The following is a 57,671-nucleotide window of genomic DNA, read 5'->3' on the forward strand; positions in this document are numbered from 1 at the left end:
GGCCGGAGCCTCGACGACCGCCTCGGCGACCGGAGCCGCCTCGACGACCGGGGCGGCGGTCTCGGCGGTCTCGACGGCCTCCGCCTTCGGCTTGCGGGTCCGGGTGCGGGTGGCCTTCTTCGCCGGGGCCGGAGCCTCCGCGATCGCCTCGACGGCGGCCTCGACGACCGCCACGGCCTCGGCCACGACGGCCTCGGCGACCGGAGTCGCCTCGACCGCCACCACGGCCTCGGCAGCGGCGGCACCGCCGCGCGAGCGGCGGCGGCGACGGCGCGGCGCGGCCTCGCCCTCGGCGCCCTCGACGGCCGGAGCCGCCGCGGCGGCCTCGGTCACGCCGGCGACGGCCTCGCCCTCGGTGCCGACCGCCGCGCCCCGACGGGTGCGGCGGCGCTCACGGTTGCGGCGCGGCTTCTGCTCCTCGGCCTCGGCCGCGCCGGAGCCCGGACGGTCGGAGCCCGGACGGTCGGAGCCGGAGCCGGCGCCCGGACGGTCCGAGCCGCCCTGGCCGCCGCGCCCACCGCGACCGCCGCGGGGCGCGCGGGCACCGCGTCCACCGGTCTCGCCGAGGTCCTCGACCTCCTCCGCGTTCAGCCCGGCGCGGGTGCGCTCCGAGCGCGGCAGGATGCCCTTGGTGCCCGGCGCGATCTTCAGCAGCTCGTACAGGTGCGCCGAGGTGGAGTAGGTCTCCTCCGGGTCGTTGAACGACAGGTCCAGCGCCTTGTTGATGAGCTGCCAGCGCGGGATGTCGTCCCAGTCGACCAGGGTGACGGCGGTGCCGGAGGCGCCGGCCCGGCCGGTGCGGCCGATCCGGTGCAGGTAGGTCTTCTCGTCCTCGGGGCACTGGTAGTTGATGACGTGGGTGACGCCCTCGACGTCGATGCCGCGGGCCGCGACGTCGGTGCAGACCAGCACGTCGACCTTGCCGTTGCGGAAGGCCCGCAGGGCCTGCTCGCGGGCGCCCTGGCCGAGGTCGCCGTGGACCGCGCCGGCCGCGAAGCCGCGCTGGGTCAGCTGGTCGGAGACGTCGGCGGCGGTGCGCTTGGTGCGGCAGAAGATCATCGCCAGCCCGCGGCCGTCGGCCTGCAGGATGCGCGAGACCATCTCGACCTTGTCCAGCGAGTGCGCACGGAAGATGTGCTGCTCGATGTTGGCGACGGTCGCGCCGGTGTCGTCCGGGGCGGCGGCCCGGATGTGGGTCGGCTGGCTCATGTACCGGCGGGCGAGGCTGATGACCTGGCCCGGCATGGTGGCCGAGAACAGCAGGGTCTGCCGCTTGGCCGGCAGCATGGTGATGATCTTCTCGACGTCGGGCAGGAAGCCCAGGTCGAGCATCTCGTCGGCCTCGTCCAGGACCAGCGCGCGGACCTTCGACAGGTTCAGCTTCTTCTGCCCGGCGAGGTCCAGCAGACGGCCCGGGGTGCCGACCACGATGTCGACGCCCTTGTTGAGCGCCTCGACCTGCGGCTCGTACGCCCGGCCGCCGTAGACCGCGAGCACGCGGACGTTGCGGACCTTGCCGGCGGTCTGCAGGTCGTTGGTGACCTGGGTGCAGAGCTCGCGCGTCGGGACGACGATCAGCGCCTGCGGGAAGTCGGAGAGCTGCTCCTCGGTCGCCCGGCCCGCGTCCACGTCGGCGCGCACGATGGCCCGCTCGATCAGCGGGAGGCCGAAGCCGAGGGTCTTGCCGGTGCCGGTCTTGGCCTGGCCGATGACGTCGTGGCCGGTCAGCGCGACCGGGAGGGTCATCTCCTGGATGGGGAAGGGGTGGACGATGCCGACGGACTCGAGTGCCTCGGCGGTCTCCGGGAGGATCCCCAGGTCCCGGAAGGTCGTCTTGATGGGTTCAGCGGTGGTGGACAGGGTGCTGCCTCTTCCGTTTTCGAAAGGGCCGAGAGCGAGCGGCGGGCGGGCAGCCGCGCGGCTGTCTACGGGCCTGGACGGCCCTGGTACAGCTGCGCGGACGCACAACCGCGCCGGTCCCTGCGGCCGGCCGGTGCGCGCTGCCCGGTGCGGGGCGCGTCGCCGGCGGCGTCGGGGAGGATTCCCGTGAGGGACCTGCGCGGGACCTCCGCCTCGGGGCGTGGTCTCGGCGGCCCTCGCTCGGCCACTGATGCGGTGCCAAGGCTTGAGGTCCAAGCCATGGTCGGAGCCGATCGGCTCTCCGACCGGGCATCCGCGTACGTGAGTACCCGTGCCACCGGTGCGGACACGTCCGGTTGGACGGTGCCGCTACGGAGGGTTCGCGCGGGGTACCGAGACGGCGGTGACACCATGCGAACACGACGGGCTCCGTACCACCATACAGTCAGGCGACGACTCGAACACGTGACGCGTCTGACATTGCCCCCGGCAACTGCCACCGGAGCGGCCGGTCCGGGCGGTCACCCGGGTGTGCCTGGTGGTGGGGCGGACAGGCGGGCGGGACTAAAGTTGCGGGTCATGGAGACCCATGGTGAGACGCAGGACGCGGCGGCCGGCTCGATCGGGGACTGGGCCGCGTGCTCGGCCGACCCCGGCTACCGGGCGGCGGTGCTCGACCTGCTCGGCGCGCTCGCGTACGGCGAGCTGAGCGCCTTCGAGCGGCTCGCCGAGGACGCCAAGCTGGCGCCCGACCTCGCCGACAAGGCGGCGCTGGCCCGGATGGCCTCCGCCGAGTTCCAGCACTACCAGCGGCTGCACGACCGGCTCGCCGAGGTCGGCGCCGACCCGCAGGAGGCGATGCGGCCGTTCGTCGAGCCGCTGGAGCTGTTCCACCGGATGACGGCGCCCTCGGACTGGCTGGAGGGCCTGGTCAAGGCCTACGTCGGCGACGCCATCGCGACCGACTTCTACCGCGAGGTGGCCGTCCGGCTGGACGACGACACCCGCGACCTGGTGCTGAGCGTCATGTCCGACACCGGCCACGCCCAGTTCGCCGTCGACAAGGTCCGCCAGGCGATCGAGGCCGACCCGCGGGCCGGCGGCCGGCTCGCCCTGTGGGGCCGGCGGCTGATGGGCGAGGCGCTCAGCCAGGCCCAGCGGGTGGTCGCCGAGCGCGACGCGCTGTCCAACCTGCTGGTCGGCGGCGTCCAGGTGCAGGGCTTCGACCTGGTCGAGGTCGGCAAGATGTTCAACCGGATCACCGAGGCGCACACCAAGCGGATGGCCGCCCTCGGCCTGGCCTCCTAGCGGCCCGCGACCTACCGGGGGTTCTCAGGCCGCCCGGTGCCGCCGCGCCGCGCGGTGGGTGCCGGGCCGGTGCGGGTGGTGCCGGTGGGCCGGGGCGCGCCCCGCGGCGAGGTCCGGCCGGGCCAGCAGCGAGGTGAGCACGCCCGAGGCCACCGCCGCGGCCGCGACGGACACCGCGGGCTGGCGGCCGTCCACGCTGAAGTGCGCGACCACCCCGCCGACCAGCGCCGCCGCCAGCGCGGTGCCCAGGACCAGGGCCCGGGCGGCCCGGAAGTACGCCGGGCGGGCCAGCAGGGCCGTGCCGCCCGTGACCAGGCCGACGAGGGCGAAGACGATCGACTCGACCAGCAAGGCTGCCTCCCGGGGGGACGGGCGTGCGGCACCGGCGCCGCACCCTCGCCGTACCCCGCCCCACCCGCTCGTACACGCGACGCAGCCCCACGGGCCACAGCGCCCCCGGACACGACGGTGCCCCGCTCCCTCATGGGAACGGGGCACCGGACGATGCTGTGCTGCGGCGCCTCAGGCGGTGCCGAAGCCGACCTTGCGGGCGGCCGACTCGCCGATCTCCACGTACGCCAGGCGCTCGGCCGGGACGATGATGCGACGGCCGTGCTCGTCGGACAGCGCGAAGATCTTCTCCGAGCCCTCCAGCGCCTTCGCGACCGCGCTCTGGACCTCATCGGCAGTCTGCGAGCTCTCGATCACGATCTCGCGGGGCGCGTTCTGCACGCCGATCTTGACCTCCACGGCTTCCGTCCCTCCGGGGTTGCAGCCTCCACGCACGGGCACCGGACCGCCTGGGACAAGCGTTCGCGGCGACCGTGCCGTACGGCTTCACCATAGAGCACCGGATCCCCGGCCCGGCGAAGGTCGGCGGATCAGCCCTGGTGGGCGGTGCCCTCGCCGGACTGCTCGCCCGGGTGCATCGGGAAGCCCTTCAGACCGCGCCAGGACAGGCTGGCGACCAGCCGGACCGCCTCGTCGCGGGGGATCGCCAGGCCCTGCGAGAGCCAGTACCGGGCGGTGATCTGGGCCAGGCCGCAGACCCCGGCGGCGAGCAGCTTGGACTCCGCCTCCGGCAGGTCGGTGTCCTCCTGGATCACCTTGCTGACGAGCGTCGCGCTCGCCTCGGAGGCCCGCTCGACCCGCTCGCGCACGGCCGGCTCGTTGGTCAGGTCCGACTCGAAGACCAGCCGGAAGGCGCCGGACTCGCTGGAGACGTAGTTGAAGTACGCCTCCATGGTGTTGGCCACCCGCTGCTTGTTGTCGGTGGTCGCCGACAGCGCCTCGCGGGTCGACTCGACCAGGGCGTCGCAGTGCTTGTCCAGCAGCGCCAGGTACAGCTCCAGCTTCCCGGGGAAGTGCTGGTAGAGCACCGGCTTGCTCACCCCGGCGCGGTCGGCGATGTCGTCCATGGCGGCCGCGTGGTAGCCCTGCGCGACGAACACCTCCTGGGCGGCACCGAGCAGTTGTTCACGGCGGGCGCTTCGCGGCAGGCGGGCACCGCGCGGGCGCTCCTGCGCCTCCTGGATGGCCGTCACGGCGCTCCTCACTTCGGGGTCTGTTCGCGGCTGGCAAGATGGCCGATTCTACTTTTCGGTAACCGCGTCCGCGTTCGGCGAAGGCGAGAAAAGACGATCGGCCTGGTTGTCAGGAGCCCACAATACGGCGCTGACCTCGGCCTCGGCAGTGGTGGAACGGAGGCGGCCGGCGGCCGGACCACCCCGGGGTTCCCGGGGCGGGCTCACTACCATCGTCCACCATGAGCAGCGCTGAGCAGCAGGTACGTACGGTCGAGGTCCCCGGCGCGGTGCTCGCGGTGCACCGTCCCGCTGTCGACGGCGCCGCCGACGGGCGCGAGCCCGGGCTCTTCGTGCACGGCCTCGGCGGCTCGGCCGCCAACTGGGAGGCCCTGATGGACCGGCTCGGCGGGCAGGTCGACGGCGAGGCCGTGGACCTGCCCGGCTTCGGCCGCTCCCACCCGCCCACCGACGGCAACCTCACCGTCTCCGGCCACGTCCGCGCGGTGATCGGCTACCTGGAGGCCTCCGGCCGCGGCCCGGTCCACCTGTTCGGCAACTCGCTGGGCGGCGCGGTCGCCGTCCGGCTGGCGGCGCTGCGCCCGGACCTGGTGCGCAGCCTCACCCTGGTCTCCCCGGCCCTGCCCGAGCTGCCCCCGCAGCACTCCGCCTGGCCGACCGCCCTGCTCGCGGTGCCCGGGGTGCCCGCGGTGCTGCGCCGGCTGTCCGCGGGCGGGCGCGACGCCGAGGCGGCCACCGAGGACCTGCTGCGGCTGGTCTACGGCGACCCGGGCAGTCTGAGCCCGGCGGCCCGGGCCGAGGCGGTGGCCGAGTACCGGCGCCGGCTGGAGGTGCCGCACGCGATGCAGGCGCTGGTCGGCTCGGCCCGCGGCATCGTCTCGGCGTACACCGAGCGCGGCGACCAGGCGCTGTGGCGGCAGGCCGAGCGGGTCGAGGCGCCGGTGCTGCTGGTGTACGGGCTGCGCGACAAACTGGTCTCCTACCGCTCGGCCCGCCGCGCCTGCGCGGCCTTCCCGGACGCCCGGCTGCTGGTGCTGCCGGAGTCCGGGCACGTGGCGATGATGGAGCACCCCGACGAGGTCGCCCGCGCGGTGCGGGAGCTGATCGCGCACACCGCGGGCTGAGCGCGGACCACGGCCCGGGCGCACACGGCGGGCCGGGCGCGGACCAGGGGCTGAGCGCGTGCCGTGGCGGGCCGACCGCGCGCCCGGGCGGGGCCGCGCGGGCGGCCGCGCATACCGCCCGGTAACGCCCTGGTCCCGGTCGAGGTCACGTCGGTTCACTCGATCAGGTGGCAGGCAGGCATGTGACCGATGGATCGGCCCGGGCCGGTCCTACCTTTCTGCTGTCGGACCGAACAGGTGTGGGGGAGTCGCGGCCGCCGGAGGAACCGGAGGGCGGTCGCGGCCGAGGTCCCGGCGGGTCGGGCCCGACCGCCGGAGCGGGCGCCCGGGGGAACGGAACGCGGCGCGTCCGCGACCGGGCCGCCCGGAGGCACCGCGGCGCCGGCCCCGGCCGACCGGACTCCCCGGCCCCGACCGTCCCCGCCGCCGTACGGGGGCACCCCGGGCCACTGCCCGGGCCGCCCGGGCACCCGTCGGTCCGTCCGTGGTCCCGCCCAGCGAATCCGCTCTGCCCCGGAGGTCTCCCGTGCGCGTTGCCCTGCTCACCGAGGGTGCCCGTCCGCATCCCCGCCGTGGTACCGGAGGCTGGTGCGACCGGCTCGCCGAGGGCCTGCCGGAGCACGGGTTCGAGCGGTACCTGCTCACCGGCCCGGAACAGCCGGGCGCGGCGGAGCGGCTGTCGCCCGCCTGGCGCGGCGCGTACGAGCTGGCGCTGTGGGGGCGCCGGCCGGGCGGCCGGGCACCGCGCGCGCCGCGCAGACGCCGGTACGCCGGGGCGTACGAACAGCTGGTGCGGGCCCTGGTGCTGCCCGGGGAGAGAGCGGGCTTCGGGCCCGGGCTGTACCGGCTCGCCGCGCTCGCCCGGGAGGACGGCACGCTGCCCGCCTTCCTGGCCTCCGCGCACGCCCGCCGGCTGCTGGAGCGGACCTGGCGGCTGCCCGGCGCGGACACCTCGGCCGGGCAGCCGCTGGTCTGCGACGTGCTGGTCGCGGCCGACCTGCTGGAACAGTGCCTGCGCCCGCTGTCCGCGCCCTGGTACGGCACCGGCCCCGGCGGCCTCGGCGCGGTCGACCTGTGCCACGTGGTCGGCGGCGGCCCGGCCGCGCTGCCCGCCCTGGTGGCCCGGCACCTGCACGGGGTGCCGTTCGTGGTCACCGAGCACGGACTGCACCTGCGCGAGCAGTACCTCGGCTACCGCGAGGCGCCGTACCGGTGGCCGGTCCGCGCCCTGCTGCTGTCCTTCTTCCGGGCGCTCACCGAGGAGACGTACCGGCGGGCCGCGATACTCACCCCGGGCAGCGCCCACGACCAGCAGTGGCAGCGCCGCTGCGGGGCCGATCCGGCGCGCACCCGGGTGGTGTACGAGGGCACCCCGGCGGTGGACCGCCCGGCCGCCGGGCCGGAACCCGCGGCGCCGACCCTGGTGTGGGCGGGCGCGCTGGAGCCGGGCCGGGACCCGGAGCTGGCGCTGCACGCCTTCGCCCGGGTCCGCGCCGACCTGCCCGGCGCCCGGCTGGTGGTGTACGGGGAGGAGGCGGCGCCCGGCTACCGGGCGCACTGCGCGGCGGTGGCCGAGCGGCTGGGAGTGGCCCCGGCGGTGGAGTTCGCCGGACGGCCCCGCTCGCTGGCCGGGGCCTGGGAGTCGGGCACGGTGGCGGTCTTCTCGGGACTCTCCCAGCGCAGCCCCCGGCTGCTCGCCGACGCGCTGCTCAGCGGCCGGGCGGTGGTCGCCACCGATGTCGGGGTGGCCCGCGAGGTGGTCGGGCCGACCGGGCTGCTGGTGCCCGCCCGCGATCCGCGCGCCCTGGCCGGCGCCTGCCTGGCACTGCTGCGCGACGAGGAGCGGCGGGGCCGGCTCGGTCTGGCCGGGCGGCTGCGGGCGCAGGAACGCTTCGCCGTGGAGCCGGTGATCGGCGCCTTCCGGGAGATCTACCTGGAGCTGGTCTCGCAGTACCCGGCCTTCCCCGGCGGCGGGGGCGGCGGCGAGGGCGTCCCGGCGCCGCGCCCCTTCGCCCGCCCCGCCGAGTACTGGCTGGCCGACGGCCCGCGGGGCGGCACCCCGCCGGACGGCGGCGCGCGGGACGCGGACACGGCGGCCGACGGCGTGCGGCCGGCCGAACTCGCGGAGGCCCGCTGATGTCCGGCGGCCCCCTGCCCGGCGGCAGCGCGGACCCGGTGCGCGAGGTGATGGCGGAGCACCGGGAGCTGTGCGAGCGCGCCGTCGACCCGCTGGAGATCGCCGCCGGGCTGGAGGAGGCCGGGCTCGGCCAGGACGCCGCCGCCCGCTGCCGGCACGCCGACCTGTTCTCGCTGGCCGAGGAGCTGTACGCCCGGGTGCCGCGCCGCCCGCCGCCGCCCGGGCCCGCGCAGCCGCGGTCGGGCGGGGCCGCGGCCCGGGCCGCGCTGACCGCCGCCGCGCTGGCCGCGCTGCCCTGCGCGGGGGCGGCCGCGCTCGGCCCGCGCTGGCCGGTGCTGCTGCCCGCCGCCGTCCCGCTGGTGCTGCTGCCCGCGCTGACCGCACCGACCCCGGCCGAACCCGGCCCGCCCTGCGCCGGGCCCGGGGTGCTGGGGCCCGGTCCGGCGCCCCGGCCGTACCCCGGCTCCCGGCTGCGGCCGGCGGCGCTGGGCCACGGGCTGGGCCTGGCCGCGCTGCTGCTGCTCCCGCCGGCCGTGCCGGGCGGGGACCGCCCGCTGGCCGTCGCGCTGGTGCTGGCGGCGGCGGTGTCGGCCGGGTCGGCCGAGCGGACGGCCCGTTGGTACCGGCAGCTCGGCCGCGGCCACCTGGGCGCGGCGGGCACCCTGGCGGAGTTCCGGGCCCGGATGCGGCCGGTGCTCCCGGTCGCGCTGGCCCTGCACCTGGCGGTGCTCGGGGTGCTGAGCTTCGCCGCGCTGGCGGTGCTGGCCGTCGTCGCCCCGCGTCCCGGGCCGGGCCACGGCGGCGGGCTGCTGCACCTGGCGGCCGAGCGGGCCGGCCCCGCCCAGTGGGCGGCGCAGGGCGTGCTGGGCCTGCTGGTGGTGCTGCCGGTGCTGCTGGCGCGGTGCGGCCGGCCGGCGGCGGCCGCGGCGGGGGCGTCGGCCGGGGCCGCCGCGGTGCTCGGCCCGCTCGCCCTGGGGCGCTCCGCCCCGGAGGCCTGGCTGCTCGGCGGCGGCACCGTCGCGGCGGCGCTGCTGGCGTACGCCGGGGCGGTGCTCGGCCGGGCCGGCTCGCACCGGTGAGCGCCGTCCGCCCGTTCGCCACCCCCCGTTCGACGTTTGTCGGGGCCCGGTTCACGGTTCCCGCTCCCGTCCCGTTCGTTGAACTTCGTTGAATCCGTTCCGCCAGGTCGTCCCGAGCTGGCTTCGTGGAAGGACGCCCCCGATGAGGGTGCTGCTGCTGGGCGCCGACGGCTTCATCGGCCGCCGGGTCACCGATCGTCTGCTGATGGACCAGGAGTTGCAGGTGACGGTGCTCGGCCGACGCGACTCGGCCGACATCCGCTTCGACCTGACCACCGGGAGCCCGGGCGCGCTGGCCCGGTTCCTGGACGCGGTCGCGCCGCAGGTGGTGATCAACTGCGCGGGCGCCACCTACGGCAGCTCGCGCACCCTGATCCGGTCGAACACGCTGGCCGTCGCGACGGTCTGCGAGGCCATCCGGCGCTGCCGGGAGCCGGCCAGGCTGGTGCACGTCGGCTCGGCGGCCGAGTACGGGCCGGTGCCCGGCGGGGTGCCGGTCTCCGAGCAGGCCGAGCCGCGGCCGGTCGGCCCGTACGGGGTGTCCAAGCTGGCCGGGACGGAGCTGGTGCTGGCCTCCGGGCTGGACGCGGCGGTGCTGCGGGTCTTCGACGTGGTGGGCCCCGGGGCGCCGACCGCCTCGCTGTTCGGGCGGCTGGCCGAGGGCCTGCGGCGGGCGCTGGAGCGGGACGAGCACCAGGTGCGGATGCCGGACCTGTCCGGGTTCCGGGACTTCGTGGACGTCCGGGACGTCGCGCGGGCCATCCAGGCGGCCGCGGTGTCGGCCGCCACCGGGGTGGTCAACATCGGCAGCGGGCACGCCGTCCGGGCCCGGGACGCGGCCCAGCTGCTGGTGCGGGCCTCGGGCTTCGAGGGGCAGATCGTCGAGGAGAACCGGCCGGTCCTGCTGCCCGCGCAGGCCGTCGGGGCGGGCGGCGACCACCTGCCGGGCCACCACCTGCCCGGGCACCGGCCGGAGGGGCACCGGCCGGAGGGCCGGGCGGTGCCGGGCGAGCCGGTGCCGTGGCGGCAGGCGGACGTGCGCACCGCCCGGGACCGTCTCGGATGGCGGACGCAGGTGCCGCTGGAGGAGTCGCTGGGCGACGTCTGGCTGGAGACGGCCTGCCGGGTGTGAGCGCCTCCCGCGCGGTGCCCCGGGCCCGTTGACCACGGGTTCGGGGCGCCTTCCGGGGGCCCGGCCGCGGGTTCCACGATCCGGTGCCGCCCGTCTCGCCCATCGGACGGGCTGTCTCGGAATACCGGGGGCGCGTGACACTGTTGGCCTAGACAGCCACCCGAGTGGCGGAGCAGCAACCCGCAGCGAGGCTGGCCCTGGCCACCCGAACAAGACCCATCGGAGTCCCCGTGTCGTTGCCACCCCTGGTCGAGCCGGCCGCCGAGCTCACCGTTGACGAGGTCCGCCGGTACTCCCGCCACCTGATCATCCCGGACGTGGGCATGGCGGGGCAGAAGCGGCTGAAGAACGCCAAGGTGCTGTGCGTCGGCGCCGGCGGACTCGGCTCGCCGGCCCTGCTGTACCTGGCCGCCGCCGGTGTCGGCACGCTGGGCATCGTCGAGTTCGACGTGGTCGACGAGTCGAACCTGCAGCGCCAGGTGATCCACGGGCAGTCGGACGTCGGCCGCTCCAAGGCGGAGTCGGCCCGCGACTCGGTCAAGGAGATCAACCCGTACGTGAACGTGGTGCTGCACGAGGAGCGCCTCGACAACTCCAACGTCATGGAGATCTTCGCCGGCTACGACCTGATCGTCGACGGTACCGACAACTTCGCCACCCGCTACCTGGTGAACGACGCCGCGGTGCTGCTGGGCAAGCCGTACGTGTGGGGCTCGATCTACCGCTTCGACGGCCAGGCCAGCGTGTTCTGGGCCGAGCACGGCCCCTGCTACCGCTGCCTGTACCCGGAGGCCCCGCCGCCGGGCATGGTCCCCTCCTGCGCCGAGGGCGGCGTGCTGGGCGTGCTGTGCGCGTCCATCGGCTCGATCCAGGTCAACGAGGCGATCAAGCTGCTGGCCGGCATCGGCGAGCCGCTGCTCGGCCGGCTGATGATCTACGACGCCCTGGAGATGAACTACCGCCAGGTGAAGGTCCGCAAGGACCCGAACTGCGCCGTCTGCGGTGAGAACCCGACGGTCACCGAGCTGATCGACTACGAGGCCTTCTGCGGCGTCGTGTCGGAGGAGGCGCAGGCCGCCGCCGCCGGTTCGACCATCACCTCGCAGCAGCTCAAGCAGTGGCAGGACGACAAGGAGGACATCTACCTCATCGACGTCCGCGAGCCCGGCGAGTACGAGATCGTCAACATCCCCGGCGCGGTGCTGATCCCGAAGAACGAGTTCCTGATGGGCGACGCGCTGGAGAAGCTGCCGCAGGACCGGAAGATCGTGCTGCACTGCAAGTCGGGCGTGCGCTCGGCCGAGGTGCTGGCCGTGGTCAAGGCCGCGGGCTTCGGCAACGCCGTCCACCTGGGCGGCGGCGTGCTCGGCTGGGTGAACCAGATCGAGCCGCACAAGCCGGTCTACTAGGACGCGCACGGGGAAGGGCCCGCCGCGCCTTGGATTCCCAAGGTGACCGGCGGGCCCTTCCCCGTGTCCGGGGGCGGCTCAGAGCGCGTTCCTGCGCTGGAGCACGTTGTAGGAGATCCAGCCCGGCAGCACCGGTAGCCAGAAGGTGAGCGCCCGGTAGAGGAAGACCGCCGGGGTGGCGACCGCGGGGGAGACGTCCGCGACGGTCAGGGCGCCGATCAGGGCGACCTCGACCGGGCCGATGCCGCCGGGGGTGGGGATCGCCGAGCCGGCCGCGTTGGCGGTCAGGAAGACCACCGCGACGGCCGAGAAGCTGACGTCGCCGCCGAAGGCCTGCACCGAGAAGTCCAGGCAGGCGGTGAAGGAGAGGGTCAGCAGCAGGATGCCGCCGAAGCCGGTGACCAGCTTGCTGGGCGTCTGCATCAGGTCGAGCATCCGCGGCACCACGCCGAAGAACAGCGAGCGCAGCCGGCCCAGCACGAACCGGCGCAGCGGCGCGACGGCGGCCACCACCAGGGCGAGCACGGCGGCGGTCAGCACGCCGATGATCACCGCGCGGGAGGCGGAGAGGTCCCCGTTGGTCTGGCTGCCGGTGATCAGGCCGAAGCTGAACAGCAGCAGCAGGTGCCCGGCCAGGCCGGCCAGCTGGGAGGCGCCGACCGAGGCCACCGCCTGGCCGGAGCGGATGCCGGCCTTCTGCAGGTAGCGGGTGTTGAGCGCGATGCCGCCGATCGCGGCGGGGGCGACCAGCTTGACGAAGGAGCCGGCCAGCTGGGCGGCGACGGTGCGCCGGAACGGCAGCTTCTCGGGCACGAAGCCGGTCAGGCTCATCGCGGCGGCGACGTAGCTGAAGGCGGCGGCGAGCAGGGCGGCCGCGGCCCAGGCCCAGTTCATCTGGGAGAGCTTCAGCTGGGCCGGCTTGATGGTGGTCAGGGCCAGGTAGGCGGCGAAGGTGAGCGCGATCACCATGATCAGGCTCTTCGGCTTCAGCCGTTCCAGCTTGGCCGGGGCCATCGGGGCCTCGGGGGCGATCTGGAGGATCTGGCCGCGGATGCGGCTCAGCAGGTCCTCGCCGGCCGCCGCGATGTCCTCCTCGGCCTGCTCCTGGGTGCGCTCGCCGGCCGCGACCTGCTCCAGCGCCCTGGCCCGGGCGGCGGCCTTGCGCTCCTTGGTGAGCTTGGCGAGGTCGACCCGGGTGGAGCGGCTCATCCCGACCGGCTGGAGCAGCGGCAGCGCCTGCGCCACCCGCTCGGCGCCGAGCACCGCGTTGGCGGTGGCGACGGCGCGCTCCGGGCCGATCCGCAGGGCGAAGGTGGTGAGCAGCTGGGCGACGTCGATCCGCAGGGTCAGGTCGGTGGCGGCGATGTCGCCGCCGGAGAGGTTGACCAGGCAGCCGGTCCGCCCGTCCACCACCAGCAGGGACTCGCCGGTGAGCCGGCGGTGGGCGATCCGGCGCTCGTGCAGGGCGGTCACCGACTGCCAGATCGAGGCCATCACCGGGTCGGTGACCTCCTCGTCGGCCAGCTCGTCCAGGGTGCGGCCCTCGACGTTCTCGTACACCAGGATCGCGGCGTCCGGGCCGAGCTCGGAGGTGGCGACCAGCTGCGGCGCGCGGGCGCCCGAGGCGGCCGCCGCGTACGCGATCAGGGCCTCCTGCTCCAGCGCCTGGCGCAGCGACTGGGGGCTGCGGCGCACCGCCACCGAGCGCAGCCGCAGCCGCCGCCAGGCCCGGTAGAAGAAGCCGGAGGCCTGCTGCTCGCGGTCGATGATGTGCACGTCCAGCGGGGGGCCGCCCTGCTGGGTGACCTGGTAGCGGCGGGTGCCGCCGGGGGCGTCGGGGGCGCGCATGGCACCGGCCGGGGTGAAGCCGACCTTGCGCAGGCCGATCATCAGGTGCTGGCCGGTGGGCCGGATGTTGGGGGAGCCGATCGCGTACAGCGTGCCGTACGCGACGGACCAGCCGGTCAGCACGGTGAGCAGCAGCGACAGCGGGGTGGTGTAGCCGCCGAGCAGCTCGGTGACCCCGCTGAAGACCACCACCACCCACAGGGCGACCCGCCAGCGCGGTCTGCTCGACATGCCGACGGCGGTCATGTAGGCGATCACCGGGGCGAGGTAGCCGTGCACCGGGTCGGTGAGGGTGCCGGTGCTGTCCAGCGGCAGCTGGGTCAGCGCGTCCCGGATGTGGTCGGAGGCGCCTTCGGCCACCCACCAGTCGATGCCGAGCGAGACGCCGTACGCCAGCACCGAGGCGAGCACGCCGTCGGCGACCCGCAGGCCGTCGCGTTTGATCAGCCGCTCGACCGCGAAGGCCAGCGGCACGGCGAGCACCGCGACGCTGGAGAGCAGGCCGGTGATGGTGGAGAACACCGCGGAGAAGTGCGGTGCGTTGGAGGCGATGTCCTGCTCGATGCCGGTGGTGGTCGAGGTGGCGATGCCGGCCAGCACGAAGACGGCGACGATCCCGAGGACGCCGGCCAGGAAGCGGATCAGGTCGGACGGGCGGTGCGCGCGGGCGGCGAGCAGCGGCTCGTCGACGTCCAGGTGCGGGGCCTCGTCCGGCGGCTCGGGCTCCCCGGGCGGGGCGGCGGGGGCCGCGGGCGCCGGGGCGCCGGTGGTCTCGGCCGGGGGCGGGCCGGGCTGCTCGGGGGTCTTCGCGGGTGCGGGGGTCTTGATCGTCCGGTCCTTGATCAGGGAGACTTCCGGCGTCGGCCCGGGTTCGGGCCGGCCCTCGCCCCCGCTCCCGGGCGCCGACGGCACGGCGGCAGCGGACTCGTCGGAGTCCTTGTCCACGCCCACGTCAGCCGTCCCGGTCATCTGGTCTTGTCCTCGTATCACCACTCACCGCCCCGGAAGATGGTGGCATGCCCCGGCGCCCCGTGCGGGACAGGGGGCGGATCGGGCGCGGCGGATCGTACGGACGGGGCCGCGGGCGCGCCCCCGTAGGGAAGAATGCCGCAGGTGACGGACGCAACACACGACGGCCCTCCGGACGCCCTGCCGCCGTTCGCCGAACTGGTGCTCGACCTGACCGAGCGGATTCCACCCGGCCGGGTGATGACCTACGGCGACGTCGCCGAGTACCTCGGCCAGGGCGGCCCCCGACAGGTCGGCCGGGTGATGGCCCTGTACGGCGGCCCGGTGCCCTGGTGGCGGGTCGTCCGCGCGGACGGCCGGCTGCTGCCCGGGCACGAGCACCGCGCCCTCGACCACTACGGCGAGGAGGGCACCCCGCTGCGCGAACTCGCCGACCCGCCCCGGGTCGACCTCAAGCGGGCCCGCTGGGACGGTCGGCCGATTCCCTAGGGGGGCTTGACCGACGGCCGCCGCACGGACCGGACTGACAGCGCGGGACCGTAGGCTCGATACGGGCGGGTCCGACGCGGGCCCGCCCCGCCATGCCCCCTGTTCGACCCCAGGACCCGTTCGTGACCTCCCCGTACCGGCTCGTGCGCAGCCCGCTCGTCCAGCCCGACCCACCCGTGCTGGACGCCTACCAGCGCGCCGTGGTCGAGCACCCCGGCGGGCCGCTGCTGGTGCTGGCCGGGCCGGGCACCGGCAAGACCACCACCCTGGTCGAGGCGGTCGCCCGGCGGATCGAGGACGGCACCGACCCCGAGCGGATCCTCGTCCTCACCTTCAGCCGCAAGGCCGCGACGGAACTGCGCGACCGGATGTCCGGACGGCTCGGCGGCACCGCCGCCGCCCCCCAGGCCACCACCTTCCACTCCTACTGCTACGCCCTGCTGCGCGCCCACCAGGACCCGGAGGACTACGCCGAGCCGCTGCGGCTGCTCTCCGGCCCCGAACAGGACGTCATGGTCCGCGAACTGCTGGCCGGCGGCGCCGAGGACGCCAAGCTCGGCCTCGGCCGGATCGCCTGGCCGCTGGACCTGCGGGCCTGCCTGACCACCCGCGGCTTCGCCGACGAGGTCCGCGCCGTCCTCGCCCGCAGCCGCGAACTCGGCCTCGGCGAAGCCGAACTCGAACGCTTCGCCCAGGGCGTCCAGCGCCCCGACTGGGCCGCCGCCGCGCACTTCCTCGCCGACTACCTCGACGTGCTCGACCTGCGCGGCGTCCTCGACTACGCCGAACTCGTCCACCGCGCCGTGCTGCTCGCCGAGCGCCCCGACGTCGCCGAGCAGCTGCGGCGGCGCTACGACGTCGTCTTCGTCGACGAGTACCAGGACACCGACCCCTCCCAGGTCCGGCTGCTGCGCCGGCTCGCCGGCGGCGGACGCGACCTCGTCGCGGTCGGCGACCCGGACCAGTCGATCTACGCCTTCCGCGGCGCCGACATCAACGGCATCCTCGACTTCCCGCAGACCTTCCGGCAGGCCGACGGCAGCCCCGCCGAGGTCAAGGTGCTGCGGGTCTCCCGCCGCTCCGGCGCCCTGCTGCTCGCCGCCTCCCGGGAGGTCGCCCGCCGGATGCCGATGGGCCGGCTGCCCGCCGACAAGCTCGCCCAGCACCGCGCCCTGCTGCCCTCCCGCGAAGGCGGCAGGGTCGAGGTCTACACCTACCCGACCCCCGGCGCCGAACTCGACTCGATCGCCGACCTGCTGCGCCGCGCCCACCTGGAGGACGGTGTGCCCTGGGGCGAGATGGCCGTGCTCGTCCGGGCCGGCGCCCGCTCCATCCCCGGCGTACGGCGGGCCCTCGGCGCGGCCGGCGTCCCGCTGGAGATCGACGGCGACGACCTGCCGCTGCGCGAGGAGCCGGCCGTCGCCCAGCTGCTGCTCGCCCTGCGGGTCTGCGCCGAACAGGCCGCCCGCGACAAGCAGGGCGACCCGGACGCCCCCGACCCGCTCACCACCGACCTGGCGCACGCCCTGCTCACCGGCCCGCTCGGCGGCCTCGACGGCTCCGACCTGCGCCGCCTCGGCCGTGCCCTGCGCGAGGAGGAACGCGCCGCGCTGCGCGCCGAGGCCAGGGCCCGCCTCCGGACCCCCGAGGGCGGGGCGGACGACGGGAGCGTGCCGACGGACCCCGGCCCCGGCCCCGCCGCCGCCCCCCGCCCGGCCGGCGAACTGATCCGCGAGGCCCTCGCCGAACCCGAGCGCCTCGTCGCCCTCGACCCCGCGCACGCCCGCCGCGCCCGCGACCTCGGCACCCTGCTGCGCAAGGTCCGCGAACTGCTGGCCGGCGGCTGCACCGCCGAGGAGGCGCTCTGGGAGCTGTGGGACGGCAGCCGCCGCTGGCGCGAGCGACTGGAACGGGCCGCCCTGCGCGGCGGCGCGGCCGGCCGCAACGCCGACCGCGACCTGGACGCGCTCTGCGCCCTGTTCGAGACCGCAGCCCGCGCCGAGGAACAGGTCACCGGCCACCGCAGCGCCCTCGACCTGCTCGCCGAACTCGAAGCCCAGGACATCGCCGCCGACACCCTCACCGTCCGGACCGTGCGCCCCGAGGCGGTGCGGCTGATGACCGCCCACCGCTCCAAGGGCCTGGAGTGGCGCCTGGTCGTGGTGGCCGGCGTCCAGGACGGCCTCTGGCCCGACCTGCGCCGCCGCGGCTCCCTGCTGGAGGCCGACCGGATCGGCCGCGACGGCCTCGCCGAACCGCTCTCCCCGGGCGCGCTGCTCGGCGAGGAGCGCCGGCTCTTCTACGTCGCCGCGACCCGCGCCAAGGAACGGCTGATCGTCACCGCCGTCAAGGCCCCCGCCGACGACGGCGACGAACCGTCCCGCTTCCTGCGCGAGCTCTACCGCGAGGACGTCGACCCCAGGACCGGCAGGGTCGTCCGCCGCACCCCGCCGGTCACCGTCGAGGACGTCACCCACCGGCCGCGCCGCCCGCTGTCCGTCGCCGCGCTGGTCGCCGAACTGCGCGCCGTCACCGTCGACCCCGCCCGCTCGCCCGAACTGCGCCGCGCCGCCGCCGAACGCCTCGCCACCCTCGCCGCCGCCACCGATGAGGAGGGGCAGCCGCTGGTCCCCGCCGCCCGCCCCGAGCGCTGGTGGGGCCTGGACGACCCGACCGCCGCCGCCGAGCCGCTGCGCAGCGCCGACGTACCCGTCCGGCTGTCCGGCAGCGGGCTGGAACAGCTGGAGAGCTGCTCCCTGCAGTGGTTCCTGGACAAGGAGGTCAAGGCGCGCGGCGCCGGCTCGGCCGCCCAGGGCTTCGGCAACGTGGTGCACGCCCTCGCCGACGAGGTCGGCTCCGGCCGCACCCCCGCCGACCTCGCCGTGCTCATGGAGCGGCTGGACACCGTCTGGGACGCGCTGGCCTTCGACGCGCCCTGGAAGTCCCAGCAGGAGAAGACCGAGGCCCGCGCCGCCCTGGAGCGCTTCCTCAACTGGCACGTCCTGGAGCGCGGCCGGGACCTCGTCGCCACCGAGCACGGCTTCGACGTCACCCTCGACGTCGGCGGCGTCTCGGTGCGCATCCGCGGCTCGATGGACCGGGTGGAGAAGGACTCCGCCGGGCGGGCCTACGTGGTCGACTTCAAGACCGGCAAGCAGATACCCACCGACAGGTCGCTGCCCGAGCACAAGCAGCTCGCCGTCTACCAGCTCGCCGTCCGGGCCGGCGCCCTCAACGAGCTGCCCGGCTTCCCCGGGCACCCGCCGGACACCGGCGGCGCCGAACTCGTCCACCTGCGCGAGCCCGCCGCCAAGGCCGCCCAGGACACCCCCAAGGTGCAGCACCAGGAGCCGCCGCAGGGCGAGCCCTGGATCGAGAACCTGCTCGCCGAGGCGGCCGGGAAGGTCCTCGCCGAGCGCTTCGTCCCGCAGACCGGCGGCGGCTGCGACCGCTGCACCTTCCGCCGCAGCTGCTCCGCCCAGCGCGACGGGGCGCAGCTCGTGGAGTGAATCCTGTCCGACGCTCCGGTTACGGTTGCGGGGTGACCGCCGTGCTCAGCCATCCCGACCAGCTCAAGGAGCTGCTCGGCATCCCGTTCAACCGGGAGCAGATGGCGGCCGTCGCAGCCCCCCTGGAGCCGGCCGTGATCGTCGCCGGCGCGGGCTCCGGCAAGACCACGGTGATGGCCGCCCGGGTGGTCTGGCTGGTCGGCTCCGGCGCCGTGCGGCCCGAGGAGGTGCTCGGCCTCACCTTCACCAACAAGGCCGCCGGCGAGCTCTCCGAGCGGGTGCGCGCCTCCCTCCTGCGGGCCGGGGTCGTCGACCGGGACGGCGCCGAGCCGCTCGGCGACCCGGAGATCTCCACCTACCACGCCTTCGCCGGGCGCCTGCTCAAGGAGCACGGCCTGCGGATCGGCATCGAACCGGACGTCCGGCTGCTCGCCGACGCCACCCGCTTCCAGCTCGCCGCCAAGGTGCTGCGCACCGCCCGCGGCCCGTTCCCCGCCCTCACCGGCACCTTCGCCAACCTGGTCGCCGACCTGACCGCACTGGACGGCGAACTCGCCGAGCACCTGGTCGAGCCGCAGACCCTGCGCGAGTTCGACGAACGGCTGCTGGACACCCTCGCCACCGTCAAGCTCACCAACGACGACCTGCGGGCCGTCCCGGCCACCGCCCGGGCCCGGCTGGAGCTGCTGCGCCTCGTCGAGGACTACCGGCGCCGCAAGCGCTCCGCCGGGCTGATGGACTTCGGCGACCAGATCGCCGCCGCCGCCCGCCTCGCCCAGCAGCGCCCGGAGGTCGGCGAGCTGCTGCGCGGCCAGTTCAAGGTGGTGCTGCTGGACGAGTACCAGGACACCTCGGTCGCCCAGCGGCTGATGCTCGCCGGCCTGTTCGGCGCCCCCGGCGACGGAACCGGCACCGGCAGCGGCCACCCGGTGACCGCCGTCGGCGACCCCTGCCAGGCGATCTACGGCTGGCGCGGCGCCTCGGTGGCCAACCTCGACGAGTTCCCCCGGCACTTCCCGAAGGCCGACGGCCGCCCCGCCGACCGCTACGCGCTCAGCGAGAACCGCCGCAGCGGCGGCCGCCTGCTCGCCTTCGCCAACGAACTCGCCGCCCCGCTGCGGGAGATGCACGAGGGCGTGGAGGCGCTGCGCCCGGCCCCCGGCGCCGAGCGGGACGGCTACGTGCGCGCGGCGCTGCTGCCCACCCACGCCGAGGAGGTCGACTGGCTGGCCGACTCGATCGCCCACCTGGTGCGCACCGGCACCGCGCCCGGCCGGATCGCCGTGCTGTGCCGCGGCGGCGCGGCCTTCCCGGACATCCACGCCGCGCTGGTCGCCCGGGAGGTGCCGGTCGAGGTGGTCGGCCTCGGCGGGCTGCTGCAGCTGCCCGAGGTGGCCGACCTGGTGGCGGTCTGCGAGGTGCTGCAGGACCCGACCGCCAACGCCGCGCTGGTGCGCCTGCTGATCGGCCCGCGCTGGCGGATCGGCCCGCGCGACCTCGCCCTGCTCGGCCGCCGGGCCGCCGACCTGGTGCGCACCGACCACCCCGAGGGCGTCGAGGCGCTGGCCGCGGCCGTCGCCGAGGCCGACCCGACCGAGGTGGTCTCGCTGGCCGACGCGGTGGAGACCTTCCTCGACGCCTCGGCCGGCGACGAGGGGAAGCCCGACGACCTGCCGTTCTCCGCCGAGGCGCGGGTGCGCTTCGCCCGGCTCGCCGCCGAACTGCGCGACCTGCGCCGCTCGCTCGCCGACCCGCTGATGGACGTGCTGCACCGGGTGCTGTCCGTCACCGGCCTGGAGGTCGAACTCGCCGCCTCCCCACAGGCCCTGGCCGCCCGGCGGCGGGAGACCCTGCACGCCTTCCTGGACGTCGCCGCCTCCTTCGCCGACCTCGACGGCGACCCGGGCCTCGCCGCCTTCCTCGGCTTCCTGCGCGCCGCCCAGGAGTACGAGCGCGGCCTGGACAGCAGCCTGCCCGGCGGCGAGGACACCGTGAAGGTGCTCACCGCGCACAAGTCCAAGGGCCTGGAGTGGGACGTGGTCGCCGTCCCCGGCCTGGTACGGGGCGCGTTCCCGTCGTCCAGCCCGCGCGAACGCTGGACGAGCACCAAGCGCGTGCTCCCGCACGCCCTGCGCGGCGACGCCGAAACGCTGCCCGACGTGCGCGGCGGGTGGAACGGGAAGTCGATGACGGCCTTCAAGAAGGAGCTGGCCGACCACTCCGCCGTCGAGGAACTGCGCCTGGGCTACGTGGCGTTCACCCGCCCCCGGTCGCTGCTGCTGGCCTCCGGGCACTGGTGGGGGCCGAGCCAGAAGACCGTCCGCGGCCCGTCCGACTTCCTGGAGCGGCTGCGCGAGCACTGCGAGCGGCCCGGCGCCGGCGAGGTCGAGCACTGGGCCGAGCAGCCGGAGAAGGGCGCCGAGAACCCGGCGCTGGCCTCCCCGGTCGAGCGCCCCTGGCCGCTGCCGCTGGACCCGGCCGCCCAGCACGCCCGCCGCCGGGTCGCCGAGGTGGTGCGCGCGCGGGTGGCGGGCGCGGCGGCCCCCGAGGCCGAGGAGCTGACCTCCGAGGACCAGCGCCAGGTCGCCTCCTGGGACCGCGATCTGACCGCGCTGCTGGGCGAGTTGGAGCGCTCCCGGCGCACCGCGCGGGACGTTCCGCTGCCCGCCTCGCTGTCCGCCACCCAGCTGCTGCGCCTCGCCGCCGACCCGGACGGCTTCGCGCACGAGCTGGCCCGTCCGATGCCGCGCCCCCCGCAGCCGGCGGCCCGGCGCGGCACCCGCTTCCACGCCTGGGTGCAGTCCCGGATCGAGCCGCTGCTGCTGGTCGAGCCCGGCGCGCTGCCCGGCGCCGACGACGACGGCATCGAGGACGAGCAGGACCTGGAGCGGCTCAAGGAGGCGTTCCTGCGCACCCCGTACGCGCAGCGCAAGCCCCACCGGGTGGAGGCGCCGTTCCAGCTGGTGCTGGCGGGACGGGTGGTGCGGGGACGGATCGACGCGGTCTACCGGGAAGATGACGCGTTGTCGGAATCCGGTGGTGCGTCACGCTACGAAGTGGTGGACTGGAAGACCCACCGGGAGGAGACCGCCGACCCGTTGCAGCTCGCGGTCTACCGGCTGGCCTGGGCCGAGCACGCGGGCGTCGATCCCGAGCAGGTCACGGCTTCCTTCCTGTACGTCCGCAGCGGACGGATCGTCCGTCCCGCAGGACTTCCCGACCGAAAAGAGTTGGAACGGCTCCTGATCGGGAACAGTGACTATTGAGTCACACAGAGCATCCAAGTCATCACGCCAGTGCCCGAAACCTGTGCGTCATGCACGTTTCGCGCCTATTGTGGGGTCGGTAACCGGTCAACCCCCGTGCTCCGGCCGCCAGCGAGGCCCGTATTCCCTGACCCTCAGTCATCACCGCAGGTGCCCTCGGGCATCGGCGTCTTCTGCTGGAGAGACCGAAGTTGAGCGCGACCGGATGGATCAGAGAGCGGTTCACCGGGCCGACACCGGGGCCCGCTCCGCGCGCGACCGGCACCTGGCCGAGGACGGCGCTGGCGCTGCCGTTCATCGGCATGGTGCTGATCGTCGCCCTCGACTACCTCAGCGGCACCGAGGTGACGGTCGAACCGGCCCTCACCGCCGTACCCGCGCTGGCCGCCGTGGTCAGCCGCCGAACCTGGTACCCGCTCGCCATCGGTCTGGGCACCGAGGCGGCGGCCTTCCTGATGGCCTTCCGCAGCGACACGCTCGGCGAATCCGTGCACGCCGCCAGCGTCTTCGCGATCCTGCTCGTCGCCGCGATCGGCTGGGTCAGCGCCACCCTGAGACTGCGCCAGGAACAGGCGCTGGCCGACGCCCAGCTGGTCGCCTCGATCGCCCGCCGGGTGCTGCTGCGGCCCGTCCCCGAACGGGTCGGCACCGTCCGGGCGGCCGTCCACTACGAGGCCGCCGCCGCGCACGCCCGGATCGGCGGCGACCTCTACGAGGTGGTCAACACCCGGCACGGGGTGCGGGCCGTGGTCGGGGACGTCCGCGGCAAGGGCCTCGGCGCGGTGGAGACGGCCGCCGCCGTGCTCGGCGCCTTCCGCGAAGCCGCCCACCAGGAGGCCGCCCTGGACCGGGTGGCCGGCTGGCTGGCCGTCAGCCTCGACCGCGCCCTGCACGAGAACGACCACCCGGGCGTGGAGGAGGAGTTCGTCACCCTGGTGCTGATCGGCGTCCGCCCCGACGGCGCCGCGGAGATCGTCAACTGCGGCCACCCGGCCCCGCTGCTGCTGCGCGGCGGCGAGGTCAGCCCGCTCGAACTCGCCGAGACCGTACCGCCGCTGGGCGTCCTCGACCCGGCCGACGTCCGCCCGCCGGTGCACCGGCTGCTGCTCCAGGGCGAGGACCGGGTCCTGCTGTTCACCGACGGGGTGATCGAGGCCCGCGACCGCGCCGGCGTCTTCTACCCGCTCGCCGAACGCCTCCCGCGCTGCGCCGCCGGCCGCCCGGCCGACGTCCTGCAGCGCCTGCACGAGGACGTGGTGCGCCACGTCGGGCGCCAGCTCGGCGACGACGCGGCCATGCTGCTGCTCCAGTTCGACCCGCCGCCCGCGCTCGGGCCCGGAGCACCCCGGGGCGCGGCCACCGTCCACCTCCCGCAGCAGGCCGGGGTCCTGGCGCGCCACTGAGGCCCTACAGGGACACCTCGACCAGCAGCGGGCGGTGGTCCGACACCACCGCGCGCGGCGCCGCCGCCGGGCCGACCGCCGTCCGCGGCACACCGATCGCCAGCACGTGGTCGAACTGCACCGCGGGCCGGTGCGAGGGGTAGGTCGGCGTGCGCGCCAGGTCGTACCAGCCCTGCAGGCGCGGCCGCGGCTCGCGCACCCGGCGCCGGCGCGGCTCGGTCAGCGCGGGCCGGGCCCGCCGGGCCGCCCGCAGCTCGCGCACCCGCGCCCGCGGCGCGGTGCGCTCCAGCGCCGTCGCCCCGCCGAGCACCGTCCGCGGCACGGCGCCGACCAGGTTGAAGTCGCCCAGCACCAGGTACGGCCGGGGCAGGTCGGCGATCCAGCGCCGGATGCCGGCCAGCTGCGCCATGTTCCAGCCGGGGACGAAGGACAGGTGCGCCGCCACCACGGTGAACGGCCCGTGCTCGCCCTCCAGGACGGCCGCCAGCGCCGCCCGCGGCTCGTCCGGCACCGGGGTCAGCCCGCGCCGCCCGGCCACCCGCAGCGGCAGCCCGAACGGGGCCGGGGCGAACCGGCGGGCCCGCCAGTGCCGGACCGGAAGCCTCGTCAGCAGCGCCGTCCCGTACGAGGGCGCGGCGCCGTCGCCGACCTCGTCCGGCCCGTACACCCGCAGGCCGACCGGACCGGACGGCTCCGGCACCCAGCCCGCGACCGGCGCCGGGCGGCCGTGCAGCGCGGCGGCGAAGCGCCAGTCCTTGGCGCCCATCGCCGCGGCGGCCACCGCCGCCTGGTCGGTGAGGCCGGAGCGCGCCTGGTGGCGGTCCACCTCCTGGAGCGCCAGCACGTCGGCGTCCAGTGCGGCCACCGCCTCGGCCAACGGCCCGCCGGGGTCGGACGGGTAGGGCCGCGGCGCGCCGTCCGGGGCGAGCGGCTGTCCGTGCAACAGATTGAAGGTGGCGATGCGCAACTGGCTCACACCGCACGACGGTACCCGGTCCCCGGGGGAGGGGGGCCCGGCTTGAGGCGGTAGGGCATACCGGGTATACATACTCGGTATGTCCATCCGTCACGGTCTGCTCGCCCTGCTCGACCAGGGCCCGCGCTACGGCTACCAGCTGCGCACCGAGTTCGAGGCGCGCACCGGCGCCACCTGGCCGCTCAACGTCGGGCAGGTCTACACCACGCTGTCGCGACTGGAGCGCGACGGGCTGGTCGAGCCGGCGGGGGAGGACGGCGAGGGCCACCAGTTCTACGCCGCCACCGACGCCGGCCGGGAGGAGCTGCGGTCCTGGTTCGACACCCCGGTGCCCCGGACCAACCCCCCGCGCGACGAACTGGCGATCAAGCTCGCCATGGCGGTCACCGTCCCCGGAGTGGACGTCTCCGCCGTCGTCCAGGGCCAGCGCCGGCACAGCATCAAGGCGCTCCAGGACTACACCCGGCTCAAGGGCCGCGCCCTCGCCGGCGAGAAGCGCCCCGGCGTGGTGCCCTCCGCCAGCAACGACCTCGCCTGGCTGCTCGTCCTCGACCAGCTGATCTTCCAGACCGAAGCGGAGATCCGCTGGCTCGACCACTGCGAGACCCGGCTCGCCCAGCAGGCCGAACTCCTGCAGGCCCGCACCGCCGAGGCCGCCCGCGACGACGGCGCGCCCGCGAAACGCGGCCGCCGCCTGCGGGCCTGAGCCCACCGCCCGAGCGCATCGCTTGAGCCCACCGCTCGAGCCCACCGCTCGAGCCCACCGCCTGAGTCCGCGCGCGTGAGTCCGCGCGCCACCCGAACCACCAGGCTCGGCCCGACTCCGAGCCCACACCCAGCACAAGGGGGGAATTCGTGTCCCACACCCAAGAGGCCCGGCAGATGCCGGTGCTCCACCTGGAGAACGTCACCCGGGTCCACGGCCACGGCGCCGCCGAGGTCCAGGCCCTGCGCGGCGTCGACCTCAAGGTCCACCCCGGCGAGTTCGTCGCCGTCATGGGCCCCTCCGGGTCCGGCAAGTCGACCCTGCTCACCCTGGCCGGCGGCCTGGACACCCCGAGCGGCGGCCAGGTCCTGGTCGAGGGCGTCGCCCTCGGCGGCCTCAACCGCAAGAAGCTCGCCCAGGTCCGCCGCCGCTCCGTCGGCTACGTCTTCCAGGACTACAACCTGATCCCGGCGCTCACCGCCGCCGAGAACATCTCGCTGCCGCGCGAACTCGACGGGCTGTCCACCCGCGCCGCCCGCCGCGAGGCCCTCGTCGCCCTGGAGGAGCTCGGCATCCCCGAGCTCGCCGACCGCTTCCCCGACGACATGTCCGGCGGCCAGCAGCAGCGCGTCGCCATCGCCCGCGCCCTGATCGGCGACCGCCGCCTCGTCCTCGCCGACGAGCCCACCGGCGCCCTCGACTCCACCACCGGCGAAGCCGTGCTCGCCGTCCTGCGCGCCCGCTGCGACGCCGGCGCCGCCGCCATGATGGTCACCCACGAGGCCCGGCACGCCGCCTGGGCCGACCGGGTCGTCTTCCTGCGCGACGGCCGGATGGTCGACGAGTCCGTCAGCCAGGACGCCGCCAGCCTGCTCGTCACCGCCGCCGGCAACGCCCTGAAGGTGGACGAGTGAAGCTCAGCGCCTGGCGGGTCGCCCTGCGCATAGCCCGCCGCGACGCCCTGCGCGCCAAGGGCCGCAGCGCCCTCGTCATCGCGATGGTCGCCCTGCCCGTCCTCGGCGTCACCGGCGCCGACGTCGTCTTCCGCAGCGCCGAGCTCACGCCCACCGAACAGGTGGCGCGGCTCATCGGCCAGGCCGCCGGCGAGCTGAGCGTGGTCGAGGCCGGCTCCACCGTCAAGCAGGCGCCGGACCCCGACAAGGGCTTCACCGTCAAGGACCCCAAGGACGACGCCAAGGAGGGCGAAGCCCCCGCGTACACCCCCGTCCAGCGGCGCTCCCTGGACACCGCCCCCGCCGAGCTGGCCCGCCAGCTGCTCCCGGCCGGCGCCGTCCTGGTGCCGGAGCTCTCGGGCCCGTACACCGCCGCGAGCAGCGCCCAGGGCCTGCTCAGCACCCGGGTCGGCGAGGCCGACCTGACCGACCCGGTCTGGCAGGGCCGGGTGAACCTGGTCCAGGGCCGCGCCCCGGCCGCCGACACCGAGGCCGCCGTCACCACGGACTTCCTCAAGCGCTCCGGCCTCAAGGTCGGCGACAAGACCGCCGTCCGCGGCCTGGAGTCCGCCCCCTTCACCATCAGCGGCGCCTACGAGTACCCCGGTGAGCTGCGGGCCACCGAACTGACCGCCCGCCCCGGCACCCTGCTGGAGCGGCTCGCCAAGGCCACCAGGACGGACAACGCCCGCGAGGCCGGCACCGAGACCTCCCGCTGGCTCGTCAAGCTCCCGGCCGGGGCCGCGCTCGACTGGAACAAGGTCAAGGAGGTCAACGAGTACGGCTTCACCGTGACCTCCCGCGCCGTCCTGCTCGACCCGCCGGCCCGCGCCGAGGTCCCCTACTACGTCGAGCAGAAGTCGCGCGGCGGCGAGGAGACCTCCTACCTCAACCGGACCGACGTCGTCATCCTCGCCACCGTCGTCGGCATGGCCCTGCTGGAGATCGTCCTCCTCGCGGGCCCCGCCTTCGCCGTCGGCGCACGGCGCTCGCGGCGGCAGCTCGGGCTGCTGGCCGCGGCCGGCGGTGAACGCGCCAACGTCCGCTCGGTCGTGCTCGGCGGCGGCATCGTCCTCGGCGTCACCGGCGCCCTGGTCGGCCTCGGCCTGGGCGTCGGCCTGGTCGCCCTGCTGCGCACCAGCGCCGAGGACTACTCCGGCAAGCGCTTCGGCCACTTCAACCTGCAGCCGCTCGACCTGCTCGGCATCCTCCTGGTCGGTCTCGTCACCGGCCTGCTGGCCGCCGTCGTGCCCGCCGTCCAGGCCTCCCGCCAGGACGTCGTCGCCGCGCTGACCGGCCGCGACACGCTCAAGCCGCCGAGCCGCAAGCTCGCCGTCCTCGGTCTGCTGATGCTCGGCGGCGGCGCCGCCCTCGCCCTGTTCGGCGCGACCAGCGGCATCGGCAACCGCAGCGTCGCCGTCCTCGGCGGCTCGGTCGTCGCGGAGCTCGGCATGGTCGTCCTGACGCCCTACCTGGTCGGGCTCTTCGGCCGGCTCGGCCGCTGGCTCTCGCTCGGCCCCCGGCTCGCCCTGCGCGACTCGGTGCGCCACCGCGGCCGCACCGCGCCCGCCGTGGCCGCCGTGATGGCCGCCGTCGCCGGCTCCGTCGCGGTCAGCGTCTACATGGCCAGCTACGAGGAGCAGAACCGGCGCGACTACGTCGCCTCCGGGCCCTCCAAGGCCGTCATGCTCGGCAGCGGCTGGATGACCGACGCCGACAGCAAGCTGCTGCCGCAGGCGCGCGAGGCCGTCGAACGCAGCATCCCCGACCTCGGCCAGCGCGCCGACGTCCAGCGCGTCGAGCCCAAGGGCAACTGCCCCGACGGCAGCTTCTGCGGCTACATCAGGGTCGAGGTGCCCAAGGCGGACCGCTGCCCCGCCCTCGACCCGACCAACGAGCTCGACCCCGCGGAGCACTACCGGATCATGGGGACGGACCCGCGCTGCAAGTCGGACAACCGCCGCAGCACCCCGTACACCGCGCTGGTCGCCGGCGACGCCACCCTGCTGCGCAACCTCTACGGCGTCACCGACCAGGGGGCCGGCCAGGCCCTCGCGGCCGGCAAGGCCGTGGTCTTCGACCCCCGGTACCTCAAGGACGGCAAGCTCGCCCTCCAGTACACCCTGCCGGTCCACCCCGATTCGAGCGGCAACTCCCGGGAGAAGCCGGTCACCACCGAGATCGCCGTGGACGCCGTCCTCGTCGACTCCTCGGTGCCGGCCCCGGGCCAGGCCGTGGTCAGCCCGGCCACCGCGGCCCGGCTCGGCTTCGCCACCGCTCCGGCCGGCTCGGTCTGGCTGCCCGCCGCGATGCCCTCCGACGGCGCCCAGCAGAAGGCCGACGGCGCGATGGCCAAGCTCACCGACCACACGATGCTCAAGATCGAACGCGGCTACGAGTCCCGGGCCGGACTGGTCCAGCTCGGCCTGAACGTCTTCGCCGCCATCGTCGCCCTCGGCGCGGCCGGCATCGCCACCGGACTGGCCGCCGCCGACTCCCAGCGCGACCTGACCACCCTCGCGGCGGTCGGCGCCGAACCCCGCATCCGGCGCTCGCTGTCCGGCTTCCAGTGCGGGGTGATCGCCGCCATGGGCGCCCTGCTCGGCGCGGTCTGCGGCGTGGTGCCGGGGGTGGCGCTGCGCAAGGTCGAGGCCGCGACGGGCGGCTACCCCGGGATGAGCGCCGCCGAGCTGGCCAACAAGGCGATCGTGGTCTTCCCGTGGCCCACCATCGCCGCCACCGTGGTGCTGCTGCCGCTGCTCGCGGCCGGCCTGGCCGCCGTGATGACCCGCTCGCGGATCACCCTGCTGCGCCGCTCGGGCTGAGCCCGGCGCACCCGTCCGTCACCCCCGTCGCGCACCCCTGTCGCGGCGGGGGTGACGCATGTTACAGAGCCGGGAACGCCCGGCAGCCGGACGGCCGGGGCGGGCACCCGCACGGGCGAACTACAGTCGTCGGTATGACGAGAACCCCGGACAGCGTCGTCCGCTCCTACATCGACCAGCACCAGGCCGCGTTCCTCGCCGACCTCTCCGAGTGGCTGGCCATCCCCTCCGTCTCCGCCGACCCGGCCCGGGCCGGCGAGGTGCGGCGCTCGGCCGAGTGGCTGGCCGCCAAGCTGGGGGAGACCGGCTTCCCGGTCGCCGAGGTGTGGGAGACCGACGGACTGCCGGCGGTGTTCGCCGAGTGGCCCTCCGGGGACCCGTCCGCGCCGACCGTCCTGGTCTACGGGCACCACGACGTGCAGCCCGCGGCCCGGGAGGACGGCTGGGACACCGAGCCGTTCACCCCGACCGTGGTCGACGGCCGGCTGTACGCGCGCGGCGCCGCCGACGACAAGGGCCAGGTGTTCTTCCACACCCTGGGGGTGCGCGCCCACCTGGCCGCCACCGGCCGCACCGCGCCGGCCGTCAACCTCAAGCTGCTGATCGAGGGCGAGGAGGAGTCCGGCTCGCCGAACTTCGCCGACCTGGTCCGGCGCGAGGCCGGGCGGCTGGCCGCCGACGTGGTCGTCATCTCGGACACCGGCATGTGGTCCGCGACCACGCCGACCGTCTGCACCGGCATGCGCGGCCTGGCCGACGCCCAGATCGACCTGTACGGGCCGGACACCGACATCCACTCCGGCTCCTTCGGCGGCGCCGTCCCCAACCCGGCCCAGGTCGCGGCCGAGCTGGCCGCCGCCCTGCACGACGCCGACCGCAGGGTCGCGATCCCGGGCTTCTACGACGGCGTCGTCGAGCTGACCGAGACCGAGCGCGAGCTGTTCGCCGAGCTGCCCTTCGACGAGGAGCAGTGGCTGCGGGTCGCCAAGTCGTACGGCACCCGCGGCGAGGCCGGCTACTCCACCCTGGAGCGGATCTGGGCCCGCCCGACCGCCGAGGTCAACGGCATCTGGGGCGGCTACACCGGCCCCGGCGGCAAGACCATCGTCCCCGCCTCGGCACACCTCAAGCTGTCCTTCCGGCTGGTCGCCGGGCAGGAGGTGGAGCAGGTCCGCGGCGCGGTGCGGGACTGGGTGGCCGGGCGGGTGCCCGAGGGCGTCCGGTACGAGCTGGTCTTCCCCGGCGCGACCCGGCCCTGCCTGACCCCGCTGGACCACCCGGCGCTCCAGTCCACCGTCCGGGCGATGGGGCGGGCCTTCGAGCAGAAGATCCTCTTCACCCGCGAGGGCGGCTCCGGCCCGGCCGCCGACCTCCAGGACGCGCTGGGCGCGCCGGTGCTGTTCCTCGGCATCTCGGTGCCCTCGGACGGCTGGCACTCGGTCAACGAGAAGGTCGAGCTGGACCTGCTGGCCAAGGGCGTGGAGACGGCCGCGTACCTCTGGGGCGACCTGGCCGAGAACTTTCGGCCGGGGGCATGACACCCACCGCGCGCACCATGGCAGCCAGATCACTCATCCGGATGATTCACCACGTGGGGATGGAACAGACGTGAGCACCGTGCCTGAGACCGAGCGCCCGCTGCCCCTGGCCCTGGCCCGGTCCGGGGTGGACCGGGCGGCCGAGCACCGCCTCGACGAGCCCTGGCTGGCGGCCGCCTGGAGCCACCCGAACACCCGGGTCCTGCCGATCGCCGGCGGCGAGGCGTTCGTGGTCGACACCGCGCAGGGCACCGAACTCGTGCTGATGCCCTCCTTCGAGGCCCCGCAGACCGGCGACCGGTACTTCCTCGGCACCGACCAGGACGGCGTCTCGTACTTCGCGCTGGCCGGCGAGAGCCTGCCCGGGCGGCTGGACGGCGACGCCCGGCCGGCCGGGCTGCGCGAGGTCGGCGGGCTGCTGTCGGACCGGGACGCCGGGCTGCTGGTGCACGCCGTGGCGCTGGAGCACTGGCACCGGCTGCACAGCTTCTGCTCGCGCTGCGGGCACCCGACCGAGAAGGCCGGCGCCGGGCACGTGCGGCGCTGCACCTCCTGCGCGGCCGAGCACTACCCGCGCACCGACCCGGCGGTGATCATGGTGATCACCGACGAGCGGGACCGCTGCCTGCTCGGCCGCCAGGCGCTGTGGCCGGAGGGCCGCTGGTCGACGCTGGCCGGCTTCGTCGAGCCGGGGGAGTCGATCGAGCAGGCGGTGGCCCGCGAGGTGCACGAGGAGGCGGGCGTCAAGGTCGGCGAGGTGCGCTACGTGGCCAGCCAGCCCTGGCCGTTCCCGTCCAGCCTGATGCTCGGCTTCCTGGGCCGGGCGCTGCCCGGCGGCACCGAGATCACCGTGGACGGCGAGGAGCTGGCCGAGGCGCGCTGGTTCTCCCGCGAGGAGCTGCGCGCCGGGATGGAGGCGGGCGAGATCCTGCCGCCGTCCGGCATCTCGATCGCCCGGCACCTGGTCGAGCTCTGGTACGGGGAGCCGCTGCCCTCGGCGGCGCGCTGGTAATCCAGGACGAAAGGGGGGCGCGTGGTCAATTCCATGCGCCCCCCTTTTTCTCTCCAACCCCTTCCCGAATTCACCACGACCAGCTGTTCGTATCCGGACGGGCCAGTTCTGCTACCGGAAGGGGTCGGCGCGGGGGCGCATTCAACCCGCTCGGACGATATTGCCGGAAACGGCTGATACCGGCTCACCGCGCTCGCTACATTCACGAGGGTGACAATCCCCCGGGGCACCGCCCAATCCCCCAAATACCAGCGCCTCGCCGCCGACCTGCGCCGCCGGATCGCCGAGGGCGAGTTCACCGCCGACGCCGCCCTGCCGGTCGAGAGCGAACTGGAGCGCCAGTACGGCGTCGCCCGCAACACCGTCCGGCTCGCCGTCGACGTCCTGGTCAACGAGGGCCGCCTGGTCCGCCTCCAGGGCAAGGGCACGTACCTGCGCGAACACCCCGTCCTGGACCACCGCGCCTACGGCCCCGGCCTGACCCCCGCGCCGCGCGACTGCCTCGCCGCGCCCTCCGACGTCTACCTCGGCGAGGCCGCCGAAGCCGGGCGGGAACTCGGCACCGACTTCGAGATGATGATCGTCCGGGCCCGGGTGGACATCGCCGAACGGCTCGGGCTGCGCCCCGGCGAGGCCATCGTGGTCCGCCGCCAGCTGCGGCTGCTCGACCGCGAGCCGTACTCCATCGAGGAGAGCCACTACCGGGCCGGCCTCGCCGCCGGCACCCCGCTGATGGAGCCCGACCCCGTCGAGGGCGGCGACGAGGCGGTGCTCGCCACCCTCGGACGCACCGAGATCGGCGCGGTGGACCACCTGGTCGCGCGGATGCCGGGCCCCGAGGAGGCCCAGTGGTTCCAGGGCGGCCCCGGCGTGCCGCTGATGGTGCAGACCCGCGTCACCTACGACCGGCGCGGGCCGGTGCGGGTCATCGAGACCCGCTACTCGGCCGACCGCAGCCGGCTCGTCTACGGCGTCGGCGACCTCGGCGCCCGCACCACCCTGCCCGCGCCCGCCGCGCCCGTCGACCCGGCCCGGGCCGACGCGCCGTGACGCGCGCCGGCCCCGGCGGCCCGGGCCCGCGGGGCCCGGGTCGGGGCCGGTCGGGCCCGGGCCCGGCGGGTTCGCGCCCGGCGGGTGTGGACCCGGTGGGGTCAGGACGCCAGGGCCTTCTTGACCTGCAGCAGGCTCGGGTTGGTCATCACGACCCGCTCGCCGCCGCCCACCGGCGTCACCAGCACCGTCGGGACGGTCTGGTTCCCGTTGTTCACCGACTCGACGAAGGACGCCGACGCCGGGTCCTCCTCGATGTTGATCTCGGTGTAGCCGATGCCTTCACGGTCCAGCTGGCTCTTGAGTCGGTTGCAGTACCCACACCAGGTCGTGCTGTACATCGTCACGGTGCCGGACATCGAGGGGGCTCCTTCGAAAGAGGGGGGCGTACGGTCACCGGCAGGAACGTCCACCGGGCGGCGGACATTCCGGAGCGCCGTCGACCGTCGCGCGGAGTGATCATCCTGCGATCGCACCGGGCCTGTGGACAACCCCGTCCGCGATGTCCCCCCGGGCTGAGAGGATGGAACGCATGCAGGAAGACCTCTTGAGCGGCAGCCCCTACGACGGCCCCCACGGCTCCCCCTGGGCCGACCCCGGTGCCGACACGGGCCCGGACGCGGTGCTCGCCGGGCTCGACCCCGAGCAGCGCGCCGTCGCCACCGCCCTGCACGGTCCCGTCTGCGTCCTGGCCGGCGCCGGCACCGGCAAGACCCGCGCCATCACCCACCGGATCGCCTACGGCGTGCGCAGCGGCGTCTACCACCCCCAGCAGGTCCTCGCCGTCACCTTCACCGCCCGCGCCGCCGGCGAGATGCGCGGCCGGCTGCGCCAGCTCGGCGCCGACGGCGTCCAGGCCCGCACCTTCCACGCCGCCGCGCTGCGCCAGCTCCAGTACTTCTGGCCGCGCGCCGTCGGCGGCCCCGTCCCCCAGCTCCTGGAACGCAAGGTCCAGCTCGTCGCCGAGGCCGCCGGCCGCTGCGGCCTGCGCGTCCAGCGCACCGAACTGCGCGACCTCACCGCCGAGATCGAATGGGCCAAGGTCACCCAGATCGCCCCCGAGGACTACCCCGCGGCCGTCGCCAAGTCCGGCCGCGAGGCCCCCCGCGACCCGGCCGAGACCGCCCAGGTCTACCGCGTCTACGAGGAGGCCAAGAGCCGCCGCGGCAGCATGGACTTCGAGGACGTCCTGCTGCTCACCGCCGCCATCCTGGAGGACCGCCCGGACATCGCCGACCAGGTCCGCTCCCAGTACCGGCACTTCACCGTCGACGAGTACCAGGACGTCTCCCCGCTCCAGCAGCGCCTGCTCGACCGGTGGACCGGCCCCGACGGCGGCGCCAGCCTCTGCGTCGTCGGCGACGCCAGCCAGACCATCTACTCCTTCACCGGCGCCACCCCCGACTACCTGCTCAACTTCCGCACCCGGCACCCCGAGGCGACGGTGGTCAAGCTGGTCCGCGACTACCGCTCCACCCCCCAGGTCGTCCACCTCGCCAACGGGCTGCTCGCCCAGGCGCGCGGCGAGGCCGCCCGGCACCGCCTGGAGCTCGTCTCCCAGCGCGAGGCCGGCCCCGAGCCGGTCTACACCGAGTACGAGGACGAGCCCACCGAGGCCGAGACCACCGGCCGCCGGATCAAGGACCTGCTCGCCGCCGGGGTGCGCGCCAGCGAGATCGCCGTGCTGTTCCGCACCAACGGCCAGTCCGAGGTCTACGAGCAGGCCCTCGCCGACCTCGGCGTGCCCTACCAGCTCAAGGGCGCGGAACGGTTCTTCGAGCGCCCCGAGGTCCGGGACGCCGGCGTGCTGCTGCGCGGCGCCGCCCGGGCCGCCTCCGACCCGCTCACCGACGACGCCCCCGACCTGGCCGGCCAGGTCCGCGCGGTCCTGGCCACCCGCGGCTTCACCGCCGAGCCCCCGGCCGGCTCCGGCGCCGTCCGGGACCGCTGGGAGTCGCTGGCCGCCCTGGTCCGGCTGGCCGAGGAGTTCGAGCGCACCCGCACCGCGGCCGGCCAGACCACCGACCTCGCCGCCTACGTCGCCGAGCTGGACGCCCGGGCCGCGGCCCAGCACGCCCCGGCCGTCGAGGGCGTCACGCTCGCCTCGCTGCACGCCGCCAAGGGCCTCGAATGGGACGCCGTCTTCCTGGTCGGCCTCACCGAGGGCACCCTGCCGATCATCTACGCCAAGACCGACGAGCAGGTCGAGGAGGAACGTCGCCTCCTCTACGTCGGCGTCACCCGGGCCCGCAAGCACCTCAGCCTCTCCTGGGCGCTCTCCCGCTCCCCGGGCGGCCGGGCCAGCCGCAAGCCGACCCGCTTCCTGGACGGGCTGCGCCCCGGCTCCGCCGCCCCGGGCGCGCGCACCGGCGCGCGCGGCGGGCGGGGGGGCGTCGAGCCCGGCGAGCGCTCCGCCGGGCGGCGGGCCCGCGGACCGGTCAAGTGCCGGGTCTGCGACAAGGTGCTCACCGAGGCCGTCGAGCGCAAGCTGCGCCGCTGCGAGAGCTGCCCGTCCACGATGGACGAGGGGCTGTACGAGCGGCTGCGCGAGTGGCGGGCCCGGCAGGCGAAGAAGCAGGGCGCGCCGGCCTACGTGGTGTTCACCGACGCCACGCTGATGGCGATCGCCGAGGACGTGCCCGCCGGCCGCGGTGAGCTGGCGGCCATCTCCGGGGTCGGCGCGATGAAGCTGGACAAGTACGGGGCCGCCGTGCTCTCGTTGTGTGCGGGGGAGGAGCCCGAGGAGGATCCGGACGACGTCGAGGACGGCGGTCCGGCCGATCAGGCCTGAGCAGGTCCGAGCGCGGTCCCAGGGGCCGCTCCGAGGGTTTCGGAACCCGTCGTGTGACGTGCCGAAGAACTCGCGTGAAAAATAGTTTGCGCCGCGTACCGGGAGCGCAATAGCCTGCCGGAGCGGTCAAGGGGACGCGGTCGCACGGGGTGAAACCTGTGCCGATGCCCCTCGCCCGAGAGCTTTACCGAGACAGACATCCGAACATTCGGAGCCAGGGAGACCAGGCTCCGCGAGACGCCGAGAGGAGGCGAAGACAGTGGGAAACATCATGATCACCAAAATGACTGGCCAGACCGTTGTCGCTGCCTCCCTGCGTGCCGCCCGTCTGCGGGCGCTCGCCGAGCTCGGTGGAACCGGTCTGGGTCTCGACACCACCGGTGTCTCCGCTCCCGTTGTCAGTGGTCTTGGACACACTGATCTGTGCCTCACGGGCGGCAGGAGCTTCGAAGGCACCTTTGTCGAGACCGGTCTGTCCCGTGACTGGGCGTCGTTCGGTACGTCGTGCTCCCTGCGCGACGAGCGACCGACCCAGGCACCGAAGGCAGCAGTAGCCGCCGCCATGCATGGCGGCTATGCGCAGGTCGTCGGTGCCGGAAACGCCCAGAAGCAGAACGAGCAGCAGATTAACCAGGCCATGGCCGCCTTCACGGGCGCCGAGGCCATCCGGATGCAGGCCTTCCGCGGCCCTGAACCCTGGAGAGAACGAACCTGAGCCAGCCTCAGGTCGGCACCTCCAGGGCCGCGGAACCCGTCACACCGGGATCCGCGGCCCTTCTGTTTTGTCCGGTACGCAAGACCACCCAGGCCCTCCGGGGCCTCCGGCCCAGCACCACCAGTCACCTGGGCCGGAACCACTGAGAAAAGACGAGGAAGACGCCCACAGTGTCCACGGTCATCACACCGCCCACCCCGTCCGTACCGCCGACAAGCCAGATCACCAAGGCCGACCAGGCCGACCCCCCGGAGGTTCCTTCCATGCAGCTCAGCTCGATCGAGCAGGCCGAGTCCCTCGGTCTCCCCATCCCCTGCCGCGCCTTCGACCCCGAGGTCTTCTTCGCGGAGACGCCGGCCGACGTCGAGTACGCGAAGTCGCTCTGCGGCACCTGCCCGGTGAAGGAGGCCTGCCTGGCCGGCGCCCTGGAGCGGCGCGAGCCGTGGGGCGTCTGGGGTGGCGAGCTGTTCGTCCAGGGCGTCGTGGTGGCGCGCAAGCGTCCCCGTGGCCGTCCGCGCAAGACCGAGGTCATGGCATGAACCCCGCCCACGAGGCCAGGGTCGTCCGCCGGGGAGAGCAGCCCCCGCTGGACAGCGCCCTCCGCCGATCCGTGCGGATCGCCGCCGCCAAGGCCGACGCCGCAGCCCGCATCACGTCCCCGAGCAAGCACCACGAGCAGGACCACGACATGAACCCCGCCGCCGTCGATCCCACCGCCCGCGCCGAGCAGGCCACCGAACGTCAGACCCAGAACAGGATCCTCGAGATGCAACTCCTCCACGAATCCCTGGCCCGTGCCCATATGCAAGACAGGCTGCACGAGGCCGAGAACCAACGGCTCGTCAGCCGGGTCGCCCGGGCCCGCAAGCTCAGGCAGCGGGCCGAGCGGGCATCGATGCGCGCCCGCAAGGCGCTCGCCGTCGCGCTGATGTAGCGCTGATACAGCGCTGAAGAAGGGCCCCGCCGGCCCGGAGGGCCCGTCCTCGACAGGCCCCCGCCGGCTCCGGTCCACGGCCGGACACCGGTTCGCCGTCGGACCTTGAACCACCCCCGTCGTGCCGCAGGCCGCTCCCCGTCGTCGGGGGAGCGGCCTGCGGCCGTTGTCGCGCTGTCGGGGTCAGTCCTTGCGGACCCGGGCGGGTTCGGCGGTCCTGGCGGGCTTCACGGGCTTCGTGGGGGTGGCGGGGTTGGCGGGTTCCGCGCGCTCTGCCGACGGCCGCCCGGCGAACTCGGGCAGCCACTCCAGCATCTCCGCGCGGAACGGCGCCTTGGCGCCCAGCTGGCAGAGCACCCCGATGGTGCTCAGCGTCACCCGGTGGATCAGCAGGTACGCGGGCGGCAGGTTCAGCTGCTTGCCCAGGTTGTAGGCGGGCGAGCGCGGGTCGGCGATGCGGGCCGCCTGGGCCCGCATCCAGGTCCGGGTGAAGTGGAAGTTCTCCACCGCGGCCGGCTCGATGATCGGCAGCAGGTAGTCCAGCACCGCGTCCGGGTCCAGCCGGACCGAGGGCTTCACGAAGCCCTCCTCGCGCAGCATCCGGAGCACGCCCGCCGCGTCCCCGGCCAGCGCCATCCGCAGCGAGGCCCCGATCGGGGCCGGCAGCCCGCCGGGCAGCCGGTCCACCGTGCCGAAGTCCAGCACGCCCAGCCGCCAGCCCGACACCGGGCCGTCGTCCTTCAGCAGCCGGAAGTTGCCCGGGTGCGGGTCCGCGTGCAGCAGGCCGGTCCGGGACGGGCCGGCGAACAGGAACCGGGCCAGCAGCTGCCCGGCGCGGTCGCGCTCCTCCTGGGTGCCGCCCGCGATCACCTCGGCCAGCGGGGTGCCGCCCATCCACTCGGTGACCAGCACCTGGTCGGCCTGGGCCACCACGCCCGGCACCACGATGTCCGGGTCGTCCGTGAACTCCTCGGCGTGGCGGCGCTGGGCCTGCGCCTCCAGCTCGTAGTCCAGCTCCTCCGAGACGCGCTCGCGCAGCTCGGTGATCAGCGGCTTGATGTCCAGCCCGGGGATCAGCGGGCCCAGCAGCCAGGCCACCCGGCTCAGCTGCGAGAGGTCCGCGAGCAGCGCGTCCCCCGCCCCCGGGTACTGCACCTTGACGGCGACCGTGCGGCCGTCGTGCCAGACCGCCTTGTGCACCTGGCCGATCGAGGCGGCGGCCGCGGGCCGGTCGTCGAACTCCCGGAACAGCCCGCGCCAGTCGTCACCGAGCCGCTGGGCGAGCGCGGTGTGCACCTTGGCGGCGGGCATCGGGGGAGCGGCGTCCTGGAGCTTGGTGAGCGCCGCCCGGTACGGCCCGGCGACCTCCTCGGGCAGCGCGGCCTCGAAGACGGACAGCACCTGCCCGAACTTCATCGCCCCGCCCTTGAGTTCGCCGAGGACCTTGAACAGCTGGTCCGCGGTGGCCTGTTGGAGCTCGGCGGTGACCACCTCGGCGGAGCGGCCGCCGATCCGCTTGCCCAGGCCGAGCGTGGCGCGACCGGCTATCCCCAGCGGCAGGGCGGCGAGCCGTGCCGTGCGGGTCACTGCCTTGCGCGGAAGATCGCTCACCCCGGGCCTCCATTCCCTGGCCCCCCGGTTCCGGACGGCCGACCATCTCTACGCCATTGTGCCCGCTCCCTGCTGCGTGCCCCTCGGAATTCCGTGGGGCGGGGCGGAGAGTGGCCTCCCTTTGCGGGGAGTTGGGCGGCTTGGTCCGGGGAGGGCGGGGGTGGGGGCAGGTGGTTGCCGCGCAGGAAGTCGGCTCGGCCGACTTCCTGCGCGGTGTTGTGATGCTGCTCGCTTCCCTCTTCCCCGGGGCCCCTCCCCCCTCCCCCCACCCCACCCACCGCCCACCGCCCACCGCCCACCGCACCCACAACCCACCCACCTCGTACCCCGAGCGGTGGCGCCCCGTCCTCTCTGCCGGTCCGTGCCCGTGCCCGGTCCGTGCCCGTGCCCGTGCCGTGCCATGGCCTGTGCCTTGCCCGGGGCAGGGCACAGGCCATGGGAGGCCTCGCACCCGCCCGTGGGGCTTGTCGGCCCCGGCCGGGGGTTCGTCGGGACGGCGGGCCCACCCCGGCCATCGGCTCGTACGGCCGGGTGGGTGCCCGTGGTCCCGTGGGGAGGCCGGAGGCTGCCGAGCCGTGCAGCCGCCGGGCCTGCTCCCGTCAGACTCGTTCTTCTTCTCCTCTTCCGTTCCTCACCCCGGGGGCAGCGGCTGCCAGAGGCAGCCGCAGTCCGGGTGCCCGCGCAGCCGCAGGCGCCGTGGCATGCCGTCCCCGGCCGAGACCTCGCACCAGCCGTCCACGCTCGGTGGGCGCCCGCCGTCCAGGAACACCTGGATGTGCAGGGCCGCCAGGCCGGCGACCGCCGTCGCGAGCGCCGTGTCGCAGGCCGGGGTACGGGCCCGGCCGGGCCCTCCATCGGCCAGCTGGGCCAGGACCCTCGGCCAGGCGGCGTCCTCGTCCTCCCGCCGCAGCACCAGGCAGTGCCCGCAGGCCGACATCCCGGGGATCACCAGTGGCCCGATGACGCCGAACTCCTCGACCACGCCCACGTAGAGGTGCGGCACCCCGGCCCGCAGCAGCAGCCGGGCCTCGTACGTCCCGCCCGCGAAGGCGGCGCTGCCGTCCCGGGGCGCGAGGACCACGAAGTCCGGTGGCGGGTCCCCGGGCCGGCGGCGGGGCACGGGCGCCGGTGGCCGCCCCGCCGCGCGCTGCACGGCCTCCCGGGCCGCCGTCGAGCGCAGCCGGCCGACGTCCCCGGGCGGCAGCCCGGCGGGGGAGCAGTCGCCGGGTTTCACCCGGCCGGTGTCCGTGACCGTGACCGTGCCGGTGCCGCCCGCCGCGAGCACCGCCGCCACGGCGGCGCCGACCCGGCCCGCGCCGCGCACCTCGATCCGCGCGTCGGCCCGGCGGCCCAGGACCGCCGGTGCGGCGCCCGGCCCGGAGTGGACCAGGGAGAGCGAGGCGAGGTCCGGTTCGAGCAGGTCCCGCTGCTGCGCGGGGAAGCGGGCCAGCGCGCGGCGGCCGGCCTCCGCGTCGTCCAGCAGGCCGGTCTCCTCCAGGCCGGTGAGCAGGGTGTCGGCCGGTTCGCGGCCGAGCCCGATGCGTTCTCCCTCGTTCAGGAGCTCCGGTCGGTCGCGCGTCCCGTCGAGCAGCGCGAGGAAGTCGCAGAGGGTCTTGTCGGCGTTGCCGAGCACCCCGGCGAACCGGGTGACGGTGCCGAACTGCAGGGTCTCCGAGTCCCGCCAGCTGCGGGACAGCGCGGGCTTGAGGGCGAGGCGCACGACGATCTTCCTTCCGATCGTTTCCGGACGGCTGACCGCAGCTTGCCCCATCACGCCGATGTCGTGCGCAGAGTTATCCACAGGCCTGTGCTTATGATCACCCCATCCGTTCGCACGCCCTGTGGATAACTGGCCATCCTCCCCGAGGTCGCTTTCCGGACACCCCCCGTCGACTTTTCGTTCCCGATCGCTCCATGAAAGATTCCGGCCATGGCAGCGGACTTCTGTCCGTGGTACCGGGTAACGTCGTGTGCCATGGCAGCCGAGCGGGACTCCCATCCACCGGCGTCGCGTCGGCGTGCCCCCGCAGCGTCCGGGTCGCAGGTCGCGGCGCCGAACACGCGCGGGCGCCCGGACCAGCGGCAGCAGCCGGGGCCGGCCCCGTCGCAGCCGCCGCCCGCCGGTGCCACGGCCCCCGAGGCGCACGACCGCAGCCGGGTCGAGGTGCGCCGCAGCGCCCGCCGCAGCCGTACCGTCTCCGCCTACCGCGAGGGCGACCGCACCATCGTGCTGATCCCGGCCCGGATGTCGCACGCCGAGGAGCAGCGCTGGGTCGCGCAGATGCTGGAGAAGCTCGCCGCCCAGGAGTCCCGGCGGATCCCCGGGGACGAGGCCCTGATGGCCCGGGCCCGCGAGCTGTCGGCCTCCTACCTGGACGACCGCGCCCGGCCCAGCCAGGTCCGCTGGGTCACCAACCAGAACTCCCGCTGGGGCTCCTGCACCCCCAGCGAGGGGACGATCCGCCTCTCCCACCGTCTTCAGGGCATGCCGGAGTACGTGCTGGACTACGTGCTGCTGCACGAGCTGGCGCACCTGCTGGTGCCGGACCACGGCCCGGCGTTCTGGGCGCTACTGGAGGCCTACCCGCGGACCGAGCGGGCCCGCGGCTACCTGGAGGGCGTGGTCTCCGCGGCCCGGCTGCCGCACATCCCCGGCGCCCGGCACGCCGCCCCGGGCCCGACCGGGCCCGATCAGGCGGCCTCCTGCGACTGACGCCGCGGTGATGGGGGAGCCACGGGCGGGCCGGTCCGACCGTAGGAACGACGGAAGGGGGCGCGGGCCGATGCGGCCCGCGCCCCCTTCCGGTGTCGCACCTCAGCCGGTCAGCTGCCGTGCCCGGGCCACCAGGTCGCGCACCGAGTGGTCGGTGAGCTCCGGCAGCCGGTCGTAGTCGAACCAGCGCAGGTCCAGCGACTCCTCGCTGATCAGCGCCTGGGCACCGGCCGGGGCCAGCGCGATGTACTGGACGTCCAGGTGGGTGTTCTCCGGCCGGTCCTTGCCGGCGCAGCGCACCAGGTGCCGGTCCAGCTTGGCCGGCACCGGGGTGCCGCCGCTCTCCAGCAGCACCAGGTCGGGGATGCCGGACTCCTCGACGGCCTCGCGCAGCGCGGCCGAGGCGAGGTCGCGGTCGCCGGGCTCGCAGTGCCCGCCCATCTGGAGCCACATGCCGACCTTGGGGTGCAGGGTCAGCAGCACCCGCCCGGCGGCCGGGTCGACGACCGCCGCGCTCGCGGTGATGTGCGCGGGCAGGCAGGAGCGGTACAGGCCGTCGGGCCGCGCGGCGAGGTGCTCCAGGTAGTCGAGCCGCAGTCGTTCCTGGTCCTGGTCGGCGGGCCGCCACCCGCTCAGCGCGCGGACGGCGTCCGCGTGCAGGCCGGAGGAGGTCTCGGTGGCGGGCGTCTCGGTGGCCGTCATGCGGTGGGCTCGCCCTTCCCGTCGGTGCCGTCCTCGTCGGTCTTCGGCTGCTCGTCCTTCTTGGTGAGGTCGGGCTTGCCGGCCGCGGCCTCGCCGAGCAGCTTGTCGAGCGCGTCGAAGTCGATGCCGCCCTCCAGGTCGTCGGCGGAGCCCCGGTGGACGAAGGCGTCCGGGTCGTCCAGGTCGGCGGCGGTGGGCAGCATGTCCGGGTGCTCCCAGAGCGCGTCGCGGCCCTCGATGCCGCGGGCGTCGGCGAGCAGCGCCCAGAGCCGGGAGGCGTCGCGCAGTCGGCGCGGGCGCAGCTCCAGGCCGACCAGGGTGGCGAAGGTCTGCTCGGCGGGCCCGCCGGCCGCGCGGCGGCGGCGGACGGTCTCGCGCAGCGCGCCGGACTGCGGCAGGTGCGGCTCGGCGGCGGCGTGCACGACGGCGTCGACCCAGCCCTCGACCAGCGCGAGCGCCGTCTCCAGGCGGGCGAGCGCGGCCTTCTGCTCGGGGGTGTCCTCGGGCTGGAGCAGGCCGCCGGCCAGCGCCTCCTGGAGCGCCTCCGGGTTGGTGGGGTCGAGCTGGCCGACCAGCTCCTCCATCCGGGAGGTGTCGACCTTGATGCCGCGCGCGTAGGCCTCGACGGCGCCCAGCAGGTGGGCCCGCAGCCACGGCACGTGGGCGAAGAGCCGCTGGTGGGCGGCCTCGCGCAGGGCGAGGTAGAGCCGGACCTCGTCGGCGGGCACGCTCAGGCCCTCGCCGAACTCGGCGACGTTCTGCGGCAGCAGCGCGGCCTTGCCGGCCGGGGCTAGCGGCAGGCCGATGTCGGCGGAGCCGACCACCTCGCCGGCGAGCGCGCCGAGCGCCTGGCCGATCTGGGTGCCGAACATGGCGCCGCCCATCGAGCGCATCACGCCCATCAGCGGGCCGGCCATGGCCTGCATCTCCTCGGGCAGGACGCCGCCCATGGCGTTGCCGACCCGCTCGGCGACCGGGTCCACCAGGTCCTTCCAGACCGGGAGGGTGGCCTCGATCCACTCGGCGCGGCTCCAGGCGACGGCGGTGCCGGCGCCGGAGGGGAACTCGGTGGAGCCGTCGAGCCACAGGTCGGCCAGGCGGACGGCCTCGGCGACGGCGGAGCGCTCGGCCGCGCTGACCGAGCGGTCCTTGCTCTTGCCCTCGGCGGGCTCGGCGACCACGGTCTGGCGGGCGATGTTCGTGGCGAGGTCCCAGTTCACCGGGCCGCCCTCGAAGGAGAGCATCTGGCCGAGCTGCTGGAAGGCGGCGCCGAGGTCGCCCGGGTTCATGCCGCCGAACATCGCGGCGAAGGGGTTGTCGGCACCGGCGCCGCCGGGGCCGCCCGGGGCGCCGGGCATGCCGAAGAGCGCGCCGAAGGGGTTGCCGCTCCCGAAGCCGAACGGCTGCGGGCCGCTGTCGGACTGCTCCTGGTCCTTCTTCTTCTGCGCGTCGTCGGGCTTGGCCTTGCCGTCCTCGGGCTCCTCTGGCGGAACGCCGAATCCGAAGGGAAGGTCGCTCACGGGGTCCTCGATCCGGTCGGCCGTCATGCGGGTGTGGCGGGAAAGTCTGCGCCCGGGGCGGCGGCGGAGTGGGGGACTCGGGGCGGCTCCCGCGCGGCAGGCCCGCGCCGGGTGCACCACCGGGCCTTCGCCTCGGGCAGGATGGACGTACGTGACACACGTCCGTACGCACATAAAGCTAACCGTGGAGGATGGCCGGTGAGTTCCCCGCCCTCGGACGTTCGCTCTGGGCTGACCGGAGGAGAGACCGGAGGAGAGGACGCGTCGGACACCACGGCGTCGCCGCCTCCAGCCTACGGCGGACGGCCGCTGACCGTGGCGGTCACGGGCGCCGCGGGGGTGCTGGGCGAGCGGGTCGCCGCCCGGCTGGTGGCCTCGCCGCACGTGCGGAAGGTCCTCGCGGTGGACGACCGGCGCGGCGACGTGCCGGGCGTGCAGTGGCGGGTCCTCGACGTGCGTGACCCGGCGGTGGCCGAGCGGCTGGCCGGGGTCGACGTGGTGGTGCACCTGGCGATGGACTTCGGCATGGAGTCGGACGCCCGGGCCCGCAGCGCCTACAACGTGCGCGGCGCCCAGACGGTGCTGACCGCGGCCGCGGCGGCCGGGGTGCACCGCGTGGTGCTGTGCACCTCGGCGATGGTCTACGGCGCGCTGGCCGACAACGAGGTGCCGCTGGCCGAGGACTCCGAGCTGCGGGCCACCGAGGAGGCCTCGCTGGTCGGGGACCTGCTGGAGATCGAGCGGTTGGCCCGGCGGGCGCCGCGCGCCCACCCGGGCCTGCAGGTGACGGTGCTGCGCCCGGCCGTGGTGGTGGGCCCCGGCGTGGACACCGTGCTGACCCGGCACTTCGAGGCGCCCCGGCTGCTGGTGGTGGCCGGCTCCCGGCCGTGCTGGCAGTTCTGCCACGTGGACGACCTGGCGGCGGCGCTGGAGTACGCGGCGCTGGGCCTGGTCGAGGGCGAGGTGACGGTCGGCTGCGACGGCTGGCTGGAGCAGGAGGACGTGGAGCGGCTGTCCGGGATCCGGCGGATGGAGCTGCCGGCCTCGCTGGCGCTCGGTACGGCCGCGCGGCTGCACCGGCTGGGCCTGACCCCGGCCCCGGCCGGGGACCTGGCGTACACGATGTACCCGTGGGTGGTGTCCGGCAGCCGGCTGCACGAGGCGGGCTGGCGCCCGGCGCACACCAACGAGCAGGTGCTGGCCGAGCTGCTGGAGCAGGTGTCCGGCAAGCACGCGGTGGCCGGGCGCCGGCTGGGCGGCAAGGAGGCGGCGACCAGCCTGGGGGCGGCCGGGGCGACGGTGGCGCTGGTCGGTACGGCGGCGCTGGTGCGCCGGGCCCGCAAGCGGCGGCGGTTCTGAGCGGCCGGTCCCGATCGGCCGGTCCTGAGTGCCGGTTCCGATCGGCCGGTGCCGGACGGCGGGGCCCGGCCGGCGGGCGGCGCTCTCCCTCGATTTCTCACGATGCGAAATTCTGGAACCGCGGTGCGGAAAGCACTTGCCCCGGAGCGTCCCGGATGGGGAATCATGGGGTCATGTCCGACAACCACGACCCCATCCGCCTGCTCGCCATCCGCGACACCCCGCTCTCGCTGGACGAGGTGTACGAGGCGGTCGGCGACGACGCGGCCGGCGGCACCACCGTCTTCGTCGGGACGGTCCGGGACCACGACGGCGGCAAGTCGGTCTCCGCGCTGGAGTACAGCTGCCACCCCACCGCCGAGCAGGAGCTGCGCCGGGTCGCCGAGAAGGTGGCCGCGGACTTCCCGGTCCGGGCGCTGGCCGCGGTCCACCGGGTGGGCCGGCTGGAGATCACCGACAAGGCCGTGATCGTCGCCGTCTCCTGCGCCCACCGCGGCGAGGCCTTCGCGGCCGCCCGCCGGCTGATCGACGACCTCAAGCACGAGGTGCCGATCTGGAAGCACCAGGTCTTCTCCGACGGCGCGGAGGAGTGGGTCGGCGCCGGCGACTGCTGAGGCCGGCCCGGACCCGACGGAACCGGACCGGACCGGACCGGACGGCACGGAACCGGACGCGAGGGCACCGAGCCGGTCGGAACCGAACGGCACACCTCGCGCGTCCGTCGGGTCAGGCGCGCCGCGGTCTCACTCCAACGGGTCCGTGCCGGCGCTCCGGATACTCCCTGGAAGTGAGCCGATCGGCCGTCCCGTAACCCGGACGGCGCCGGCCGCGTTGTCCGCCGGAGTGGTTAATCTGCTCATAGACACGACGAGCTGGGAGTGCTGGTATGGGTGTGCTCGCCTGGTTGATCATTCCGGTTGTCGCCGTCCTGGTCGCCGCCCTCTGGGCGGGGTGGGCCCAGCGGGCCCCGCGGGCCACCGGCGATCCGGCCTCACTCGCCGAACACCGGCGCTTCATGGCCGCGATGGAACGCACCACCGCGGGCGCTGCCGCCCCGGGTGAGGGCTCCGGCCGGTAGCCCGGCGGGCGCCGCTTCAGGCACGTCCCGTACTGTCGAGGCATGCCACGCCGCTCCGCGACGATGCTCGCTGCCACCCTGCTGCTCATAGCGCTGCTCTGCGTCTCGGTGCTGATGAAGGTGCCGTACACGGAGATGAGCCCGGGGCCGACGTACAACACGCTCGGCAACCAGGGCGGCAAGCCGGTGATCAGCATCAGCGGGCACGAGTCGTACCCGACGACCGGGCACCTCAACATGACCACCGTCCAGGTCACCGGGGCCAAGTACGAGCCCAGCCTGGTCAACGCGGTGGTCGGCTGGCTGCGGGACGACGTGCTGGTGGTGCCGCACGACAACGTCTACCCCAAGGGGCAGTCGGACGCGGACGCCAAGAAGCAGAACGCCGAGGAGTTCGCCTCCTCCGAGGACAGCGCCCGCACCGCGGCGCTCAAGCAGCTGGGCGTGCCGGTCGGCAGCGAGCTGATCGTGAAGTCGGTCACCGCGGGCGCCCCGGCCGAGGGCCGGCTGCACGCGGGCGACCAGATCGTGGCCGTGGACGGCGTCCCGGCCGGCTCGGTCGAGCAGGTGGTCGCGGCGGTCACCAAGCACAAGCCGGGCGAGTCGGCGGTCTTCACCGTCGTGCCGCGGGTCAAGGACGCGAACGGCGTCGCCACGGCGGGCGGGAAGACCGACGTCACCGTCCCGACCGTCCGGGCCAAGGACCTCGACCCGAAGGCCCCCGCCGAGCGGGCGGAGCTCGCGGTGGTGGGCATCGGCACCGGGATCCGGCACACCTACCCGTTCCAGATCGACATCGGGCTGCAGGACGTCGGCGGCCCGAGCGCCGGGCTGATGTTCTCGCTCGGCATCATCGACAAGCTCACCCCGGGCGGCGACCTCACCGGCGGCAAGTTCGTGGCCGGCACCGGGACCATCGACGACGACGGCAAGGTCGGGCCGATCGGCGGCATCTCGATGAAGCTGATCGCCGCCCGGGACGCCGGTGCCGAGTACTTCTTCACCCCGTCCTCGAACTGCGCCGAGGCCACCAAGAACGTCCCGTCCGGGCTGACCCTGATCAAGACGGACACGCTGGACAGCGCGCTGAAGTCGCTGGAGCAGGTCCGCTCCGGGCAGACCTCCGCGCTGCCGTCCTGCGCCGCCAAGTAGCGGCCGGGCAGTCGCCGAGCAGCGGCCGGGTAGTCACCGGGTAGCCGCCGGGCAGCGGTCGGGCCGTCGGCACGGGGCCTGCCGGGCAGCCGCCGGGGCGGCCGCCCGGGAACGTCGGCGGGAAGGCGTCAGGCGAAGGTCGCCAGCAGCGCGTCGGTCAGGCCGGGCACCAGGTCGGGGCCGGTCAGCACCTCGCGGGCGACGTCCTTGGAGCGCAGCCGCAGCGCGATCTCCTTCTTGCCGCCGCGGAGCACCGCGGCGGTGATCCGCACCTCCTCGCGCTTGGGGTGGTTGGCCACCCACTCGGCGAGCTGGGCGTCGGAGGCGCCGCGCGGGCGGGACTGCTCGGCGCCCGGGGGCAGCATGAGGCGCTCGACGACCAGGGCGCAGCCGGCCACGGAGTCGGGCCAGGCGATGGTGCCGAGGAACTTGTCGAGCTCCATGCCGGCCGGCAGCTCGTCCTGCTCGATCGGGGTCAGGCCGGGCTCGTCGCCGTCGGCGAGGCCGAGCTGCTTGGCGATCTTCGGGTTGGCCTTGCGCAGGGCGGCGCTGTCCACCAGGGCGAACAGCCGGGCCGGGAGGTCCCAGCCGAGGGTGGAGGCGTACTCGTCGATCTCCAGCGCGGCCCGGGTCAGCGGGGTGGCGGCCGGGAGCTTGGAGACGTCGTCGGGGGAGTTGTTCAGATCAGACGCGTCGGACATGCCTCAATCCTCACACGCCGGGCGGGGCGCGCTCGCCGGAAGGCCGCCGGGGGCGGTCGGGGGGTCGTCGCGGGGGTTGTCGCGGGCCGTCGGGAGGGCCGGGGGAGCCGTGGCGGGGACGGCCGGCGGCGGGCGGCCGTCGTAACCGTCTGCTAACGGTGGGAACTCGGCCAAAGCCTGGTTAAGTTGCTCTGACGACCGACCCCATTCAGACGACACAGCCGAGGTGCCACCGTGGTCTTCCAGATGCCCGAACGCTCAGGGCCGGGTTTCCGGCGCAGGGTAGGTCCGCCCTCCCGGCGGGCGCGGGTGGCCCTGCTGACCCTGGGCGTGCTCGCGGTGCTCTTCCTGCTGTTCGTCATGTTCGCGGGCTTCTGGACGGACTGGCTGTGGTTCAGGTCGGTCCACTTCTCCTCGGTGTTCACCACCCAGCTGTGGACGAAGATCGGCCTGTTCGGGGTGTTCGGCCTGCTGATGGCGGTGATCGTCGGCTTCAACATCTGGCTGGCGCACCGGCTGCGGCCGCCGCTGTCGGCGATGTCGGTGGAGCAGCAGAGCCTGGACCGCTACCGGTCGGGCCTGGCGCCGTTCAAGCGCTGGGCGCTGATCGGGGTCTCGCTGGTGATCGGCCTGGTGGCCGGCGCCGCGGCCTCGGGCCAGTGGCGGACCTGGCTGATGTGGACGAACTCGACCTCCTTCGGTGAGAAGGACTCGCAGTTCGGCATGGACGTCTCGTTCTACGCCTTCGACCTGCCGTTCTACGAGTTCGTGCTGGGCTTCGCGTTCAGCGCGGTGATCGTCTCGCTGCTGACCTCGGCGCTGGTGCACTACCTGTACGGCGGGCTGCGGCTGCAGGGCCCGGGGCGCCGGGCGAGCGCGGGCGCGCAGGGGCACCTGGCGGTGCTGCTGGGCGTGTTCGTGCTGCTGAAGGCCGTCGCGTACTGGCTGGACCGGTACGCGCTGGCGGTGAAGACCGGCTCGTACAAGGGCGTCTCGGGCTGGACGGGTCTGCGCTACGTGGACGCCAACGCGTTCCTGCCGGCCAAGACCATCCTGTTCTTCGTCGCGATCATCTGCGCGGTGCTGTTCTTCCTGACCCCGATCCGCCGCACCTGGGCCCCGGCCCTGATCGGCCTGGGGCTGATGGTGCTGTCGGCGGTGCTGATCGGCGGGCTGTACCCGGCGATCGTGCAGCAGTTCCAGGTCAAGCCGAACGAGCAGGCCAAGGAGACGCCGTACATCCAGAAGAACATCGACGCCACCCGCCAGGCGTACGGGATCGCGGACGCGCAGACCACCCAGTACACCCCGCAGGGCACGACCAACGCCGACGCGCTCAAGCCGGACGCGCAGACCATCGCGGACATCCGGCTGCTGGACCCGAACGTCGTCTCGCCGGCGTTCCAGTCGCTGGAGCAGCAGCGCAACTACTACGCCTTCCCGAACACGCTGGACGTGGACCGCTACGGCACCGGGCAGGACAAGCAGGACAGCGTGATCGGCCTGCGCGAGCTCGACCTCAACGGCGTGCAGCGCAACTGGATCAACGACCACTTCAAGTACACCCACGGCTACGGCGCGGTGGTCGCCAAGGGCAACCAGGTCGACGACAAGGGCCAGCCGGTGTTCACCGAGTCGGGCCTGCCGGCCACCGGCACGCTGGGCGACTACCAGCAGCGGATCTACTACGGCGAGAAGACCACCACGTACTCGATCGTCGGCGGCGCCAACAAGGAGATCGACTACACCGATCCCAAGACCGGCCAGAACGCCGAGTACACCTACTCCGGCGGCAGCGGCGTCTCGCTGGACAACCCGCTGACCCGGGCCGCGTACGCGGTGCGCTTCACGGAGCCGCAGATCCTCTACGCGGGGGCCATCACCGACGGCGCCAAGGTCATCTACAACCGCACGCCGAAGGAGCGGGTGGAGAAGGTCGCGCCGTGGCTGTCGATCGACGCCGACCCGTACCCGGTGGTGCAGGACGGCCGCGTGGTCTGGGTGCTGGACGGCTACACCACCTCGGACGGCTTCCCGTTCTCCTCGAAGACGACGCTGGGCGCCGCCACCAAGGACTCGCTGACCAACCAGCGCGGTGAGCTGCTGACCGCCGCCAACCAGGTCAACTACATCCGCAACTCGGTCAAGGCCACGGTGGACGCCTACACCGGCGAGGTGAAGCTCTACCAGTGGGACGACAAGGACCCGGTCCTGAAGACCTGGATGAAGGCCTTCCCGGGCACCGTCGAGCCGAAGGCGGACATCCCGCAGACGCTGCTGCCGCACCTGCGCTACCCGCAGGACATGTTCAAGGTGCAGCGCGACCTGCTCGGCCAGTACCACGTCACCGACGCCAACTCCTTCTTCAACGGCAGTGACATCTGGCAGGTCCCGGTGGACCCGAGCAGCGACACCAAGCAGGTCCAGCCGCCGTACTACGTGACGGTGCGGATGCCGGACACGAACACCGCGAACTTCTCGCTCACCAGCACCTTCGTGCCCAACCAGCGGCCCAACCTGGCGGCCTTCATGGCCGTCAACGCGGACCCGGGGGACGACTACGGGAAGATCCGCATCCTGAAGATGACGGGCGAGAGCGGCGCCCCCGGCCCCGGCCTGGTGCAGTCGAAGTTCAACTCCCGCCAGGAGGTGGCCAACCAGATCTTCGCCCTGAAGAGCGGCGGGGACGCCGAGCTGGAGTACGGCAACCTGCTGACCCTGCCGGTCGGCGGCGGGCTGCTCAACATCGAGCCGGTGTACGTGCGCGGTCGCGGTGCCAAGTACCCGACGATGCAGAAGGTCCTGGCGGTGTACGGGGACGACAACGTGGCGTTCGAGGACACCCTGGAGGCCGCGCTGAAGAAGGTGTTCGGCGGGGCGCCCCCGTCGACCACCCCGATCGTGCCGTCCACGCCGGGCACCGGGACCGCTCCGACCACCACCCCGACGGCGCCCGCGACGCCGGCGCCGGGCGGGACGATCTCGCCGGAGCTCCAGAAGGCGCTCTCGGACGCGGAGAAGGCGTACGGCGACAGCCAGACCGCGTTCAAGAACGGCGACTGGGTGGCCTACGGCAACGCCCAGAAGGCGCTCGGCGACGCCCTGAAGGCCGCGGAGGCGGCCCGCGGCGGCAGCCCGGCGCCGGCCCCGGCCGGCACTCCCGCCCCGGGCGCCACCGGCGGCGGATCGCCCAGCCCGCAGCCGTAGTCCGCGGAGGCGGCCGCTGAGCTGCGGTAACCGTTTTCCGTTCCACCCCGCGCCCGTGCTATGGTTTAACCACCGACGCGGGGTGGAGCAGCTCGGTAGCTCGCTGGGCTCATAACCCAGAGGTCGCAGGTTCAAATCCTGTCCCCGCTACAAAGGCCAGAGGCCCGGAGGATTCTTCCTCCGGGCCTCTGGTGTTTCCCGCGCCGCTCCCGGGCCGTTCTCGTCCGGAAGCGGCGGGAACCGCTCCGGTACTATCGACCGTCGCCAAGGAGGACGGCAACGGGGTTTGTGGGGTTGACGTGTCGGGAAATCGACAAAGCGCCGAAGCAATTTCGTCGGCTTCGGGTCGGCCCCGCCGGAATTCGGCCGGGGCAGGTGTACGCGGGTACTGGGTGATGCGACGATGGGACACATGGGGGACGGTGCGCGGCCGCTGACCGGCCGTCGGGTCCGGCGCCTCCCCTGGGAGTCCCCCCGGACGCACGCCGGGGCACGATGCCGCGACACTCTGGGGGAGCGGGAGTCGGCATGAGGCTGATCGGCAAGTCAGGCGCCAGGTCCTCGGCGGCCGCCGAGGCGGACACCGACGCCTGGGCGGAGAGCGCCGAGCGCACGGCCAACCACCCCGGAGCCCTGCCCGCCCAGCGCACCAGCGGACTGTCCGAGCGCCCCCCGACCCAGGGCTACGGGCCCGACAGCCTCGTCCACGTGTCGACCCGTCAGTTCGCCGCCGCCGTCGGCGCGTACGGGGAGCAGCCCGGCGGGGAGCCGGGCGCCGGCGCCGCGATCGACCCGGCCGGCCTCGACTCGACCAGCTTCGAGACCGCCCTCGCCGCCCGCGAGTCCGCCGCGCTGGAGGCCCGCCACCGGCAGGCCGCCGACGGCGGTGACCCGGACGCCGCCTGCCGGCTCGGCACCCTGCTGCTGCGCCGCGGCGAACTGGAGGACGCCGAGCCCTACCTGCGCGCCGCCGCGGCCGCCGGGGTGCGCGCCGCCGCCAACAACCTCGGCGTGCTGCTGCACCAGCAGGGCCACCGAGCCGAGGCCGGGCAGTGGTGGCGCCAGGCCGCCGTGGCCGGCAGCGCGCCGGCCGCGCACGCGCTCGGGCTGCAACTGCGCGACCAGGGCGAGGAGGAGGCCGCCGAGTACTGGCTGCACTACGCCGCCGACCACGGCCACCCGCTGGGCGCCTACGCCCTGGGCGACCTGATGGAGCACCGGCGGGACGTGCGCGCCGAGCGCTGGTTCAAGGTCTCCGCCGACGCCGGGCACCGGGAGGCCTCCTACCGGCTGGCCCGGATGCGCGAGGCCGCCGGGGACAAGGAGACCGCCGAGACCTGGTACCGCACCGCCGCCGCCCGCAGCCACGCCCGCGCCGCGCTGCGCCTGGGCGTGCTGCTGGAGGAGCGGGCCCGCACCGACCGGTCGCTGCTGGACGAGGCGGCCCGCTGGTACCGGCAGGCCGCGCAGAACGGGGAGCCGCGCGCGGCCTGCGCGCTGGGCTTCCTGCTGCGCGACTCCGGGGACCTGGCGGCCGCCGCCGAGTGGTGGCAGGAGGCCGCCGAGGCCGGGGACGGCAACGCCGCCAACGCGCTGGGGGCGCTGCACGCGAGCCGCGGCGAGGCCGCCGCGGCCGAGCGCTGGTACCGGGCCGCGCTGGACGCGGGCGACCAGAACGGCGCCTTCAACCTCGGCCTGCTCTGCGCCGGCACCGGCCGCGAGCAGCAGGCCGAGCAGTGGTACCGCCGGGCCGCGTACGCGGGGCACCGGGAGGCCTGCAACGCGCTGGCCGTGGTGTTGCTGCAGCGCGGCGACGAGTCCGGTGCCCAGCCCTGGTTCTCCAAGGCGGCCGAGGCCGGCAGCGTGGACGGGGCGTTCAACCTCGGCGTGCTGCACGCCGGGCGCGGCGAGCAGCAGCAGGCCCAGGAGTGGTACGCGCGGGCCGCGGCCGAGGGGCACGGCGAGGCGGCCCTGCAGCTCGCGGTCGTCCAGGAGCAGCGCGGCAACCTGGGCGGGGCGCTGGAGCGCTACCGGCAGGCGGCGGCCGGCGGCTCGGCCGAGGGCGCGTTCCGGCTGGCCTCGCTGCTGGACCGGCGCGGGGACGCGGACGCCGAGGCCGAGCACTGGTACGCGCTGGCGGCCGACGCCGGGCACCGCCGGGCGCAGGTGCGGATGGGTGTGCGGGCGGCCGAGCGCGGGGCGCTGGAGATCGCCGAGAGCTGGTACCGGCGGGCCGCCGAGGCGGGCAGCCGCAGTGCCGCGTTCAACCTGGGGCTGCTGCTGGCCCGGCAGGACAGCGAGGCCGAGGCGATGCTCTGGTACACCCGGGCCGCCGACGCCGGGCACGGCCGGGCGGCGCTGCGCCTGGCGCTGCTGGCGCTGCGCCGCGGGGAGCCGATGCAGGCGGAGAACTGGTGCCGGCGGGCGATCGACTCCGGGCCGGCCGAGGTGGCGGAGCGGGCCGGGCGGCTGCTGGGCGCGCTGAACGCGGAGTTGAGCGCGTAGCGGGGCAACCGGGCGGCTGGGGGCGGCGGTTCGGCCGGGGCGGCTGGGGGTAGCCGGGAGGCAGGGGGCAACCGGCGGGCTAGGGGCGGCAGTTCGGGCACAGGCCGCGGTAGGTGACCTCGGCGGCGGTGACGGTGAAGCCGAAGCGCTCGGCGGCGGGGAGGGCGGCGAGCGGGTCGCCCTGCGGCTGGACGTCGCGGATCGCGCCGCAGCCCGAGCAGATCAGGTGCTGGTGGGCGCGGTGGGCGTTGGGGTCGTAGCGCTTGGCGCGGCCGTCGGCGGCGACCTCCAGGACCTCGCCGAGGGCGACGAGTTCGCCGAGCGTGTTGTAGACGGTGGCGCGGCTGATCTCCGGCAGTCGGGTCGTCGCGCGGGCGTGCACCTCGTCCGCGGTGAGGTGGACGTGTTCGCCGTCCAGGACCTCGGCCACGACCCGGCGCTGCGAGGTCAGCCGCCAGCCTCTCGCGCGCAGTCTCTCCAGCAGGTCGCTCATGCCCTCCAGAGTAGGTCACCCTCCGAGATTGGTTCCAGTATTGACTTGGACAAAGTCCAAGTTAGGATCGTGTCATCACGACCGGATACCGCGGAGGCACTCCCATGACGACCCAGGACGAGCTGCGCCCGACCCTGACCACGGAGGCGGGTGCCCCCGTCGCCGACAACCAGAACACCGAGACGGCGGGCCCCGGGGGCCCGGCGCTCATCCAGGACCAGCTGCTGTTCGAGAAGCTCGCGCACTTCAACCGCGAGCGGATCCCGGAGCGCGTGGTGCACGCCCGCGGCGCCGGCGCGTACGGCACCTTCACCGTGACCGCGGACCTGACGCCCTGGACCCGGGCGGCGTTCCTCTCCGAGGTCGGCAAGCAGACCGAGACGTTCCTGCGCTTCTCCACGGTGGCGGGCAACCTCGGCGCGGCCGACGCGGTGCGCGACCCGCGCGGCTTCGCGCTGAAGTTCTACACCGAGGAGGGCAACTACGACCTCGTCGGCAACAACACCCCGGTGTTCTTCATCAAGGACGCCATCAAGTTCCCCGACTTCATCCACACCCAGAAGCGCGACCCGTACACCGGCTCGCAGGAGGCGGACAACGTCTGGGACTTCTGGGGCCTGTCGCCCGAGGCCACCCACCAGGTGACCTGGCTGTTCGGCGACCGCGGCATCCCGGCCTCGTACCGGCACATGAACGGCTACGGCTCGCACACCTACCAGTGGCAGAACGAGGCCGGCGAGCACTTCTGGGTCAAGTACCACTTCAAGACCGACCAGGGCATCCGCAACCTCACCCAGGCCGAGGCCAACACCCTCGCCGGCGAGGACCCGGACAGCCACCAGCGCGACCTGCGCGAGTCGATCGAGCGCGGCGAGTTCCCCAGCTGGACGGTGCAGGTCCAGATCATGCCGGCGGCCGACGCGGCGAACTACCGCTTCAACCCCTTCGACCTGACCAAGGTCTGGCCGCACGCCGACTACCCGCCGATCGAGATCGGGAAGCTGGAGCTCAACCGCAACCCCGACAACGTCTTCGCCGAGGTCGAGCAGTCGGTCTTCTCCCCGGCGCACTTCGTGCCCGGCATCGGCCCGTCCCCGGACAAGATGCTCCAGGGCCGCCTGTTCGCGTACGCCGACGCCCACCGCTACCGGGTCGGCATCAACGCCGACCACCTGCCGGTGAACCGTCCGCACGCCACCGAGGCCCGCACCAACAGCCGGGACGGCTACCTGTACGACGGCCGCCACGGCCGGCAGAAGAACTACGAGCCGAACAGCTTCGGCGGCCCGGTGCAGACCGGCCGTCCGCTGTGGGCCGCGACCGCCGTCGACGGCCCCACCGGCAACCACGTCGCGCCCTCGCACGCCGAGGACGACGACTTCGTGCAGGCCGGCGACCTCTACCGGCTGTTCTCCGAGGAGGAGAAGCAGCGCCTGGTCGCCAACCTGGCGGGCTTCATCGCCAAGGTCTCGGCCGACCGCGAGGACATCGTGGAGCGGGCGGTCGACAACTTCCGCAAGGCCGACGCCGACTTCGGGCAGCGGCTGGACGCGGCGGTCCGGGAGCTGCGCAAGCAGTAGCCCCGCGTACCCGGGCGAGAACGGCGGGCCCCGGTGACCTGCTCCCACAGGTCACCGGGGCCCGCGCACGCCTCGGCCCGAGGATCCGGCTCAGACGCCCAGCCGGCGCAGGGCCTCCTCGTGCAGCAGGCCGTTGGAGGCGACGGCGTCGGCGCCGCCGGGGCCGGGGACGCCGTCCAGACCGGTGAAGCGGCCGCCGGCCTCCTCGACGATGATGCAGTTGGCCGCCATGTCCCACAGCGACAGCTCGGGCTCGGCGGCGATGTCGACGGCGCCCTCGGCGACCATCATGTAGGACCAGAAGTCGCCGTAGGCGCGGGTGCGCCAGCAGGCGCGGGTGAGGTCCAGGAACGGGTCGAGGCGCCCGCGCTCCTCCCAGCCGGTGAGCGAGGAGTAGGAGAAGGAGGCGTCCTCGATCCGGGAGACGCCGGAGACGTGCAGCCGGGAGGCCTTGGCCAGGCTGCGGCCGCCGAACGCCCCGAGGCCCTTGGCCGCCCACCAGCGGCGCTGGAGCGCGGGGGCGGAGACCATGCCGACCACCGGGCGCTCGACGCCGTCCGGGCCGTCCTCCAGCAGGGCGATCAGGGTGGCCCAGACCGGGACGCCGCGGATGTAGTTCTTGGTGCCGTCGATCGGGTCGATCACCCAGCGGCGCGGGCCCGAGCCCTGGAGGCCGAACTCCTCGCCGAGGACGGCGTCGCGCGGGCGGGCGCGCTGGAGCACGCTCCGCACCAGCTCCTCGGCGGCCTTGTCGGCGTCGCTCACCGGGGTGAGGTCGGGCTTGGTCTCGACCTTCAGGTCGAGGGCGCGGAAGCGCTCCAGGGTGACCGAGTCGGCCGAGTCGGCGAGGACATGGGCGAGTCGGAGGTCGTCGTGGTAGTCGGCCATGCCCGAAACCCTAGCCGCTCAGTGGGCCGTGCCGCTGAGCTGGAGGCCGATGACGCCGGCGATCACCAGCGAGATCGAGACCAGCTTGAGGACCGAACTGGTCTCGTCCAGGAAGACCATGCCGTAGATCGCGGTGCCGGCCGCGCCGATGCCCGTCCACACCGCGTAGGCGGGGCCGACCGGCAGGGTCTTCAGCGAGAGGGTGAGCAGGCCGAAGCTGCCGAGGGCGAACACGCAGAAGCTGATGGTGGGCCAGAGCCTGGTGAAACCCTCGCTGAGCTTGAGGTTGATCGCGAAGCCGGTCTCCAGCAGGCCGGCCAGGACCACCAGGGCCCATGCCATCGCGTGCCCTCCCTGTCGATCGGGGGTCGGACCGGGTACGGTCCGACCTTCCTATGATCGCCAGGTGAGCCCGCTCCGACACCTCGAACGGGCCACCGGCCCCGAACCCGGGGACGGGCCCGGCCCGGTCGGGCTCAGTCGAGCTCGCCCTCCTTGCTGGCCAGCAGCCGGCGCAGCGAGTAGAGCCGGGCGGCCTCGGCGTGGCCCTCGGCGACCCAGGCGTCCAGCGCGCAGTCCGGCTCGTCGTGGCTGCACGCGCGCGGGCAGTCGACGGTGCCGGGCTCCAGGTCGGGGAAGGCGAGGATGACCCGGGACGGGTCGATGTGCGAGAGGCCGAAGGAGCGGAAGCCGGGCGTGTCGATCACCCAGCCGGGGTTCAGCGCCTTCTTCGAGCCCGGCTTGGCGCCGGGCGGCGGGGGCAGCCGCAGCGCCAGGGCGGAGACGGTGGTGTGCCGGCCGCGGCCGGTCACCGCGTTGACGCGCCCGGTCTGCCGCTGGCGGTCCGGGACGAGCGCGTTGACCAGGGTGGTCTTGCCGACGCCCGAATGGCCGATGAACACCGTGGACAGCCCGCGCAGGTGCTCGCGGACGGCCTCGGCGCCGGTGGTCTCCAGCTCGTCGCGGCGGGTGACCACGTACGTGATGCCCAGCGGGGCGTACGAGTCCAGCAGCGTCGAGGCCGGCGCGAGGTCGGACTTGGTGAGCACCAGCAGCGGCTCCATGCCCGCGTCGTAGGCCGCCACCAGGCAGCGGTCGATCAGCCGGGGGCGCGGCTCCGGGTCGGCCAGGGCGGTGACGATCGCCAGCTGCTGGGCGTTGGCGACCACGATCCGCTCGTACGGGTCGTCGTCGTCCGCCGTGCGCCGCAGCACCGAGCCGCGCTCCTCGACCCGGACGATCCGGGCCAGGGTGTCGGCGTCCCCGGAGAGGTCGCCGACCAGGTTGACCATGTCGCCGACGACGACGCCCTTGCGGCCCAGCTCGCGGGCCTTCATGGCGACGACCTCGCGCTCCTGCTTCGTCCCCGGGTCGACCAGGCAGGTGACCCGGCCGCGGTCGACGGTCAGCACCATCGCCTCGGCGGCGTCCTCGTGCTTGGGCCGGATCCGGGTCCGCGGCCGGGACCCCCGGCGGGCGGGGCGGTTGCGGATGTCGTCCTCGTCGGCGTCCTTGCCGTAGCGGCGCATGTGCTCAGTCTCCGCTCAGACGCCCGCCGTCGCTTCCGCCGCTTCGCCGAGCAGTT

Annotated in this window: 45 protein-coding genes and 1 tRNA gene (1 of these 46 running past the window's edge); 29 read left to right on the forward strand and 17 right to left on the reverse strand. The window is 74.6% G+C overall.

Annotated features, from left to right (window positions below):
* Positions 1 to 1,746 (reverse strand): DEAD/DEAH box helicase (locus ACFVU7_RS06110; protein WP_388044491.1); only part of this gene is annotated, 1,746 nt, incomplete at its 3' end.
* Positions 1,747 to 2,439: 693 nt separating this feature from the next.
* On the opposite strand from ACFVU7_RS06110, the gene ACFVU7_RS06115 reads away from it, so the two are divergent.
* Positions 2,440 to 3,168, forward strand: coding sequence for a ferritin-like fold-containing protein (locus ACFVU7_RS06115; RefSeq protein WP_049660234.1), 729 nt, complete (start codon positions 2,440 to 2,442; stop codon positions 3,166 to 3,168).
* A 24-nt stretch (positions 3,169 to 3,192) separates the two neighbouring features.
* Here the strand turns inward: ACFVU7_RS06115 and ACFVU7_RS06120 are convergent, their stop codons facing one another.
* From ACFVU7_RS06120 to ACFVU7_RS06130, 3 genes are all read right to left on the reverse strand, one after another.
* Complete coding sequence (locus ACFVU7_RS06120; RefSeq protein WP_074001381.1) at positions 3,193 to 3,519, reverse strand: hypothetical protein; 327 nt, start codon at positions 3,517 to 3,519, stop codon at positions 3,193 to 3,195.
* 171 nt (positions 3,520 to 3,690) lie between these two features.
* Positions 3,691 to 3,918, reverse strand: a complete 228-nt coding sequence (locus tag ACFVU7_RS06125; RefSeq protein WP_049660675.1) for a DUF3107 domain-containing protein — start codon at positions 3,916 to 3,918, stop codon at positions 3,691 to 3,693.
* A gap of 131 nt (positions 3,919 to 4,049) precedes the next feature.
* Entirely contained in the window at positions 4,050 to 4,712 is a 663-nt protein-coding gene (locus ACFVU7_RS06130; protein ID WP_049660673.1) for a TetR/AcrR family transcriptional regulator, read from the reverse strand.
* A 221-nt stretch (positions 4,713 to 4,933) separates the two neighbouring features.
* Between ACFVU7_RS06130 and ACFVU7_RS06135 the strand changes: the two genes are divergently transcribed.
* From ACFVU7_RS06135 to moeZ, 5 genes are all read left to right on the forward strand, one after another.
* Complete coding sequence (locus tag ACFVU7_RS06135; RefSeq protein ID WP_117489448.1) at positions 4,934 to 5,836, forward strand: alpha/beta fold hydrolase; 903 nt, start codon at positions 4,934 to 4,936, stop codon at positions 5,834 to 5,836.
* Positions 5,837 to 6,362: 526 nt separating this feature from the next.
* A complete protein-coding gene (locus ACFVU7_RS06140; RefSeq protein WP_388044492.1) occupies positions 6,363 to 7,973 on the forward strand; it encodes a DUF3492 domain-containing protein in 1,611 nt (536 codons plus the stop codon).
* Complete coding sequence (locus ACFVU7_RS06145; RefSeq protein ID WP_388044493.1) at positions 7,973 to 9,052, forward strand: hypothetical protein; 1,080 nt, start codon at positions 7,973 to 7,975, stop codon at positions 9,050 to 9,052. Before ACFVU7_RS06140 ends, ACFVU7_RS06145 begins: the two co-directional genes overlap by 1 nt.
* A gap of 142 nt (positions 9,053 to 9,194) precedes the next feature.
* Positions 9,195 to 10,184 (forward strand): NAD(P)-dependent oxidoreductase, encoded by a 990-nt coding sequence (locus ACFVU7_RS06150; RefSeq protein WP_049657289.1) that lies wholly within the window; start codon positions 9,195 to 9,197, stop codon positions 10,182 to 10,184.
* A 230-nt stretch (positions 10,185 to 10,414) separates the two neighbouring features.
* Complete coding sequence (gene moeZ, locus ACFVU7_RS06155; RefSeq protein ID WP_074001386.1) at positions 10,415 to 11,593, forward strand: adenylyltransferase/sulfurtransferase MoeZ; 1,179 nt, start codon at positions 10,415 to 10,417, stop codon at positions 11,591 to 11,593.
* Between the two features lie 78 nt (positions 11,594 to 11,671).
* Here moeZ and ACFVU7_RS06160 read toward each other — a convergent pair whose 3' ends face one another.
* Positions 11,672 to 14,410, reverse strand: coding sequence for a lysylphosphatidylglycerol synthase transmembrane domain-containing protein (locus tag ACFVU7_RS06160; RefSeq protein WP_234348593.1), 2,739 nt, complete (start codon positions 14,408 to 14,410; stop codon positions 11,672 to 11,674).
* A 135-nt stretch (positions 14,411 to 14,545) separates the two neighbouring features.
* On the opposite strand from ACFVU7_RS06160, the gene ACFVU7_RS06165 reads away from it, so the two are divergent.
* The 4 genes from ACFVU7_RS06165 to ACFVU7_RS06180 all read left to right on the forward strand — a co-directional run bounded on the left by ACFVU7_RS06165 (position 14,546) and on the right by ACFVU7_RS06180 (position 23,077).
* Entirely contained in the window at positions 14,546 to 14,899 is a 354-nt protein-coding gene (locus ACFVU7_RS06165) for an MGMT family protein (protein WP_049657293.1), read from the forward strand.
* A gap of 92 nt (positions 14,900 to 14,991) precedes the next feature.
* Positions 14,992 to 18,408, forward strand: a complete 3,417-nt coding sequence (locus ACFVU7_RS06170) for an ATP-dependent helicase (protein WP_388044494.1) — start codon at positions 14,992 to 14,994, stop codon at positions 18,406 to 18,408.
* A gap of 32 nt (positions 18,409 to 18,440) precedes the next feature.
* On the forward strand, positions 18,441 to 21,674 hold the full coding sequence (locus ACFVU7_RS06175) for a UvrD-helicase domain-containing protein (RefSeq protein WP_387968400.1): 3,234 nt from the start codon (positions 18,441 to 18,443) through the stop codon (positions 21,672 to 21,674).
* Positions 21,675 to 21,865: 191 nt separating this feature from the next.
* Entirely contained in the window at positions 21,866 to 23,077 is a 1,212-nt protein-coding gene (locus tag ACFVU7_RS06180; protein ID WP_143204490.1) for a PP2C family protein-serine/threonine phosphatase, read from the forward strand.
* Between the two features lie 4 nt (positions 23,078 to 23,081).
* Here ACFVU7_RS06180 and ACFVU7_RS06185 read toward each other — a convergent pair whose 3' ends face one another.
* Complete coding sequence (locus ACFVU7_RS06185) at positions 23,082 to 24,053, reverse strand: endonuclease/exonuclease/phosphatase family protein (protein WP_387821865.1); 972 nt, start codon at positions 24,051 to 24,053, stop codon at positions 23,082 to 23,084.
* A gap of 79 nt (positions 24,054 to 24,132) precedes the next feature.
* On the opposite strand from ACFVU7_RS06185, the gene ACFVU7_RS06190 reads away from it, so the two are divergent.
* The 6 genes from ACFVU7_RS06190 (at position 24,133) to ACFVU7_RS06215 (ending at position 32,137) form a co-directional block, all read left to right on the forward strand.
* Positions 24,133 to 24,759: a PadR family transcriptional regulator gene (locus tag ACFVU7_RS06190; RefSeq protein WP_049656855.1), complete on the forward strand. Its 627-nt coding sequence runs from the start codon at positions 24,133 to 24,135 to the stop codon at positions 24,757 to 24,759.
* Between the two features lie 176 nt (positions 24,760 to 24,935).
* A complete protein-coding gene (locus ACFVU7_RS06195; protein ID WP_380742220.1) occupies positions 24,936 to 25,673 on the forward strand; it encodes an ABC transporter ATP-binding protein in 738 nt (245 codons plus the stop codon).
* Complete coding sequence (locus tag ACFVU7_RS06200; RefSeq protein ID WP_388044495.1) at positions 25,670 to 28,537, forward strand: FtsX-like permease family protein; 2,868 nt, start codon at positions 25,670 to 25,672, stop codon at positions 28,535 to 28,537. Before ACFVU7_RS06195 ends, ACFVU7_RS06200 begins: the two co-directional genes overlap by 4 nt.
* A 134-nt stretch (positions 28,538 to 28,671) precedes the next feature.
* Positions 28,672 to 30,075, forward strand: a complete 1,404-nt coding sequence (locus ACFVU7_RS06205; protein WP_388044496.1) for a dipeptidase — start codon at positions 28,672 to 28,674, stop codon at positions 30,073 to 30,075.
* A gap of 70 nt (positions 30,076 to 30,145) precedes the next feature.
* A complete protein-coding gene (gene nudC, locus ACFVU7_RS06210; protein WP_388044497.1) occupies positions 30,146 to 31,087 on the forward strand; it encodes an NAD(+) diphosphatase in 942 nt (313 codons plus the stop codon).
* Between the two features lie 210 nt (positions 31,088 to 31,297).
* Positions 31,298 to 32,137, forward strand: a complete 840-nt coding sequence (locus ACFVU7_RS06215) for a GntR family transcriptional regulator (protein WP_074001394.1) — start codon at positions 31,298 to 31,300, stop codon at positions 32,135 to 32,137.
* Positions 32,138 to 32,238: 101 nt separating this feature from the next.
* Here the strand turns inward: ACFVU7_RS06215 and ACFVU7_RS06220 are convergent, their stop codons facing one another.
* A complete protein-coding gene (locus tag ACFVU7_RS06220; RefSeq protein ID WP_049660517.1) occupies positions 32,239 to 32,496 on the reverse strand; it encodes a mycoredoxin in 258 nt (85 codons plus the stop codon).
* 263 nt (positions 32,497 to 32,759) lie between these two features.
* Here ACFVU7_RS06220 and ACFVU7_RS06225 point away from each other — a divergent pair, with 263 nt between their 5' ends.
* The 4 genes from ACFVU7_RS06225 (at position 32,760) to ACFVU7_RS06240 (ending at position 36,577) form a co-directional block, all read left to right on the forward strand.
* Positions 32,760 to 34,928 (forward strand): ATP-dependent DNA helicase UvrD2, encoded by a 2,169-nt coding sequence (locus ACFVU7_RS06225; protein WP_259316914.1) that lies wholly within the window; start codon positions 32,760 to 32,762, stop codon positions 34,926 to 34,928.
* A 259-nt stretch (positions 34,929 to 35,187) separates the two neighbouring features.
* Positions 35,188 to 35,643, forward strand: a complete 456-nt coding sequence (locus ACFVU7_RS06230; RefSeq protein WP_049659087.1) for a hypothetical protein — start codon at positions 35,188 to 35,190, stop codon at positions 35,641 to 35,643.
* A gap of 170 nt (positions 35,644 to 35,813) precedes the next feature.
* Complete coding sequence (locus ACFVU7_RS06235; protein ID WP_369808359.1) at positions 35,814 to 36,182, forward strand: WhiB family transcriptional regulator; 369 nt, start codon at positions 35,814 to 35,816, stop codon at positions 36,180 to 36,182.
* On the forward strand, positions 36,179 to 36,577 hold the full coding sequence (locus tag ACFVU7_RS06240) for a hypothetical protein (protein WP_063780373.1): 399 nt from the start codon (positions 36,179 to 36,181) through the stop codon (positions 36,575 to 36,577). The genes ACFVU7_RS06235 and ACFVU7_RS06240 overlap by 4 nt, the downstream gene beginning before the upstream one ends.
* Before the next feature lie 183 nt (positions 36,578 to 36,760).
* On the opposite strand, the gene ACFVU7_RS06245 is transcribed toward ACFVU7_RS06240, so the two are convergent.
* Together ACFVU7_RS06245 and ACFVU7_RS06250 are read right to left on the reverse strand one after the other, a co-directional pair.
* Positions 36,761 to 38,188 (reverse strand): ABC1 kinase family protein, encoded by a 1,428-nt coding sequence (locus tag ACFVU7_RS06245; protein WP_387968390.1) that lies wholly within the window; start codon positions 38,186 to 38,188, stop codon positions 36,761 to 36,763.
* A gap of 631 nt (positions 38,189 to 38,819) precedes the next feature.
* Positions 38,820 to 39,908: a ThiF family adenylyltransferase gene (locus tag ACFVU7_RS06250; protein WP_388044498.1), complete on the reverse strand. Its 1,089-nt coding sequence runs from the start codon at positions 39,906 to 39,908 to the stop codon at positions 38,820 to 38,822.
* A 255-nt stretch (positions 39,909 to 40,163) separates the two neighbouring features.
* Here ACFVU7_RS06250 and ACFVU7_RS06255 point away from each other — a divergent pair, with 255 nt between their 5' ends.
* The gene (locus ACFVU7_RS06255) at positions 40,164 to 40,901 is read left to right on the forward strand and encodes a M48 family metallopeptidase (RefSeq protein ID WP_259316727.1); all 738 of its coding nucleotides are present in this window, start codon (positions 40,164 to 40,166) and stop codon (positions 40,899 to 40,901) included.
* A gap of 102 nt (positions 40,902 to 41,003) precedes the next feature.
* On the opposite strand, the gene ACFVU7_RS06260 is transcribed toward ACFVU7_RS06255, so the two are convergent.
* Positions 41,004 to 41,603 (reverse strand): NUDIX hydrolase, encoded by a 600-nt coding sequence (locus ACFVU7_RS06260; RefSeq protein ID WP_049660410.1) that lies wholly within the window; start codon positions 41,601 to 41,603, stop codon positions 41,004 to 41,006.
* Positions 41,600 to 43,123, reverse strand: coding sequence for a zinc-dependent metalloprotease (locus ACFVU7_RS06265; protein ID WP_074001562.1), 1,524 nt, complete (start codon positions 43,121 to 43,123; stop codon positions 41,600 to 41,602). The genes ACFVU7_RS06260 and ACFVU7_RS06265 overlap by 4 nt, the downstream gene beginning before the upstream one ends.
* 198 nt (positions 43,124 to 43,321) lie before the next feature.
* Between ACFVU7_RS06265 and ACFVU7_RS06270 the strand changes: the two genes are divergently transcribed.
* From ACFVU7_RS06270 to ACFVU7_RS06285, 4 genes are all read left to right on the forward strand, one after another.
* A complete protein-coding gene (locus ACFVU7_RS06270) occupies positions 43,322 to 44,482 on the forward strand; it encodes an NAD-dependent epimerase/dehydratase family protein (protein WP_107086545.1) in 1,161 nt (386 codons plus the stop codon).
* Between the two features lie 173 nt (positions 44,483 to 44,655).
* On the forward strand, positions 44,656 to 45,096 hold the full coding sequence (locus ACFVU7_RS06275; protein WP_241852763.1) for a molybdenum cofactor biosynthesis protein MoaE: 441 nt from the start codon (positions 44,656 to 44,658) through the stop codon (positions 45,094 to 45,096).
* 290 nt (positions 45,097 to 45,386) lie between these two features.
* A complete protein-coding gene (locus tag ACFVU7_RS06280; RefSeq protein WP_234348548.1) occupies positions 45,387 to 45,560 on the forward strand; it encodes a hypothetical protein in 174 nt (57 codons plus the stop codon).
* Positions 45,561 to 45,602: 42 nt separating this feature from the next.
* Entirely contained in the window at positions 45,603 to 46,712 is a 1,110-nt protein-coding gene (locus ACFVU7_RS06285; RefSeq protein WP_049655905.1) for a PDZ domain-containing protein, read from the forward strand.
* Positions 46,713 to 46,840: 128 nt separating this feature from the next.
* Here ACFVU7_RS06285 and ACFVU7_RS06290 read toward each other — a convergent pair whose 3' ends face one another.
* A complete protein-coding gene (locus tag ACFVU7_RS06290; protein WP_049655907.1) occupies positions 46,841 to 47,413 on the reverse strand; it encodes a PPA1309 family protein in 573 nt (190 codons plus the stop codon).
* Positions 47,414 to 47,659: 246 nt separating this feature from the next.
* Between ACFVU7_RS06290 and ACFVU7_RS06295 the strand changes: the two genes are divergently transcribed.
* The 3 genes from ACFVU7_RS06295 (at position 47,660) to ACFVU7_RS06305 (ending at position 53,125) form a co-directional block, all read left to right on the forward strand.
* A complete protein-coding gene (locus tag ACFVU7_RS06295) occupies positions 47,660 to 50,620 on the forward strand; it encodes a UPF0182 family protein (RefSeq protein ID WP_074001563.1) in 2,961 nt (986 codons plus the stop codon).
* 76 nt (positions 50,621 to 50,696) lie between these two features.
* Positions 50,697 to 50,770, forward strand: a tRNA-Met gene (locus ACFVU7_RS06300).
* Positions 50,771 to 51,148: 378 nt separating this feature from the next.
* A complete protein-coding gene (locus ACFVU7_RS06305; RefSeq protein ID WP_220450059.1) occupies positions 51,149 to 53,125 on the forward strand; it encodes a tetratricopeptide repeat protein in 1,977 nt (658 codons plus the stop codon).
* A gap of 79 nt (positions 53,126 to 53,204) precedes the next feature.
* Here ACFVU7_RS06305 and ACFVU7_RS06310 read toward each other — a convergent pair whose 3' ends face one another.
* Positions 53,205 to 53,618, reverse strand: a complete 414-nt coding sequence (locus ACFVU7_RS06310; RefSeq protein ID WP_049655052.1) for a Fur family transcriptional regulator — start codon at positions 53,616 to 53,618, stop codon at positions 53,205 to 53,207.
* Positions 53,619 to 53,722: 104 nt separating this feature from the next.
* On the opposite strand from ACFVU7_RS06310, the gene ACFVU7_RS06315 reads away from it, so the two are divergent.
* Entirely contained in the window at positions 53,723 to 55,198 is a 1,476-nt protein-coding gene (locus ACFVU7_RS06315; RefSeq protein WP_380779350.1) for a catalase, read from the forward strand.
* Between the two features lie 90 nt (positions 55,199 to 55,288).
* Here the strand turns inward: ACFVU7_RS06315 and hisN are convergent, their stop codons facing one another.
* The 4 genes from hisN to aroA form a co-directional block, all read right to left on the reverse strand.
* Positions 55,289 to 56,086 carry a histidinol-phosphatase gene (hisN, locus tag ACFVU7_RS06320; protein ID WP_049655055.1) on the reverse strand — a complete coding sequence of 266 codons (798 nt, stop codon included), beginning with the start codon at positions 56,084 to 56,086 and terminating at the stop codon, positions 55,289 to 55,291.
* Between the two features lie 18 nt (positions 56,087 to 56,104).
* Positions 56,105 to 56,428, reverse strand: coding sequence for a multidrug efflux SMR transporter (locus ACFVU7_RS06325; protein ID WP_074001397.1), 324 nt, complete (start codon positions 56,426 to 56,428; stop codon positions 56,105 to 56,107).
* 134 nt (positions 56,429 to 56,562) lie between these two features.
* Positions 56,563 to 57,615, reverse strand: coding sequence for a ribosome small subunit-dependent GTPase A (rsgA, locus tag ACFVU7_RS06330; RefSeq protein ID WP_049655059.1), 1,053 nt, complete (start codon positions 57,613 to 57,615; stop codon positions 56,563 to 56,565).
* A 15-nt stretch (positions 57,616 to 57,630) separates the two neighbouring features.
* Positions 57,631 to 57,671, reverse strand: partial view of a 3-phosphoshikimate 1-carboxyvinyltransferase gene (aroA, locus tag ACFVU7_RS06335; RefSeq protein ID WP_049655060.1) — the final stretch only. It continues 1,300 nt past the right edge of the window; only the last 41 of its 1,341 coding nucleotides appear in the window; its start codon lies off the right edge, out of view; it ends in the stop codon at positions 57,631 to 57,633.

It is taken from the genome of Kitasatospora sp. NPDC058046 (genome assembly GCF_042885595.1).
Taxonomy (GTDB): Bacteria; Actinomycetota; Actinomycetes; order Streptomycetales; family Streptomycetaceae; genus Kitasatospora.

Coding starts and splice junctions, on each gene's coding strand:
- ACFVU7_RS06115 (WP_049660234.1), top strand. CDS start 2,440: ATGGAGACCCATGGTGAGACGCAGGACGCGGCGGCCGGCTCGATCGGG.
- ACFVU7_RS06135 (WP_117489448.1), top strand. CDS start 4,934: ATGAGCAGCGCTGAGCAGCAGGTACGTACGGTCGAGGTCCCCGGCGCG.
- ACFVU7_RS06145 (WP_388044493.1), top strand. CDS start 7,973: ATGTCCGGCGGCCCCCTGCCCGGCGGCAGCGCGGACCCGGTGCGCGAG.
- ACFVU7_RS06150 (WP_049657289.1), top strand. CDS start 9,195: ATGAGGGTGCTGCTGCTGGGCGCCGACGGCTTCATCGGCCGCCGGGTC.
- ACFVU7_RS06160 (WP_234348593.1), bottom strand. CDS start 14,410: ATGACCGGGACGGCTGACGTGGGCGTGGACAAGGACTCCGACGAGTCC.
- ACFVU7_RS06165 (WP_049657293.1), top strand. CDS start 14,546: ATGCCGCAGGTGACGGACGCAACACACGACGGCCCTCCGGACGCCCTG.
- ACFVU7_RS06170 (WP_388044494.1), top strand. CDS start 14,992: ATGCCCCCTGTTCGACCCCAGGACCCGTTCGTGACCTCCCCGTACCGG.
- ACFVU7_RS06190 (WP_049656855.1), top strand. CDS start 24,133: ATGTCCATCCGTCACGGTCTGCTCGCCCTGCTCGACCAGGGCCCGCGC.
- ACFVU7_RS06195 (WP_380742220.1), top strand. CDS start 24,936: ATGCCGGTGCTCCACCTGGAGAACGTCACCCGGGTCCACGGCCACGGC.
- ACFVU7_RS06205 (WP_388044496.1), top strand. CDS start 28,672: ATGACGAGAACCCCGGACAGCGTCGTCCGCTCCTACATCGACCAGCAC.
- ACFVU7_RS06220 (WP_049660517.1), bottom strand. CDS start 32,496: ATGTCCGGCACCGTGACGATGTACAGCACGACCTGGTGTGGGTACTGC.
- ACFVU7_RS06240 (WP_063780373.1), top strand. CDS start 36,179: ATGAACCCCGCCCACGAGGCCAGGGTCGTCCGCCGGGGAGAGCAGCCC.
- ACFVU7_RS06255 (WP_259316727.1), top strand. CDS start 40,164: ATGGCAGCCGAGCGGGACTCCCATCCACCGGCGTCGCGTCGGCGTGCC.
- ACFVU7_RS06260 (WP_049660410.1), bottom strand. CDS start 41,603: ATGACGGCCACCGAGACGCCCGCCACCGAGACCTCCTCCGGCCTGCAC.
- ACFVU7_RS06275 (WP_241852763.1), top strand. CDS start 44,656: ATGTCCGACAACCACGACCCCATCCGCCTGCTCGCCATCCGCGACACC.
- ACFVU7_RS06285 (WP_049655905.1), top strand. CDS start 45,603: ATGCCACGCCGCTCCGCGACGATGCTCGCTGCCACCCTGCTGCTCATA.
- ACFVU7_RS06290 (WP_049655907.1), bottom strand. CDS start 47,413: ATGTCCGACGCGTCTGATCTGAACAACTCCCCCGACGACGTCTCCAAG.
- ACFVU7_RS06295 (WP_074001563.1), top strand. CDS start 47,660: ATGCCCGAACGCTCAGGGCCGGGTTTCCGGCGCAGGGTAGGTCCGCCC.
- ACFVU7_RS06305 (WP_220450059.1), top strand. CDS start 51,149: ATGAGGCTGATCGGCAAGTCAGGCGCCAGGTCCTCGGCGGCCGCCGAG.
- ACFVU7_RS06310 (WP_049655052.1), bottom strand. CDS start 53,618: ATGAGCGACCTGCTGGAGAGACTGCGCGCGAGAGGCTGGCGGCTGACC.
- ACFVU7_RS06315 (WP_380779350.1), top strand. CDS start 53,723: ATGACGACCCAGGACGAGCTGCGCCCGACCCTGACCACGGAGGCGGGT.
- hisN (WP_049655055.1), bottom strand. CDS start 56,086: ATGGCCGACTACCACGACGACCTCCGACTCGCCCATGTCCTCGCCGAC.
- ACFVU7_RS06325 (WP_074001397.1), bottom strand. CDS start 56,428: ATGGCATGGGCCCTGGTGGTCCTGGCCGGCCTGCTGGAGACCGGCTTC.
- rsgA (WP_049655059.1), bottom strand. CDS start 57,615: ATGCGCCGCTACGGCAAGGACGCCGACGAGGACGACATCCGCAACCGC.